The organism is Paenarthrobacter sp. NPDC089988, assembly GCF_044748465.1.
GTDB lineage: Bacteria > Actinomycetota > Actinomycetes > Actinomycetales > Micrococcaceae > Arthrobacter.
Window position 1 is genome coordinate 527,757 of sequence record NZ_JBIVGD010000001.1, and the last position, 55,278, is coordinate 583,034.

Annotated in this window: 59 protein-coding genes and 1 pseudogene (1 of these 60 cut by a window edge); 27 read left to right on the forward strand and 33 right to left on the reverse strand. The window is 63.4% G+C overall.

Translation table 11 applies throughout. The annotated features are described in order from the left end of the window. Position 1: 1 nt before the first annotated feature. The 19 genes from ACIPV6_RS02510 to ACIPV6_RS02600 all read right to left on the reverse strand — a co-directional run bounded on the left by ACIPV6_RS02510 (position 2) and on the right by ACIPV6_RS02600 (position 10,925). Positions 2-778, reverse strand: coding sequence for a hypothetical protein (locus ACIPV6_RS02510; RefSeq protein WP_400269378.1), 777 nt, complete (start codon positions 776-778; stop codon positions 2-4). After that, on the reverse strand, positions 775-1,107 hold the full coding sequence (locus ACIPV6_RS02515; protein WP_400269379.1) for a VRR-NUC domain-containing protein: 333 nt from the start codon (positions 1,105-1,107) through the stop codon (positions 775-777). The genes ACIPV6_RS02510 and ACIPV6_RS02515 overlap by 4 nt, the downstream gene beginning before the upstream one ends. Before the next feature lie 2 nt (positions 1,108-1,109). Continuing rightward, positions 1,110-2,147: an HNH endonuclease gene (locus ACIPV6_RS02520; RefSeq protein WP_400269380.1), complete on the reverse strand. Its 1,038-nt coding sequence runs from the start codon at positions 2,145-2,147 to the stop codon at positions 1,110-1,112. 192 nt (positions 2,148-2,339) lie between these two features. Further along, on the reverse strand, positions 2,340-2,549 hold the full coding sequence (locus tag ACIPV6_RS02525) for a hypothetical protein (protein ID WP_400269381.1): 210 nt from the start codon (positions 2,547-2,549) through the stop codon (positions 2,340-2,342). Positions 2,550-2,689: 140 nt separating this feature from the next. Beyond that, positions 2,690-3,010 carry a hypothetical protein gene (locus ACIPV6_RS02530; RefSeq protein WP_400269382.1) on the reverse strand — a complete coding sequence of 107 codons (321 nt, stop codon included), beginning with the start codon at positions 3,008-3,010 and terminating at the stop codon, positions 2,690-2,692. Continuing rightward, positions 3,007-3,351, reverse strand: a complete 345-nt coding sequence (locus ACIPV6_RS02535; protein WP_400269383.1) for a hypothetical protein — start codon at positions 3,349-3,351, stop codon at positions 3,007-3,009. The genes ACIPV6_RS02530 and ACIPV6_RS02535 overlap by 4 nt, the downstream gene beginning before the upstream one ends. Continuing rightward, on the reverse strand, positions 3,348-3,764 hold the full coding sequence (locus ACIPV6_RS02540; RefSeq protein WP_400269384.1) for a hypothetical protein: 417 nt from the start codon (positions 3,762-3,764) through the stop codon (positions 3,348-3,350). Before ACIPV6_RS02540 ends, ACIPV6_RS02535 begins: the two co-directional genes overlap by 4 nt. Then, positions 3,761-4,186: a hypothetical protein gene (locus ACIPV6_RS02545; RefSeq protein ID WP_400269385.1), complete on the reverse strand. Its 426-nt coding sequence runs from the start codon at positions 4,184-4,186 to the stop codon at positions 3,761-3,763. The genes ACIPV6_RS02540 and ACIPV6_RS02545 overlap by 4 nt, the downstream gene beginning before the upstream one ends. Then, complete coding sequence (locus ACIPV6_RS02550; RefSeq protein ID WP_400269386.1) at positions 4,186-4,770, reverse strand: hypothetical protein; 585 nt, start codon at positions 4,768-4,770, stop codon at positions 4,186-4,188. Before ACIPV6_RS02550 ends, ACIPV6_RS02545 begins: the two co-directional genes overlap by 1 nt. Continuing rightward, on the reverse strand, positions 4,746-5,174 hold the full coding sequence (locus ACIPV6_RS02555) for an ASCH domain-containing protein (RefSeq protein WP_400269387.1): 429 nt from the start codon (positions 5,172-5,174) through the stop codon (positions 4,746-4,748). Before ACIPV6_RS02555 ends, ACIPV6_RS02550 begins: the two co-directional genes overlap by 25 nt. A gap of 119 nt (positions 5,175-5,293) precedes the next feature. Then, a complete protein-coding gene (locus tag ACIPV6_RS02560; RefSeq protein WP_400269388.1) occupies positions 5,294-6,547 on the reverse strand; it encodes a hypothetical protein in 1,254 nt (417 codons plus the stop codon). After that, a complete protein-coding gene (locus ACIPV6_RS02565; protein WP_400269389.1) occupies positions 6,544-6,840 on the reverse strand; it encodes a hypothetical protein in 297 nt (98 codons plus the stop codon). Before ACIPV6_RS02565 ends, ACIPV6_RS02560 begins: the two co-directional genes overlap by 4 nt. Continuing rightward, entirely contained in the window at positions 6,840-7,235 is a 396-nt protein-coding gene (locus tag ACIPV6_RS02570) for a hypothetical protein (protein WP_400269390.1), read from the reverse strand. Before ACIPV6_RS02570 ends, ACIPV6_RS02565 begins: the two co-directional genes overlap by 1 nt. After that, the gene (locus ACIPV6_RS02575; RefSeq protein ID WP_400269391.1) at positions 7,219-8,556 is read right to left on the reverse strand and encodes a ParB/RepB/Spo0J family partition protein; all 1,338 of its coding nucleotides are present in this window, start codon (positions 8,554-8,556) and stop codon (positions 7,219-7,221) included. The genes ACIPV6_RS02570 and ACIPV6_RS02575 overlap by 17 nt, the downstream gene beginning before the upstream one ends. A gap of 538 nt (positions 8,557-9,094) precedes the next feature. After that, complete coding sequence (locus tag ACIPV6_RS02580; RefSeq protein WP_400269392.1) at positions 9,095-9,367, reverse strand: hypothetical protein; 273 nt, start codon at positions 9,365-9,367, stop codon at positions 9,095-9,097. Continuing rightward, positions 9,364-9,948, reverse strand: coding sequence for a hypothetical protein (locus tag ACIPV6_RS02585; protein WP_400269393.1), 585 nt, complete (start codon positions 9,946-9,948; stop codon positions 9,364-9,366). The genes ACIPV6_RS02580 and ACIPV6_RS02585 overlap by 4 nt, the downstream gene beginning before the upstream one ends. Continuing rightward, positions 9,948-10,178, reverse strand: coding sequence for a hypothetical protein (locus ACIPV6_RS02590; protein WP_400269394.1), 231 nt, complete (start codon positions 10,176-10,178; stop codon positions 9,948-9,950). Before ACIPV6_RS02590 ends, ACIPV6_RS02585 begins: the two co-directional genes overlap by 1 nt. Before the next feature lie 127 nt (positions 10,179-10,305). Then, positions 10,306-10,623, reverse strand: a complete 318-nt coding sequence (locus ACIPV6_RS02595; RefSeq protein WP_400269395.1) for a hypothetical protein — start codon at positions 10,621-10,623, stop codon at positions 10,306-10,308. Then, a complete protein-coding gene (locus ACIPV6_RS02600) occupies positions 10,620-10,925 on the reverse strand; it encodes a helix-turn-helix transcriptional regulator (RefSeq protein ID WP_400269396.1) in 306 nt (101 codons plus the stop codon). The genes ACIPV6_RS02595 and ACIPV6_RS02600 overlap by 4 nt, the downstream gene beginning before the upstream one ends. Positions 10,926-11,152: 227 nt before the next feature. Here ACIPV6_RS02600 and ACIPV6_RS02605 point away from each other — a divergent pair, with 227 nt between their 5' ends. The 4 genes and pseudogenes from ACIPV6_RS02605 to ACIPV6_RS02620 all read left to right on the forward strand — a co-directional run. Further along, on the forward strand, positions 11,153-11,737 hold the full coding sequence (locus ACIPV6_RS02605; protein WP_400269397.1) for a hypothetical protein: 585 nt from the start codon (positions 11,153-11,155) through the stop codon (positions 11,735-11,737). Then, complete coding sequence (locus ACIPV6_RS02610; protein WP_400269398.1) at positions 11,712-12,131, forward strand: ImmA/IrrE family metallo-endopeptidase; 420 nt, start codon at positions 11,712-11,714, stop codon at positions 12,129-12,131. The genes ACIPV6_RS02605 and ACIPV6_RS02610 overlap by 26 nt, the downstream gene beginning before the upstream one ends. 24 nt (positions 12,132-12,155) lie before the next feature. Next, entirely contained in the window at positions 12,156-13,610 is a 1,455-nt protein-coding gene (locus tag ACIPV6_RS02615) for a recombinase family protein (protein ID WP_400269399.1), read from the forward strand. Positions 13,611-13,619: 9 nt separating this feature from the next. Next, positions 13,620-14,171: pseudogene (locus ACIPV6_RS02620) on the forward strand (MFS transporter); the annotation flags it as partial. Here the strand turns inward: ACIPV6_RS02620 and ACIPV6_RS02625 are convergent. The 4 genes from ACIPV6_RS02625 to ACIPV6_RS02640 are packed head-to-tail and all read right to left on the reverse strand — an operon-like array spanning position 14,168 to position 19,952. After that, positions 14,168-15,544, reverse strand: coding sequence for an alpha/beta fold hydrolase (locus ACIPV6_RS02625; RefSeq protein WP_400269400.1), 1,377 nt, complete (start codon positions 15,542-15,544; stop codon positions 14,168-14,170). The pseudogene ACIPV6_RS02620 and the gene ACIPV6_RS02625 sit on opposite strands and share 4 nt — an antisense overlap. After that, positions 15,510-16,022 carry a GNAT family N-acetyltransferase gene (locus ACIPV6_RS02630; RefSeq protein WP_400269401.1) on the reverse strand — a complete coding sequence of 171 codons (513 nt, stop codon included), beginning with the start codon at positions 16,020-16,022 and terminating at the stop codon, positions 15,510-15,512. Before ACIPV6_RS02630 ends, ACIPV6_RS02625 begins: the two co-directional genes overlap by 35 nt. A gap of 13 nt (positions 16,023-16,035) precedes the next feature. After that, positions 16,036-17,406: a CoA transferase gene (locus tag ACIPV6_RS02635; RefSeq protein ID WP_400269402.1), complete on the reverse strand. Its 1,371-nt coding sequence runs from the start codon at positions 17,404-17,406 to the stop codon at positions 16,036-16,038. Between the two features lie 11 nt (positions 17,407-17,417). Continuing rightward, positions 17,418-19,952: a DEAD/DEAH box helicase gene (locus ACIPV6_RS02640; protein WP_400269403.1), complete on the reverse strand. Its 2,535-nt coding sequence runs from the start codon at positions 19,950-19,952 to the stop codon at positions 17,418-17,420. A 71-nt stretch (positions 19,953-20,023) separates the two neighbouring features. Between ACIPV6_RS02640 and ACIPV6_RS02645 the strand changes: the two genes are divergently transcribed. From ACIPV6_RS02645 to ACIPV6_RS02715, 15 genes are all read left to right on the forward strand, one after another. After that, positions 20,024-20,803 (forward strand): trans-aconitate 2-methyltransferase, encoded by a 780-nt coding sequence (locus tag ACIPV6_RS02645; protein ID WP_400269404.1) that lies wholly within the window; start codon positions 20,024-20,026, stop codon positions 20,801-20,803. Between the two features lie 136 nt (positions 20,804-20,939). Then, a complete protein-coding gene (locus tag ACIPV6_RS02650; RefSeq protein ID WP_397321770.1) occupies positions 20,940-21,320 on the forward strand; it encodes a GntR family transcriptional regulator in 381 nt (126 codons plus the stop codon). Positions 21,321-21,385: 65 nt separating this feature from the next. Further along, positions 21,386-24,313: an excinuclease ABC subunit UvrA gene (gene uvrA, locus ACIPV6_RS02655; RefSeq protein WP_397321771.1), complete on the forward strand. Its 2,928-nt coding sequence runs from the start codon at positions 21,386-21,388 to the stop codon at positions 24,311-24,313. A gap of 80 nt (positions 24,314-24,393) precedes the next feature. After that, positions 24,394-25,110, forward strand: a complete 717-nt coding sequence (locus tag ACIPV6_RS02660) for an HAD hydrolase-like protein (protein WP_400269405.1) — start codon at positions 24,394-24,396, stop codon at positions 25,108-25,110. Continuing rightward, complete coding sequence (locus ACIPV6_RS02665; protein WP_400269406.1) at positions 25,097-25,765, forward strand: lysophospholipid acyltransferase family protein; 669 nt, start codon at positions 25,097-25,099, stop codon at positions 25,763-25,765. Before ACIPV6_RS02660 ends, ACIPV6_RS02665 begins: the two co-directional genes overlap by 14 nt. 52 nt (positions 25,766-25,817) lie before the next feature. Continuing rightward, positions 25,818-27,830 (forward strand): excinuclease ABC subunit UvrC, encoded by a 2,013-nt coding sequence (gene uvrC / locus ACIPV6_RS02670; RefSeq protein ID WP_400269407.1) that lies wholly within the window; start codon positions 25,818-25,820, stop codon positions 27,828-27,830. Positions 27,831-27,941: 111 nt separating this feature from the next. After that, positions 27,942-28,865: an RNase adapter RapZ gene (gene rapZ / locus ACIPV6_RS02675; RefSeq protein WP_397321774.1), complete on the forward strand. Its 924-nt coding sequence runs from the start codon at positions 27,942-27,944 to the stop codon at positions 28,863-28,865. Beyond that, the gene (gene yvcK / locus ACIPV6_RS02680) at positions 28,865-29,881 is read left to right on the forward strand and encodes a uridine diphosphate-N-acetylglucosamine-binding protein YvcK (protein WP_400269408.1); all 1,017 of its coding nucleotides are present in this window, start codon (positions 28,865-28,867) and stop codon (positions 29,879-29,881) included. Before rapZ ends, yvcK begins: the two co-directional genes overlap by 1 nt. A 13-nt stretch (positions 29,882-29,894) precedes the next feature. Then, positions 29,895-30,875 (forward strand): DNA-binding protein WhiA, encoded by a 981-nt coding sequence (gene whiA, locus ACIPV6_RS02685; RefSeq protein ID WP_018777554.1) that lies wholly within the window; start codon positions 29,895-29,897, stop codon positions 30,873-30,875. A 177-nt stretch (positions 30,876-31,052) separates the two neighbouring features. Continuing rightward, positions 31,053-31,676 carry a superoxide dismutase gene (locus tag ACIPV6_RS02690; RefSeq protein WP_397321776.1) on the forward strand — a complete coding sequence of 208 codons (624 nt, stop codon included), beginning with the start codon at positions 31,053-31,055 and terminating at the stop codon, positions 31,674-31,676. Between the two features lie 270 nt (positions 31,677-31,946). After that, entirely contained in the window at positions 31,947-32,957 is a 1,011-nt protein-coding gene (gene gap, locus ACIPV6_RS02695; RefSeq protein WP_400269409.1) for a type I glyceraldehyde-3-phosphate dehydrogenase, read from the forward strand. A gap of 9 nt (positions 32,958-32,966) precedes the next feature. Beyond that, positions 32,967-34,193: a phosphoglycerate kinase gene (locus ACIPV6_RS02700; protein ID WP_400269410.1), complete on the forward strand. Its 1,227-nt coding sequence runs from the start codon at positions 32,967-32,969 to the stop codon at positions 34,191-34,193. Between the two features lie 76 nt (positions 34,194-34,269). Next, entirely contained in the window at positions 34,270-35,085 is an 816-nt protein-coding gene (tpiA, locus tag ACIPV6_RS02705; RefSeq protein WP_400269411.1) for a triose-phosphate isomerase, read from the forward strand. A 36-nt stretch (positions 35,086-35,121) separates the two neighbouring features. Beyond that, positions 35,122-35,379 (forward strand): preprotein translocase subunit SecG, encoded by a 258-nt coding sequence (gene secG, locus ACIPV6_RS02710; RefSeq protein ID WP_017198454.1) that lies wholly within the window; start codon positions 35,122-35,124, stop codon positions 35,377-35,379. A 144-nt stretch (positions 35,380-35,523) separates the two neighbouring features. Next, a complete protein-coding gene (locus ACIPV6_RS02715; protein ID WP_400269412.1) occupies positions 35,524-35,919 on the forward strand; it encodes an RNA polymerase-binding protein RbpA in 396 nt (131 codons plus the stop codon). Here the strand turns inward: ACIPV6_RS02715 and pgl are convergent. Genes pgl through tkt form a run of 6 tightly spaced genes read right to left on the reverse strand, consistent with a single transcriptional unit; the run spans position 35,872 to position 44,093 of the window. Continuing rightward, positions 35,872-36,690: a 6-phosphogluconolactonase gene (gene pgl / locus ACIPV6_RS02720; protein WP_400269413.1), complete on the reverse strand. Its 819-nt coding sequence runs from the start codon at positions 36,688-36,690 to the stop codon at positions 35,872-35,874. The two genes, ACIPV6_RS02715 and pgl, sit on opposite strands and share 48 nt — an antisense overlap. Next, complete coding sequence (locus tag ACIPV6_RS02725; RefSeq protein ID WP_400269414.1) at positions 36,680-37,621, reverse strand: glucose-6-phosphate dehydrogenase assembly protein OpcA; 942 nt, start codon at positions 37,619-37,621, stop codon at positions 36,680-36,682. Before ACIPV6_RS02725 ends, pgl begins: the two co-directional genes overlap by 11 nt. Further along, positions 37,618-39,174: a glucose-6-phosphate dehydrogenase gene (gene zwf / locus ACIPV6_RS02730; RefSeq protein WP_400269415.1), complete on the reverse strand. Its 1,557-nt coding sequence runs from the start codon at positions 39,172-39,174 to the stop codon at positions 37,618-37,620. The genes ACIPV6_RS02725 and zwf overlap by 4 nt, the downstream gene beginning before the upstream one ends. Before the next feature lie 14 nt (positions 39,175-39,188). Continuing rightward, on the reverse strand, positions 39,189-40,820 hold the full coding sequence (locus ACIPV6_RS02735) for a glucose-6-phosphate isomerase (protein ID WP_400269416.1): 1,632 nt from the start codon (positions 40,818-40,820) through the stop codon (positions 39,189-39,191). Positions 40,821-40,826: 6 nt separating this feature from the next. Beyond that, the gene (gene tal, locus ACIPV6_RS02740) at positions 40,827-41,945 is read right to left on the reverse strand and encodes a transaldolase (protein WP_400269417.1); all 1,119 of its coding nucleotides are present in this window, start codon (positions 41,943-41,945) and stop codon (positions 40,827-40,829) included. Between the two features lie 33 nt (positions 41,946-41,978). Further along, a complete protein-coding gene (tkt, locus tag ACIPV6_RS02745; RefSeq protein ID WP_400269520.1) occupies positions 41,979-44,093 on the reverse strand; it encodes a transketolase in 2,115 nt (704 codons plus the stop codon). Between the two features lie 435 nt (positions 44,094-44,528). Here tkt and ACIPV6_RS02750 point away from each other — a divergent pair, with 435 nt between their 5' ends. Then, entirely contained in the window at positions 44,529-45,491 is a 963-nt protein-coding gene (locus tag ACIPV6_RS02750) for a heme o synthase (protein ID WP_400269418.1), read from the forward strand. 388 nt (positions 45,492-45,879) lie between these two features. Here ACIPV6_RS02750 and ACIPV6_RS02755 read toward each other — a convergent pair whose 3' ends face one another. From ACIPV6_RS02755 to ACIPV6_RS02765, 3 genes are read right to left on the reverse strand one after another with little or no spacing between them, the layout of a single operon-like run. After that, a complete protein-coding gene (locus tag ACIPV6_RS02755) occupies positions 45,880-46,824 on the reverse strand; it encodes a heme A synthase (protein ID WP_400269419.1) in 945 nt (314 codons plus the stop codon). Between the two features lie 32 nt (positions 46,825-46,856). Further along, positions 46,857-47,621, reverse strand: coding sequence for an ABC transporter permease (locus ACIPV6_RS02760; protein WP_400269420.1), 765 nt, complete (start codon positions 47,619-47,621; stop codon positions 46,857-46,859). After that, complete coding sequence (locus ACIPV6_RS02765; protein WP_400269421.1) at positions 47,618-48,577, reverse strand: ABC transporter ATP-binding protein; 960 nt, start codon at positions 48,575-48,577, stop codon at positions 47,618-47,620. The genes ACIPV6_RS02760 and ACIPV6_RS02765 overlap by 4 nt, the downstream gene beginning before the upstream one ends. A gap of 110 nt (positions 48,578-48,687) precedes the next feature. On the opposite strand from ACIPV6_RS02765, the gene ACIPV6_RS02770 reads away from it, so the two are divergent. The 6 genes from ACIPV6_RS02770 to ACIPV6_RS02795 are packed head-to-tail and all read left to right on the forward strand — an operon-like array spanning position 48,688 to position 53,857. Next, on the forward strand, positions 48,688-49,509 hold the full coding sequence (locus ACIPV6_RS02770; protein ID WP_400269422.1) for a helix-turn-helix transcriptional regulator: 822 nt from the start codon (positions 48,688-48,690) through the stop codon (positions 49,507-49,509). After that, positions 49,509-50,984 carry a Fe-S cluster assembly protein SufB gene (gene sufB, locus ACIPV6_RS02775; RefSeq protein ID WP_144658782.1) on the forward strand — a complete coding sequence of 492 codons (1,476 nt, stop codon included), beginning with the start codon at positions 49,509-49,511 and terminating at the stop codon, positions 50,982-50,984. The genes ACIPV6_RS02770 and sufB overlap by 1 nt, the downstream gene beginning before the upstream one ends. Before the next feature lie 2 nt (positions 50,985-50,986). Further along, the gene (gene sufD, locus ACIPV6_RS02780) at positions 50,987-52,288 is read left to right on the forward strand and encodes a Fe-S cluster assembly protein SufD (protein WP_400269423.1); all 1,302 of its coding nucleotides are present in this window, start codon (positions 50,987-50,989) and stop codon (positions 52,286-52,288) included. A 37-nt stretch (positions 52,289-52,325) separates the two neighbouring features. After that, entirely contained in the window at positions 52,326-52,682 is a 357-nt protein-coding gene (locus ACIPV6_RS02785; RefSeq protein WP_387438439.1) for a non-heme iron oxygenase ferredoxin subunit, read from the forward strand. A gap of 43 nt (positions 52,683-52,725) precedes the next feature. Further along, complete coding sequence (gene sufC / locus ACIPV6_RS02790) at positions 52,726-53,511, forward strand: Fe-S cluster assembly ATPase SufC (RefSeq protein ID WP_400269424.1); 786 nt, start codon at positions 52,726-52,728, stop codon at positions 53,509-53,511. 13 nt (positions 53,512-53,524) lie between these two features. Further along, complete coding sequence (locus ACIPV6_RS02795) at positions 53,525-53,857, forward strand: metal-sulfur cluster assembly factor (RefSeq protein ID WP_144658786.1); 333 nt, start codon at positions 53,525-53,527, stop codon at positions 53,855-53,857. 85 nt (positions 53,858-53,942) lie between these two features. On the opposite strand, the gene ACIPV6_RS02800 is transcribed toward ACIPV6_RS02795, so the two are convergent. Further along, complete coding sequence (locus ACIPV6_RS02800) at positions 53,943-54,845, reverse strand: neutral zinc metallopeptidase (RefSeq protein ID WP_400269425.1); 903 nt, start codon at positions 54,843-54,845, stop codon at positions 53,943-53,945. Between the two features lie 61 nt (positions 54,846-54,906). Here ACIPV6_RS02800 and ACIPV6_RS02805 point away from each other — a divergent pair, with 61 nt between their 5' ends. Next, positions 54,907-55,278 carry the start of a class I adenylate-forming enzyme family protein gene (locus ACIPV6_RS02805; protein WP_400269426.1) on the forward strand. The gene runs 1,017 nt beyond the window's last position, so 372 of the gene's 1,389 nt are visible here — the first part of the coding sequence; its start codon is at positions 54,907-54,909; the stop codon falls past the right edge of the window.

Here is a 55,278-nt window from a genome sequence, read left to right on the forward strand (position 1 = left end):
ATCACATCAACGCTCTACTGCGTGCCCGCATGTCTTCGAACACCTTGAGCACGTCCCCTGGGTAGTACATCTTCCGGTCTCTGCTGATGCTGCTGACATGGTCGAGAACGTAGGCCAGCTTCCCGCGACTAACCCAGTTCTCGATGTCCTTCTTGGTGATGATCGCTTTCGCCTTTGCCCGGAGTAGCTCGCGCACTCCTGCCGGTGGCATCGGTTCCCCTCTTACCTTGTGTCTCAGCTTGTCCATGATGTCGCTGACGTTGTGGACGGCTTTGCACTCAGGGCACTTGACCGTGATGTCATCCGGATGGGCAACCAGCCGTCCGGTGCATGGCTTCGTTGACGGGGCTCCTTCCTCAGCGTCCATGGCCTCATCTAGTGTCAGGGCAAGTGGTTCTTCGCAGCGGCCGTAGACGCGGGAGTCTTCCGGCCCCCACACCAAGTCGCGGGCTTTGCTGACCCAGTCCCGCGCCATGTACAGGATCTCGCCAGCTTTCGGGTTGTCGGCCGCCTCTTCATAGGCCCGGGCCGGGAGCTGGTGAAGCCATGCCCTCAGCAGGTAGGCATCCACGTTCATCGCAGGCCGGGACTTCGCGACACCTCCTCCGCCACCGCTTGCGCCCGGGCTCCTGGTCACAGCGGTCTGATCGATGGCCCCGCCGATGAACTGCAGCAGCGGACCAACATCGGCGAGCAGCGAATCCAACTCCACGATGCAATCAGTGCACAGGTAGAGCGCAGTCTGCCGGGTGCAATCCTCCGTCGTGCAGGTGGTCATTTGTCCCCTCTCAGTTCTCGTTGGATTCGGCCGCTTTGCAGATCCTCGGGACGCCACACGCCGACATCGAGGCCGGCCAATTCGAGGATCTTCATGCAGAGGACCTGGGCAGGGCGCACCCGACCCGTGGAGGTCTTCAGCTCCCGGAAGAGGACACGCCTCCTGGACAGGCTGCCAAGGACGAGATCCGGGAAGCCAGCCTGAGAACGCCGGCTATCCGGGTTGTGGTAGCGAAGTTCGTAACTGAGGTACTGGGCAAGGTCTAGGACAGATCCTTGGAAGTCGTCTTCTGAGGGTGAGTTGTGAGATGAAAGTCGTTTGGTAGGCATGTTCAGTTCCGTCCTCGGTCACGGGGGCGTCTTCTCTTGTTTCTGGATCTCTTGGGAGGGGAGGTGTGCTCTGGGCTCCCGCCCCTTCCTGTACCTGCCCGCCCCGACCCGTCCCGTCCCGTCCCGACATGGCTTGGTCCGGGAGACCTCTGACCTGTCCCTGGCCTAGGTCGATCAGGCTGGTCGGCGGCCGGTGTGTCCGTTGCCGCGTGCTGCGCGTGGCCCGGGGCAGTGTCAGAGTCGCTGGACGGGCCGGTGATTGCCGTTGCCTTGTCCTCAGCCGGAACGTCACCCTGGGGGAGTTCGACGGCGGGCGTATCCTCTGCCAGCTGCTGGCCGTTGGCGAGCGCAGGGGTCTTGGTGTTGCGGGTGTAGCTGGGTTCGACGGTGATGTCATGGTTGGCAAGGAACTCTACGGTTTCGGGTCCGTAGAGGGGCTGCGTTGGGGCCGGGAAGGTTGACCAGGTGCTGTCTGGGTCATCGCTTCGTTTGCCGTTGCACTCTTTGCAGCAGACGACGTAGGTGTCTACGGTCGCGGCCTTGCCGGGGTTGATGTGGTCGTAGGTGGCTGCTCGCCCGGATACGCGGTCGTTCCAATTGACGGTTTTGCCGCAGTATCTGCAGGCGTCACCGTCGCGCTTCCTGACGGCTGTGGTGAGTTTGACGTCGCGGGAGTCCTTCTTTCTCTGGTTGGTCCAGGCTCTTTCGTCCTTGAGGATCATATGGAACAGGTCATTGTCTTCGACGAGCTTGAACGCCTGGCGTTCCTCGCCGTCAACCATGATCGTTGTGTCGGTCAGATAACCGCAGAACTTCGCTGCCTTGATCAGTGCGTGGTAGCGGGCGATTGATCCGGCCATCTGTCGGGCGGTGCCGACTGTGATGATGTAGTCCTTCTCATAGGCGGCTGACTGGGTGGCGCAGCGGTTGACGAAGCCGAAGCATTCGTTGAGGATCCGGTCATCGGCGTCGTCCATTTCCAAGGCCGTGAGAACGATGGGGTGATTCGCCGCCGCGTCGCCCTCTTTCAGCCATGGCACTGGATAGACCTTCTTTCGTTGCTGGCGCCATTCTCGGCGCGGGTGTGTAGGTGTATGGCCGGCGGTAAGCGATGACCAGGGGCCGGCCGTCCATGGCAGCGCGCAGGAATGTGCGCTGCCATGGACGCAGCTCTAGGCCGAGCACGGTCTCCGCGTACTTGATGACGTCGTCGGCCCGCCGTTGGCGCTTGCTCATCGAGTGCGGCCGCCGGTCTTGAGCTGCTTGATCTGTGAACCGAAGCCCACACGGACCAGCACGGGAGTGCGCGGATCGATGCCTGCGCGGTCGGCCTCTTGGATGAATTGGCCCAGTTCGGCCAGCGTCACACCCGCCTTCGGGTTTTCCGCGTCCCTGGTCACTTGGATCAGCGGCGTTGACCGCCGGTTGAATTGATCGCTCATCTTTCATTCCTGTTCTTCAACGCCCGGGCCGGTGCAAGCGCACCGGCGAGCGCCGCCTGTTTCTGAGTAGTAGATGCCGCCACAAGACGGCCATTGGTCGCCCGCGGCTCCGTGGTAGTGCCAGCAGTCAGGGCAGCGAATCACCCCGGGTCGTTTCCTAGCGCGTCACGGATGGCCGCCTGGATGCGGGCCACGAGGTCTGCTTGCAGGGCCTCGCTGGTCTCAAGGTCAGTCGCGGCGCACTGGGTTTCTACGGCGTCCAGTGCAGCGTGCAGCTTGGCAAGGTCCGCGGGAGCGTGAGCGATGAACGTTGCGTTCTTTGAGCCTTGCTCATTGGTCATATGTAGATCGACGTCCGCCACGATCAAGAGGAATGGACTGGCGATGACCTCGTAGGAGTCGGCCTTCCATGGCCCGGGGGTGGCCGCTTCGAGGCGGGCCTTCATCTGCTCCCGGCTCACGCGCGCACCCCCTCATGCAGGACCTTTGCTGGCAGGGAAACGCGGTGCGCATTGTGCTGGCGCGACTCTCCCGGCGTGACCCAGAAAGGAAACTCCGGATCATCCAAGTATGAATCCTTTGCCCACGTCAGCCCGGCTTCCGACATCACCACTGACCCAGCCGGCAGCGCGTCGAGTTCTTCCACTGTGGTGACCGAGCGAGGGGTCAGTTCGGCGATCCTGTCCAGCAGCATGTTCATGGCGAAGCGAGGCAACCTAACCACGCCCGGAAGTTCGCGGCTTTCGGTTAGCATTCGGATCAAATCCACCTGGGCGGCGGCGTGGTGCGACCCAGTATTCATTCGGTCCACTCCCATGCCACGTATTCTTCTTCCCAGCTCGTTGTGATCGGACCTGCCCTGGTTACGTCCTTCGGCAGGCCTCCCGGCGTCATGTAGTCTCCGTCTTCGCCTTCGTAGCTGGCGCTGTCGCCGTCGAACCAGTCCTGCATCCAGCACTTTGCGTGCGAGACGTAGGGGTGACCGCAGGGCCAGCTCTCGCACCCGCAGTTGTTGGGGTACTGGTGGCATTCGGAGGTCGAGTCTCCCCGGCACTCAAACTTCAGCGCCGGGGCGTCCCGATTCCCGTGCAGGTCAGGTTCGGCGGCCGTCAGCTCGACGTAGTGGACGGCGTCAGTTCTGCAGAGCTTGCAGCCTGGTCGTTTGATGCCGTTCGCCGCGTGGGACTGGTGGAGAGCTTCAGTCACACTGCTCATCGGAGGCTCCCGGTCGTAGCGAGCTGTTGGGCCAGCTTCGTCGCAGAAAGTCGCTGATTGGCCTCCTCGGTGAGAGCTGGCTTATGGTGGCACCCGACCAGCAGGCAGTCACAGCTGGCAGTCGCGGCTGCAGCAGCACCGGTGAGGACATTCCGGACGTTCTCCAACCAGATCGCCTTTTCGCGTTCCTCCAAACGAGACCAGGTGCGTGTCATATCGTGCTTAGGGAGGGCGTCCCAGGAACGCTCTGCGGCGCGGCTCAAGGAGTCATCGTCCAAACCGATCCGGTAGACCTTCGCGGCCACGTCCGCTGTGTCCGCGGCTGCCAGCAGCTTCTCGGAGTCCATGTAGTCGATGGGGGTCGAGCGAGTGCGGCCGTGCAGGTCCGCGTATGTGCCTGCCATAGCATCCAGGCGGTTCATCAGACGGCCTCCTTCTCCGCCGTGGTGATGCTTTGGTCTTCGCCGTAGAGCAGCACCCGGAACGTCGGCCCAAACAGACGGAAGGCCCGGGCCGAGGACAGGTAGCCGTCGTTGCCTGGGGACTTCCATCCATCGGCAAGGTTCTGCAGGATCAGGCCCTCGTCATCCATGACGACAACGTTGCGGTCGCAGTCGTAGAGGTTCTGCAGCTCGTCCACGGTGGTGATCGTCGGGTTCTTCCAGAAGCCCAGATCGGCGAGCGCCTTTGTTCCGTGGAAGATGAATGGAAGGGCTTGTTCGCGGATGGTGTTCTTCTGGGCCGGGGTGAGTTTGTCCCAGGTTGGGCCGCCAGTGTGGCCGGCGCGGGAGTTGACGACGCCCTCAGCTGCGGTTTCGACGCAGACGGTGAGTTCGTGGTCGGAGAGTCTTTCAAGGGTCATTTTCTTGTCCTTTGTGGGTGGAAAGATCTGGGCGTAGAAGTCGGGGTGATCGTTGAGCAGCTGGGCGAGCTTCGCTGTCAGGACGGGCGTCTCATCCTTTGGCGGCACGTCCGCGGCGGTCACGACGTCGCCGCCAGGTTCCAAATGTTGAGCTTGCCGACCTCCGGGAACGGGCAGGCGAGGGGCCGAGGCTCCCGCAGCTCCCAGTGATAGAAGCCCGGGCGTGCCCATTCGGAGCAATAGCTGTCCTTGGTCTTGCAGTCCGTGGAGTAGTGGCAGCCAACGACTTCCACGGTTCCGAGGACGTAGCCCTGCAGCTGCAGGTGGTTCCTGATTGCCTGTGGAGCTTCGGCCCGGGCGCGGCGGATGGCCTCGTGCTCGTGGCCCGCTTCGTCGTCGCGCTTGGCTACGTGGATGTAGAGCGTTCCCCGGTGGCTGGTGGGCTGCGAGCGGTTCTCTACGTCCTTGCCGGCGTTGATGATCGCCCACGCCCACGGGTTCTTGACCGTGAGGGCCTTCAGCCGCGGTGGTTCGATAGCGACGGTCATGAGCAATCACACTCGTCCTGGCCGTTGAGCGCCTTCTTACAGGCGTCGCAGGTGGCGACCTTCTGAGGGCGGCTGAGCAGCTGCGCGATCATCGCGTCTTCGTTGTCCTGGGTCATCTGCTAGACGTCCGTTCGGTTCGGCAGGCGGACGGGCATCAACAGGTGCCGGTAGGTGCTGGCCTTGTCGCCTTTGGCTGCGACGGGTGAGATGCAGGTCGGTTTGACCATGTTGTGGAAGGAGAAGCGCACTACGTCGGTGTTGATCGCCTTCAGCGCATCCAGGAGGAACTGAGGGTTGTAGGCGGCTATGTCCGGGGCGACGATGTTGGTGGTATCCGCCAAGAGGATCGGGGTAGCGACCTCGCTGCCTCCCTCGGCAAAGCTCGGCGCGAGGGTCACGGCGCTAGGCCCGATTTTCAGCAACCCGGGCTCGTTGTAGTCATTCAGTTCCCGGGCAACGATGACCTGGTCGATCAGATCTCTGCGGTTGACTTCCAAGGTCATGCCGAAGTCGAGATCGAACAGGGATTTGATCTTGGGGTAGTCACCGAGGACGCCAGTCAGCGTGAATGAGCAGTCGCCGGATGTCAGGTGTACGCCTGACCGGCCGCCGTCCTTTCCATGAACGTCCCCAGAGAGCAGGACACCAAAGGTGACTTTCTCTCCGTTGAGGTGTCTGGCGACTGCCTTCCACGTCTTGGCTGGCAGCAGGAATCTGAAGTCCTGGACTTCTTTCGTCAGCTTGAGCGTCTCCGATGAGAGCCGGTAGCGATCCGTTGACTGCAGCGTCAGGGACCTGCCGCTGGTCTGCATTTCGATGGCGGTAAGGATCGGCAGCGTGTCATCGAAGCTGGCAGCGATGGCGGCACGGTCCATGGCGGCCGCAAGCACGTCCCGATCAAGGTCGAACGTGTCCAGCTCGCCGTGGGCAGGGAGTTCCGGATATTCCGAAAGCGGGACGTCGTGAAGTCGAGGGATCGTGAAGCCAGCGGCCGTCACGGTGATCATCGGTCGGCCCAGGAGGGTCTTCGCCGCCACAGTAACGGGAATGTCCCTCTTGCGGGCGGTCAGCACGCGGATGGTGCGGACTAGCCACGAGTGAGGTGCCAGGGCTTTGCTGTTGTGCAATGTGCCGACGGCTTCATGGTTTAGCTTGACCACGGCGGAGGTTGAGTAGTCGTATCCGGTGAGTGTGGCCTTGCCCCGGTTGCATTCCAGCACGATGAAGCTGAGGATCGGCACGGGCGGGCGGATCGAGACAGCGGCACCCACGGCCGCGAGCTTGCGCAGCCATTCGGTGCCGGTGGCTGTGATAGCGAGATCGGCGAGCGCCGGTTCTGTGGTTGTGGTGGGTTCGGTGATGGTTGCGGTCATCTTCTGGCCTCTCGTGGTTCGTGGGTGTAGTGCTGGGCTTCCTCGGCTTCGAGGGCTGCCCAGGCGGCTTGCAGGCTGGTGCGTGCCAGGTCCAGCTCGTCGTCTGTCTGGCGGAGTCGGCGGGACTTGGTGGCGGTGTCGAACCCGTCGAGGTCGTCGGCGAGGATTTCTGTCAGGAGGTTCTGCCGGCGGGCGTTGAGCGCGGCGTTGATCTTGATGGCTTCGTCGTATCGGCTGCGGTAGACGCGGATCTTGCGGTCCTGTCGGTCGGCGTCGATCCGTGCCCACGTCATCAGCGGCCCATTCCGTTCAGTCGGGTGCCGGATCGCCAGTGTGAGCCGATGATCAGCTGGCCGAAGTCGAACGCTTCCTGGGCCGTGTCGTGCCATTGGCTTTGGAGCGGCAGCGGATGCATGACGCCTTCCTGGTCCCAGAGGGTGAGCTTCCAGCGGCCGCTTGCGCCTGGTCGGACGCCGGCGCGGGGGAACCTTCGGTCAGGGCCGCCGTCGAACGGTGCCGAGGGGCGGAAACCGGACATCGCATCGACGTGGTCAAGGACGTCGCGCTTGGCCTTCCACATGACTCCCACCGGTGCGGGATCATCGAGGATTTCCGGGCGGAAGCCACAGCCGCATACGGGTTCGTTGTCGGGGTTGCGCTTGAGGATGTGGCTAAGCGGTGTGGGCATTGTCGCCGCCTTCCTGCTGAGCAGCTTTCTGCTCGGCGATGTGCCGGATGGCATCCAGCTCGGCTTCGGTCCACTGGTAGCCGTAGGAGTGCTGAAGGGATTCGCGCCAAGGGCCGGTGGACATGTACCCGGTGTCGCGTGCCCATGATGCGAGTTCGGTCAGCAGCTCTTCCCGGCCATGGCGCACCAGGTGCGTGAGGACGATGAGCTGGTCTGTGCTGAGCTTGGCGATCTCGTCAACGACTTCCTGGTCGTCGATTTCCTCGTGTTCCTCCATGCCGAGCCAGTAGGCGACCTGCCCGAGGTCGAGTTGCTCCGCCATATCCAGGGCAAGGTGATGCAGCACCTCGGCGGTCGGCTTTTTCAGGACGCCCTTCAGGAACGACTCACGGACCGGTGCGGCCAGTTCCAGCCCGCGGATGATCTCGCTGCGTCGAACGTCGGCCGCTATCTCTTCGGGCGTGCGCTCGGGGGGAGTCCAAGGCTTCCTTTCCTCGCGCTTTCGCGCCCAGGTGATCTTCGGGAAGTCGGGGTGAACGATCGCGATGAGATCCTGTTCCACAGCCTCGGTGACTTCATGGTCGTTGTAGGTGGGGTAGAAGTCCTTCCATTCCCACTGCGGCCCCTTCGGGCGGTCCGCGACCTGGACACCAGCACCCTGCAGCTCGGCCGTCAGGCGTGGCAGGTTCTCCCTCCACGCACGCAGCTCCTTCTCCGCAGCGAGGCGGACTTCCCAATCGTTGGGCTTGTCCGAGACCTGCAGCAGGCGCTCTTCGGCTTTCTCGTCGTCCGCGAACGCGAGCAGCTCCAAGGCCTGATCGATGTTCAGGGTCGAGTCCTCGATCTTGCCCTGCGCGGCCGGTGAGAGCTTCGTCATTTTCGAGCGGGAACGGACGTACTTCTCACCGCGGCTGAGCGACTTCGCCACGGCCTTGACGTTCATGCCCTCGCAGTCCAGCAAGGACTGCACGCCGCGGGCCGTGTCCATTTCCGTGAAGTTCTCACGATGGGTGTTGGCGGTGATCATGAAGGCGATCTGTTTGGCCTTCGTGTCCAGGTCATGCCGAATCTTGCAAGTCAGTTCTGCAACATTGCCGAGCAGGGCCGCGGCCTTCCGGCGGTGGCCCTCCAACAGCATCCACTTGCCGGCGTCCTCGCCGTCGGCCACCGGCACGACGTGGCAGTCGTCCGTGTTGCCGTCCTTGGCGAGGCTGTTCGCCAGCTCCACGAGATCCTGGTCCGGTCCAAGATCAGAACGAGGGTTGTCAGGGTTGTCGATCAGATCCTCGACGGCGATTCTTCTGGTTTCGATGGTGGTCATGATTGTCCTTCGCAAGGTGTCGTAATTGCTTGCTCCGCAAGGGCAAGAGTCAGCGCGGCCTGTAGCCGACTGATCGCAGCATCGAGTTCGCCATCCTGCAGCGCAGAAAGGGCGCGGGTGGTGGTTCGTTCGATGCGGAGAAGGCGCAACGCAGCGTCATCACGGACTATGGGTTGCCCAGCCACTCTTGTTCGGTGGCTGGTACCTGCCTCTGGCGGTGGACGTTCTCCTGGTCCTTCTGAGCAAGGACCAGGACAGCGTCCGCTGTCTGGGGTGATGGGGTGGCGCCGGGGCGGGCGCCAGGTGGTCTATCTGTCATCGGCGCCCCCAATCGCCGGTCATCATCTTCTGCGCCTGGGCTGCGGCCCGGACTCGAGAACGAAACCGCCGGCACCCGTCAAAAGGATCAGCAAGCCAGCGAGGTAAGCGCCGTTCGCGGTGCCCGTCGTCAGCAAGACCAAGACGGAACCTAGGATGAGCAGAGGCCCGTACAGGAAAGCGCGGCGGCGATGCAGGCCGACCCGCGCCGATGGGCGCATCACAGGTCAAGCCCTGTCTGAATGGCCCGCTGCGCGGACTCCCGGTGCTCATGCTCCGAGAACCGTCCCCGGTCGATCCCGTTCACGACAATCGTGTTCGTGGACAGATCGATATCGATGACCTGCGGCAGCGGCCACTTACGCCGGGCGTAAGCAGTCATCTGCTGCTTGAACTCCGCGCTGCTGCGATAGTGCAGCTCGCACGTGTCCTGGAACGGGCGATGTCCGATGGGATGCACCACCGCGAACGTCTTCTTCCGCGCCTTAGTCATCTTCTGCCACCGCCCCGCAATTGCTCCGCCCGACGGCTGGCAGCACGGTCAAGAGCCGCCAGCTGGTCCGAGGTGGATCGGTTCGGATCGAAGACCGTCACGGACGCCAGATGCGGCCCGGGCTTCGGAGAGGCACTGTCGGCCTTCTGCGGGCGCTCAAAGGTGGGCAGGACATCCACATATGCGACACCAATGATGGACCCGCCCGCAGCCGCGTCGGCCGGCTCTTCGGGCTGCCCCCCGGCAGCTTCAGAGGAGTCGGACGTGGTCTTGCGGTAGCGGTCCGTGCAGGTCTCCACATCTGCGATGAAGTTCCTAGTCTTCGTCACGACGTCGGCGAGCGCATCGGAGATCTGTGGGAGTACGAGTTCAATGTTGCCGTGGCGGTCGAATTGGCGCGCCGTCTTCAACGCGCTGATCAGGTTGTCGGCGTCCTGGATGGCTGACATCAGGAGCTTCTGCCGGCGGCCCTGCTCATGCGGGATCATCTTGTCCACGAAGGCCTGCGTTTCCCCTTGCCGGTCAACGGCGTTGAAGTACGAGTGGCGGGGGAGATCCGCGGTATCGATCCGGGCGGCCATCAGGCGACCTCAGCGGGCGGGGTGTGGCGGAGATCCCGGCCCATTTGCCTGGCTTCCGCGAGCAGCAAGAGCTGCTCCATGGAAGGCCCGCCGGGCCTGTAGGCGGCCTCCGCGATCTGCTGCGGCGTCATGGAGTTCAGGCGGGCTGTCGCCTGGGCGAGCATCTTGCCCGCAGCTTCGATGTGCGGCTGTGCTTCCGGAGCGAGTGGCCGAAGTCTTCTCACTGGCATTTTGTTAGACTCATTTCTGATTCGAGAGCCAGGCTTCCTTTTGCATGAGGGCCTGGCTCTTGGTTCATTTACGGGCGGTCCAGTGAAGTTCTTGGCGGAATGGCACTGGACCGCCTTCTTTCTGCCCTCAGCGTTCCTCGGCTGGGGGAGTTGTGACCGGCGCGGCAGCAGCGGGGGAAGGTGCTACCGCGCCGGGGTCTTTGGGCTCCGCTTCCAGCAGGGCCTTTGCCTGCTGCAGCAGCTCAATGAGCAGGTCTAGGTCTTGGACCTCAAACTCGACCATGTCTTTGCCGTATCCGGACTGGATAGCGATCAACGATGCCGGTTCTTCGTTCCAGGCGACGATCTCAACGCAGTGACGCTGCGTGTACGATCCATGCCCCAGCAGATGGTCCGGACGAGTTGCAACAGCCTCAGCTGAGTTCAGAACTCTGTAGCCGCTCATGCGTGGAGCCTGCGTCCGTGTGTGCTTGCTGCCTTGGCGCCCGTGCGGTGTGAAGCGTTTCGCGTTCCACCTTCCACATTGGGCGCGACTTTGTGTTCGTGATCGATGAAGAGGTCCTCCCAGTCGCAGTCCAGGGCGAACGCGATGCCCATGGCAAAAGCCTCGGAGATGGTCTTCATCTTGCCGCTCTCAACCTGCTGCACAGCAGCCTGTGAGCGACGCGCAAGGTGCGCGACGTCCCGTTGCGTGAAACGCTTCGCGAGGCGGCGACGCCGGATCAATTCCGGATCCCTAATCTCCATCCAGACCTCCTTCTTTGCTTGTGGCGGGCGGCGACGGATCGTTGCTGAATTCATTTCTACACTCCTCTTTTCAAGATGACAAGTTGATCATGTTCCATATTCCACTACTTGTCAAACTGAAAAGCAGTAATTCCCGCGTGTTACCTGCAAAGATGTACTTGTCACTTGTCAGAGCATGATGCGCTCGTGCTTCCAATAGCGAGACGTAGTCGGGAAGAGTTACCGCCGTGAACATGAACCCAAGCCTCCGCAGCCTAGTGGAGTCTGCCGTCGAGCGTCATCAGACGTCAGTCCGGCAGCTCAGCCTCTTGGCTCAGAAGAAGGGTTTCCGGGTTACGCACACGACGCTCAACCAAGTACGAAGCGGGACGTATAAGTCCGCGCCGTCCGAGGTCACCATCCGGGCCATTGCCTGGCTGGCCGGCGTAAGTGAGCAGCTCGCGTTTACGGCCGCGGGACAACCTGTCCCCGGTCCACCCTTCGCCGAGGAGCTTCCAGCAGGCGTCGACAACCTTCCCCCCAAAGCGCGGAAGGCCGCAATCGACATGCTGAGGGTCCTCGTGGACATGAACCAGGGCCTCGCCGATGCAGAAGACACAAGTGACCGAACACAGCCGATCAGCTTCCAAGAGGCCAGCGAGCGCCGTAACGCTCGCGCTGGACAGAAGACCGGCGATGACTTGAAAAGTAATTCTGTCGTGCCCTTAAGCGATGATGCCATCGACCGTCTACATCGCGAGCGTTGGGAGACGTTGGCGGCCAAAGAAGCACATGGGGGCATTGAACATGATCAGAATCCCGAGGACACCTGACTCGTACGCCAGGGAACTGGGGGTGCGAATCCGTATTGGCTGGGTGCCTGACGGCGCTTGGGGCAGCTACGACGCGGATCTTCATGTCGTAACACTCCGCCCGGGCTTGGGGCCACTGCAGCTGCTGTGTACTTTGATGCACGAGCTAGGGCATGCAGCTTACCGCCACAGGGGACGTAGTCGCCGTCAAGAACGCGAGGCGAACACTTGGGCCGCAGTGCGACTTATCTCCAAGAAGGACTTCATTGACGCCTACCTTGAGCGTCAGGATGCCATAGGCATCGCCCATAGGCTGGGCGTCCTTCCCGACGTCGTTGAGCACTACATCATGGCCCTGACCAAGGCCGAACGAGAGTCACTGGCGGAACTGCTACGGGCTCGCCTCGTCGCCTAGTAACTAAATAAGGAAGAACCTTCCGTGAGCAACTCAAGAGCGCGACTGCGCTCCATTCCGCAGACCCAACTTCGAGCTGTCGCCTACATCCGTGTCTCCAAGGAACGCGAAGGTATGATCAGCCCGGAGCTGCAGATGGCCGCCATCGAACAGCACTGCGAACGCAGCGGCTACACGATCGTCGAAACGATCACGGACCTCGACCTTTCAGGCCAGCTCTGGAAGCGCCGGCAGGTTGAAAAGGCAATTGCCATGATCGAAGCTGGCAAAGCCGACATCCTGGTTGTCTGGAAAGTCAGCCGCGTTTCCAGGAACCGAAAAGACTGGGCCATAGCCGTGGACCGAGTAGAAGGCGTCGGTGGGCGACTTGAGTCGGCAACCGAACCACTGGACGCATCCACGTCTTCAGGACGTTTCGCCCGCGGCATGCTCGCGGAACTGGCAGCTTTCGAATCCGAGCGCCTGGGCGAGCAGTGGAAAGAAACCCACAACCGACGAACCAAACTCGGCCTTCCCCATAATGGAGGGGACCGAACTGGATACACGTACGAAGACGGATCCCGTTACGTTATTGATCCGGCAACCGGGCCGGTCGTCGCCGAGGCCTACCGCATGTACATCGCTGGCCACGGCTACGACAGGATCAGGCTGTATCTCTTCGAACATGGCATCGAATCAAAACGACCTCCCGGACGCCCAATGTCCACAACGGGAGTCCGCCTCTGGATGGAATCGGGTTTTCCTGCCGGCATGATCCACACGCCAGCGGCTTCGCAGCGCTATCAGCCGGGAGCGCACGAGGCCATCATTACCTCTCAGGAATGGGCGGCCTTCCTGACCGCCCGTGAACAACGGCGAAAGGGCCCGCGACGATACCAAGGAGACAAGATCGCGCACCCGCTCTCTGGCCTCGTTCTGTGCGCCGCCTGCGGGCGGTCAACTCACGTCAACAAGGATCATTCCACTAAAGGCCGCCCCGTTCGATTTCGTTGCAGGACCGGCGACAAGCTTGGAGAGCCCTGCAGCGCAAGGGGCATCGCCCTCGCCAGCACCATCGAGCAAGCGGTGGAGGCATGGCTGGCCGACTTCGAACACCACATCGACACACACGCTGCACAGTTTCCCTCACCATCTGTCCGCCGTGCTGATGGGGATCTCACAAAGCGCCGGCTAGCCGAGGCCGTGGCAGCCATCGAAAGGCTAACGGACGGTTTCGCTCGAGGCATCATCAGCGAGCGCGTCTACCTTCCGGCCCTGACGAAATTGGAGGCCGAAGCTGCCGGCTACGAAGATGCTCTCCGTCAGCTGACTGCTGCCGGCAGCACAGAAGACCTGGTTGACCTGGCTGCCGACATCAAGCGTGACATGTGGCTGCTGCCCGTTGCGGAGAGCAACGCTATTCTTAGGCAGTTGCTCAGGGTTCGGCTGACCAAAGGGCAGCCCGTCGAAGTTATCGGCGTGTGGCAACTCGGCACATGACGTATTGGAATGGGCACAGTCATGTCCATGACACCCCTCCACCTCCAACAACTGGTAGGCGGTGCGCACGCTGAACATCACACCACGGACAGCACCGACGCTTTGGTCGTGATTGGCGTGACCATTTCACTGCATATTGCGGGCATGTTCGCGCTCTCGCCGCTCTGGGGTTGGCTGACGGACAAGGCGGGCCGGCTTCCCACCATCGCCATGGGGCACGGCCTGATCCTGCTTGCTGTCTTGGTCGCGGGACTCGGCCATGCCCAACCGTTCCTGGTGACGGTGGGTTTGATCCTCCTGGGCCTGGGGTGGTCGGCAGCGACGATCGCCGGATCAACCCTCCTCGCAGAAAGCGTGGCCGAGGGCCAGCGCGTCACGGTCCAGGGTGTGTCCGACACCCTGATGGGTGCTGCGGGCGCCGTGGGTGGCGCCACGTCCGGACTGGTCCTTGCGTGGCTTGGCTATCAAGGCCTCAACGTGGCCGGGAGCATCCTGGCCGCAGCGGTGCTTGCGCTGGTACTCACCACTGCGGCCAGGTACAAGATACGGCCAGCGGCCTAACGGGCGCCGCGGACCAATCCGAAGAGCCTGCGGAAGATTCCTTCGCCGTCTTCCCCGATGCCGTCATGGTGGAAGTCGCCGGTGACCCATGGCTGGAGGCCGCGTACCGCTGCCACGGTCTCCATGGAGAGTTCGTGGTCCACATAAATGTCGTCCTTGTAGACGGCGGCGGCAACAGGGACTGTGTTGGTGGCCAGGCGATGCGGATCGTACAGCGGGGCCCAGTCCTCCTTGGCAGCCAACAACTCGGCGACGTCACGGTAGGGGACCAATGCCGGGTCCTGGTCGAAGTACCAGGGATAGACCATCTCGCCCGTCAGCAGTGGTTCCGCTGCCGTGGGCTCGAACTCCGGGTACTCTTCCAGGACCCGCCATGCTGCCCATTTGGTGGCCTCGCCTTGGCCGTAGATGGATTCGTGGAGTACGGCATACAGGGGATTGGCAGCCCGGCTGACCAGTGCGCGTACCTGCTCCAGAAATGCCTCGGACAACCGCGGCCCTGCTGCGGTTTCCACGAAGGCATCCTCCAGGAGGTAGTGGAGGGAGTCGACCCGGGTGTTGCCGCCCAGGAACGAGCCAACCATTTGGAAACGCTCCGGCGTCAGCCGTTCACCACTGGCGAGGTACTCGGGCGTCTCCTCCAGATGGCGGGCAATGCGCGTGACCACCTCACGGTCCTCCGGGTACCAGGCGAAGTACTCCGCGTTGCGGGCGGCCACCCGGCGGAAGGTGGCCCGGTAGACCCGGTCAGCGGGGCCCTGGATGGGTGCGAGGCCTCCGGTGATCATGACCTCGCGGAGACCTTCCGGCGCAAAGGACAGGTAAGTCAACGCACAGAAGCCACCGAAGCTCTGCCCAAGCACGCTCCAGGGAGCCGAGCCAAGGGTCCGGCGGATGAACTCGGAATCGGCAACAATCGAATCCGCGCGGAAATGTGCCAGGTACTCTGCCTGCTCCTGCGCGTTTCCACGCGATGCCAAGGTGTGCTGCTCCACGGGGGTGGACAGGCCCGTTCCGCGCTGGTCCAGCATGAGGATCCGGAAGTCCTTGGCAGCAGCTTTCATCCAGCCCGCCAGGGACGAGACCCGATTGCCGCGACCGCCGGGACCGCCCTGCAGGAAGAGGAGCCACGGGAGCCGCGCGGCTTCTTCTTCGCTGTGTTCCGTGGACGAGTACTCGCGGGCGAAGACCGTGATGGTCTCCCCGGTGGATTCGTTGGGAACGTGTCCTTCCTTGGTTCCCCAGGCTTCCATGAGTCGATGGTTGAGTGGAACGGTGAAGAAATGCTCCGCGGTCCGCAGCCCCCGGAACTCGTGGCGTGCGCGGATCCAGTGCTGTTCAGCCACGTGCCAGCGCCTTCCCGTCGTTAGCATCCGAGGTCCCGAATGCGGCCAGGGCATCGCCGGTCAGGCGGAAGGTGGACCATTCCTCCATGGGGAAGGCGCCCAGGTTCTTGTAGAACCTGATGGACGGCTCGTTCCAGTCCAGGACACTCCACTCCACCCGTGCGTAACCACGTTCGACGGCGGTCGCGGCCAGATGCTGCAGGAGCGCCTTGCCGTGGCCCTCGCCACGGGCTTCAGGGATGACGTACAGGTCTTCCAGGTAAATGCCGTGGACGCCCTCCCACGTGGAGTAGTTCAAGAACCACAGAGCGAATCCCTGGACCTCGCCGGCGGCATTTTCGGCCATGGTGGCATAGACCGTCGGGTTCTCCCCGAACAGGACATCCTCCAGCATCTCCGGGGTGTTCTTGACGGCATCCGGTTCCTTTTCATAAATCGCCAGATCATGGATCATGCGCAGGATCGCGGGAACGTCGTCAACAGTTGCGGGGCGGATTACACTCATGGTTCCGAGCTTACTAGGGGCGGCTGAGCCAAGCCGGTTCCGAAGAGCCGTAGGCCACCGGCGCCTCTGAGTACCCCAAGGGTGAGCCGTCAACCGTAAGCGGCGGCCCGACGAACCGGAGGACTCCGTGGGTGCTGTCCATCTGTCGGTAATCCGGCCCGGGCAGCATACCGTCCGTCCCGTCGCCGCCGGCCGGGCCCAAGCTGAACAGCTCCTCGGCTGTCCTGGCCAGGGACATCCGGGCTACCCCTCCGCGTCCATTCACTTCCCTTTCGGCCAGCAGGGCCAGGATGGCAGCGGCCAGGCCGTATCCCGTGGCGTGGTCCAAGGCCTGCACCGGCAGGGCACCCGGCCGCCACCCGCCGTCGTTCGCTGTTCCGTAACTTTCGGCGATGCCGGAAGCTGCCTGGACCAGGCTGTCGAAGCCCCGCCGCTGCTGCCAGGGCCCGGCACCCCACGCCGTCAGGGTAGCCACAATGACATCGCCGCGGTCCTGGGCCAATGAATGGGCATCGAGCCCAAAGGATTCCAGGGCGCCGTCACGGTAGCCCAGGATCACCACGTCCGCGGTGGCGGCAAGGCCCCGTACCCGCTCCAGGTCGCCGGCCTTGTAGAAGTCCGCCACGGCACTTCGCTTGTCGAAGCCTGAATCGATGAAGGCGTCCGGCAATTCCGGGAACTGCGGAGGATCGATCCGCAGGACATCAGCCCCCAAGGCGCCCAGCAAGCGCGTTGCCGTGGGACCGGCGATGACACGGGTGAGATCCAGTACCCGCAGGCCCAGCAACGGGCGGCCTGCGTCTGGGGAAGGGCGCCACTGCGCTCCGGCCCGCGGGGGTCCCGGTGCCTGATGCGCGTCGATCCATGGGAGGGATGCGACCGTCCCGTGGACGGGTGCGTCGATCCATTCGCCGCGGCTCCGGACGGCCGCCGCCACTCCACCCCGGGCATTGATGAGCGCTTCGGCTTCCAACGCCGTCAGGTCCAGCAGGGCACCCTCAACGTGTCCTTCCGCGGACACGGACAACGCGTCCAGCAACCGGGCCGCGTGGTGCGGATAGTTGGCGTGCAGCCTGATCCAGCCGTCCGAAGTCCTCCTGAAACCTGAGAGCGGCGCGAAACCCACCGCCGGCCGTCCAGCGATGCGCAAGTGTCCCAGGGAGTCGAAGGAGTGGGCGGTCCGGACAGTGGAAACCTGGTACCGCCGGCTCGCCGTCAGCGCATTCAACGCTGTAGCTGCGGCCTGGACGGAGCCGATCGCCAATCCTTCGACGTCCAGTGGGCCGTGCCACCAGCGTCGGGGACCGTCCCAGGCCGCTGGAGGAACCGGACCGACGGCAGCAAGGTTCCGCAGGCTCGCCAGTAAATCCGGGACGGTTTCCATGGAGCGTACCTCTACAAGCGGTCGACGGCGGTGACCCTCACCACCGCTGTGCCGGACTGGTCAGATGCGGCAAGGTCCACCTCGGCGGAAATGCCCCAGTCGTGGTTGCCCGCCGGGTCGTCGAAGATTTGCCGGACACGCCATAGTCCTGGCTCCTCGGTGATGATGAGCAGGCCCGGCCCGCGGGCGTCCGGTCCCGTGCCGATGTCATCGTGTTCATCGAAGTAATCGTCCAGGACGTCTTCCCACTTGTCTGCTTCCCAGCCCGCTTCGGCGTCCAGTTCGCCCAAAGCCGCAGAATCCTCGTCGGCAAACAGTTCCACGCGGCGGAACATTTCGTTGCGGACCATGACGCGGAATGCCCGTGCGTTGGACGTCAGCGACGGCGGTGGAGGCGGGGGAGCATCGTGCGGAGTGGGAGCAAGTCCGGAGGTAAGTTCTTCCCATTCATCAAGGAGGCTCGAATCCACTTGCCGCACCAATTCGCCCAGCCAGGCGATGAGGTCTTCCAGGTCCTCGCGCAACGAGTCCTGCGGAACGGTCTGGCGCAATGCCCTGAAGCCGTCGGCCAGGTAACGCAGCACGATGCCTTCCGAACGCGCCAGGCCATAGAACTGGACGAACTCGCCGAAGTTCATGGCCCGCTGGTACATGTCCCGGATGATGGATTTGGGCGCCAGCTCGAAATCCCCGACCCACGGCGCGGCTTTGCGGTAAACGTCGAAGGCCTCGCCCAGGATGTCCGCCAACGGCATGGGATAGGTGACCTCGTCCAGCATGGCCATGCGTTGGTCGTAGTCGATGCCGTCGGCCTTCATGGCCGCAACGGCCTCGCCGCGTGCCTTTTTCTGCTGGGCAGAGAGGATTTGCCGGGGCTTCTCCAGCGTCGCTTCGATCACCGACACCACGTCCAGTGCGTAGGCGGGCGACTCCGGATCCAGCAACTCCAGGGCAGCGAGGGCAAAGGGGGAGAGAGGCTGGTTGAGCGCAAAGTTTGCCTGCAGGTGGACAGTCAACCGGACCGAACGCCCTTCGGCCGCCTGCTCGTCCTCCGGAACCCGTTCCACCACGCCGGCGGCCAGCAGTTCCCGATAGATACCCAATGCCTTTTTCATGAGCTTGAGCTGCGAGACCCTGGTCTCATGGTTTTCGCTGAGCAGCCTGCGGGTGGCAAGGAAGGGATCGCCGGGCCGCTCCAGCAGGTTAAGCAGCATGGCGTGCGTCACCGTGAAGCTTGAGGTCAAAGGCTCGGGAACGGATTCGACAAGCCGGTTGAACGTCGGTTCTCCCCAGGCGACGAATCCCTCAGGCGGCTTCTTCTTCACTACCTGGCGAAGCTTCTTCTGGTCATTGCCGAACTTCGCCGTGGCTTTGGCCATCGCCTTGGCGTTTTCCACCACGTGTTCGGGAGCCTGGACCACGACGGTGCCGGCGGTGTCGTACCCCGCCCGCCCCGCCCGTCCGGCAATCTGGTGGAACTCACGCGGGTTAAGCACCCGGGTCCGGACGCCGTCGTACTTGCTCAAGGCGGTGAGCAGCACCGTCCGGATGGGCACGTTGATGCCAACGCCCAAAGTGTCGGTTCCACAGATGACCTTGAGCAAGCCGGCCTGGGCCAACTGTTCCACCAGCCGGCGGTACTTTGGCAGCATGCCGGCGTGGTGGACGCCGATGCCGTGGCGGACCAGGCGGTTAAGGGTCTTGCCAAACCCGGCCGCGAAGCGGAAGTTGGCGATCAGCTCGGCGATCCGGTCCTTTTCCTCCCGGCTGCACATGTTGATGCTCATGAGGTTCTGCGCGCGCTCGATCGCTTCGGCCTGGCTGAAGTGGACCACGTACACAGGCACCTGCTTGGTGGACAGCAGTTCCTCGAGGGTTTCGTGGACAGGCGTCTGGTGGTAGTAGTAATGCAGTGGAATGGGGCGTTCCGCTGAACTGACCGTAGTAGTGGTCCGGCCGGTGAGTTGGGTCAGTCCTTCTTCGAACCGCGTCACATCGCCCAACGTGGCTGACATGAGCAGGAACTGCGCCTGCGGAAGTTCCAGGAGCGGTACCTGCCAGGCCCAGCCACGCTGCGGGTCGGCATAGAAGTGGAACTCGTCCATGATCACGGCGCCCACCTCTGCGGCCGCGCCTTCGCGGAGGGCCGTGTTCGCGAGGATTTCAGCGGTGCAGCAGATGATGGGCGCGTCCTGGTTGACGCCGGAGTCACCCGTGATCATGCCAACGTTTTCGGCGCCGAAGATCTCGCACAGGGCAAAAAACTTCTCGGACACCAGCGCCTTGATGGGCGCCGTGTAGTAACTGCGCCGGCCACGCGCCATGGCTTCGAAGTGCGCCGCGATGGCCACCATGGATTTGCCGGAACCAGTGGGCGTTGCCAGGATAACGTTGGCTCCCGAAGCAAGCTCCATGACGGCCTCGTCCTGTGCCGGGTACAGCTGCAGGCCGCGGCTCTCTGTCCACTCAACAAAGCGGCTGTAAATGTCGTCCGGACCCAGGGGATTGTTGGCGGTTGAACCGGAAAGCTGCTCAAGAAGTTTCATTGGTTTCCAGCTTAGTGCCCGCAACCACTAGGCTCGCTCCTGCAGAAGTGCCCATGGCGAGGAGGCTTTTAATGAAATGGGATCCGTCCAAGTACGTCGAGTTCGGCAATCACCGCCACCGGCCCTTCCATGACCTTGTAGCACGGGTACTGGCCGATGATCCCCGCGAGGTAGTGGACCTGGGGTGTGGTCCCGGCAACCTCACCGCAACCCTGGCCGAACGCTGGCCGCACGCCCGCGTCACGGGCATTGATTCCTCCACGGAAATGCTGTCCAAGGCGTCTGTCCTGGCTGGACGGGAGCCCCGGCTGGACTTTGTCGAAGGCGACATCTCAACGTGGCAGCCCGGACCGGACACTGATGTGGTGGTGACCAACGCCGCATTGCAGTGGGTTGCCGGGCACCAGGACATGCTCGGCGGCTGGCTTCAGGCGTTGAAACCCGGCGCCTGGTTCGCCATGCAGGTTCCCGGCAACTTCACCTCACCGTCGCATGCGCTGATGCGGGAACTCGCCGGGTCGTCCACCTGGTCTTCCCGCTTGGGCGGCGTGCTGCGCCACGACGGCGCCGTGGGTAGTCCGGCGGACTATCTCAACATCATGCTCGACGCCGGTTGCTCGGCTGACGCGTGGGAGACCACCTACCAGCAGCTGCTGCCAGGCAAGGACCCGGTCCTTGAGTGGGTCAGGGGAACCGGGCTGCGGCCGGTCCTTGAGGCCTTGTCTCCGGAGGACGCTGCAGAGTTTGAACGCGAATATTCCGCTCTGCTCCGGGACGCCTATCCGGAAACCGGGCACGGAACTGTCTTCCCGTTCCGCCGGATCTTTGCCGTGGCACGCAGGAATCCGTGAGGCAGGACAACGCCGCCTGGAATTTCACAGCCAACAGTGCCTTGTCCCGGCAGTGCGTCGCTGGTCTAATTCTCGGCATGGACCAAGGAAGCTTCGCTGCGCCGGACACGGCGTCTTCAGCCGGCCGGTGTCCGGCATGATTTCCCCCACAGACTTCCCCGGGACGTGGCGCCCCAACACCAGCAGCGGAGTCGCCTTGTTCGAACAATTGAGGCTTCGGATCATTGAGCTTGCCGACTCGGGTGTCCTTGCCGTGGGGGCCAAACTCCCGCCCGTCCGCAACCTTGCCGGAGTCCTGGATGTAGCACCGCACACGGTGGCCCGCGCCTACAAGGAGTTGGAGGCTGCCGGAGTGGTGGCCACCAGGGGGCGGAACGGGACCGTGGTGTGCGCACGCGATGACCGGTGGGGCGCACTGGCGGAAGGGGCGGCCCAGTATGCGGCAGCGGCCAAGGCCCAAGGGGCATCGTTCGCCGAGGCGGTGCAACTCCTGGCAGCCGCTTATGACGCCGATTGATACCGATCAGTAGGGTGTGAGCCACCACATGGAAATTCGAAGACGTTTTCGACTAGCATTGTGGGGTGCCCAAAGCCTTAGCTGAAGATACAGCCGTCCATGCCCTGAACCGCGTTTCGGTCGCGCCCGACGCCAAACCCGTGCGCCCGGACCTGTCCCGTTTGGTGGTCAAGGGAGCCCGCGAACACAATCTGCGCAACGTTGACCTGGACCTCCCCAGGGACGCCATGATCGTCTTTACCGGGCTCTCGGGTTCGGGCAAGTCGTCCCTGGCCTTCGATACCATCTTCGCCGAGGGGCAGCGTCGCTACGTTGAGTCCCTCTCCGCCTATGCGCGGCAATTCCTGGGACAAGTGGACAAGCCGGACGTCGATTTCATTGAGGGCCTTTCTCCGGCCGTCTCCATCGACCAAAAGTCCACCAGCAAGAATCCACGTTCCACGGTGGGCACCATCACGGAGATCTACGACTACATGCGCCTGCTGTGGGCGCGCGTCGGCAGGCCGCACTGTCCTGTGTGCGGGGAACCGATTACGCGGCAGACTCCGCAGCAGATCGTGGACCAGCTGCTCGAACTGGACAAGGGGACCCGTTTCCAGGTGCTGGCACCGGTGGTGCGTGGCCGCAAGGGCGAGTTCGTGGACCTCTTCAAGGAACTCACGGCCAAGGGCTACTCGCGTGCACGCGTGGATGGTGAGCTGGTCCAGCTCAGCGAGGCTCCCAAGCTGGGCAAGCAGTTCAAGCACACTATCGAAGTGGTGGTGGACCGCCTGGTAGTCAAGGAGGACATCGGCCAGCGCCTGACGGATTCCGTGGAAACCGCCCTCGGCCTGGCCGAAGGCCGTGTGCTGGTGGAATTCGTGGATCTCGATGCCGCGGATCCTGCACGCATCCGGGCTTTCTCGGAAAACCTCGCCTGCCCCAATGAGCACCCCTTGGCCATCGACGAGATCGAACCCCGTTCGTTCTCCTTCAACAATCCCTTTGGCGCATGCTCTGCCTGCAGCGGCATCGGCACCAAGCTTGAGGTGGACGAGGAACTAATCGTTCCCAACCCGGAACTTTCCCTGGCCGAGGGCGCCATTGCGCCGTGGTCCTTGGGCACCGCGACCACGGAATACTGGAACCGCTTGCTCGAAGGCCTTGCCTTGGAACTCGGCTTCTCCATGGACACCTCCTGGGAGCGCTTGCCGAAGGACGTCCGGAACACCGTGCTGCACGGCAAGGACCACAAAGTGGTTGTGCAGTATCGCAACCGCTTTGGCCGGGAGCGTAAGTACAGCACCGGGTTTGAAGGAGCCATCCAGTATGTCCACCGCAAGCACGGTGAGACCGATTCGGACTGGGCCCGCGACCGCTACGAAGAATACATGCGGCAGGTTCCCTGCCCCGAGTGCAATGGTGCGCGCCTTAACCCGGCGTCGCTCTCTGTCCTCATCAACGGCAAGTCCATTGCCGAAGTCGCGGCCTTGCCCATGCGGGAGTGCGCTGCGTTCCTCGGCAGTTTGACGCTGACGGACCGTGAGGCCCAGATTGCCCACCAGGTGCTGAAGGAAATCCAGGCACGCCTGACCTTCCTCCTGGACGTCGGCCTCGAATACCTGAACCTTGAACGTCCCTCCGGCACCCTGTCCGGCGGCGAGGCCCAGCGCATCCGCCTGGCTACGCAGATCGGTTCCGGCCTGGTGGGCGTGCTGTATGTCCTCGATGAGCCGTCCATCGGCCTGCACCAGCGGGACAACCGCCGCCTCATCGAAACCCTGACCCGCCTCCGGGACCTCGGCAATACGCTCATCGTTGTTGAACACGACGAAGACACCATCCATGAAGCGGACTGGGTGGTGGACATTGGACCCGGCGCCGGCGAGCACGGTGGCCAGGTGGTCCACTCCGGTACCTACAAGGAACTCCTCGCCAACCAGGATTCCCTGACCGGCGACTACCTCTCCGGCCGCCGGAAGATCGACGTTCCAGCGAAGCGCCGCAAGTACGACAAAAAGCGTGAGCTGAAGGTTGTTGGTGCACGCGAGAACAACCTCAACAACGTCGATGCCACCTTCCCGCTGGGCCTGTTCACAGCCGTGACCGGCGTGAGCGGTTCGGGCAAGTCAACGCTCGTCAACGAGATCCTGTACAAGGTCCTGGCGAACAAGCTCAACGGCGCCAAGCAGGTTGCGGGACGCCACCGCACCGTCAACGGGCTGGAACACCTGGACAAGGTGGTGCACGTCGACCAGAGCCCGATTGGCCGGACGCCGCGCTCCAACCCGGCAACGTACACCGGTGTGTTCGACAACATCCGGAAGCTGTTCGCCGAGACCACCGAAGCCAAGGTCCGTGGCTACCTGCCCGGACGCTTCTCCTTCAACGTGAAGGGCGGCCGCTGCGAGGCGTGCTCGGGTGATGGAACGCTGAAAATCGAGATGAACTTCCTGCCGGACGTCTACGTCCCGTGCGAAGTGTGCCACGGCGCGCGCTACAACCGGGAAACCCTGGAGGTCCACTACAAGGGCAAGACCATCGCGGACGTGCTCAACATGCCCATCGAGGAGGCGGCAGAGTTCTTCGCCGCGTTCACGCCGATCGCCCGCCACCTGAACACCTTGGTGGACGTGGGCCTGGGCTACGTACGTCTCGGCCAGCCGGCCACCACCCTCTCCGGCGGCGAGGCACAGCGCGTGAAGCTGGCAGCGGAGTTGCAAAAGCGCTCCAACGGCCGCAGCATCTACGTGCTGGACGAACCCACCACGGGCCTGCACTTTGAGGACATCCGAAAGCTCCTGATGGTCCTGCAGGGCCTGGTGGACAAGGGCAATACGGTGATCACCATTGAGCACAACCTGGATGTCATCAAGTCCGCTGACTGGATTGTGGACCTGGGACCCAACGGAGGTTCCGGCGGCGGCCGGATCGTGGCTTCCGGGACCCCGGAACAGGTGGCAAAGTCCACCGAGAGCCACACGGCGAAGTTCCTGGCCGAGATTCTGGGTTAGCCGCCCATCGCTGCAGTGGAAGTATTCCGGTAGCGGCATGCGAGTTTCGAGCATGCCGCTACTTGTGGGAAACTAACCCGGTGACTCAAACAAAGGTGCCCGTAATATTCGATCTGGACGGCACCCTTGTCGATCCAGCCGGCGGTATCACGGGGGGCATTTCTGCGGCACTGCGTGAAATGGGCCTCCCGGTACCGGAGCAGGCCGTGCTGAATTCCATGGTGGGTCCCAAGCTGAGCGATTCCCTGCTCCACTTGGCGAATGTTCCGCCGGAAATGGTCGATGAAACCATCGAGCGCTACCGCGGCCATTACCGCGAGACCGGCATTGCTCAAAGCACGTTGTACCCGGGAATCTTCGATCTCCTTGAATTCTTCACGGAATCGGGCCGTTCAGTAGCCGTGGCAACGCAGAAACCCCAAGGCATTGCCCGGATGGTCCTGGAGCACCACGGAATTGCCGATTTCTTTGTGGCCATTTGTGGTGCCTCCGATGACGAATCCCTGGGTGCGAACACCGCTCCTGGCAAGGTCGAAATTGTCGGTGCGGCCTTGGCGCAACTCCACTCGCAGCCTGCCGTGATGGTGGGGGACCGGCACCAGGACGTCGCCGGAGCCATGGCCAACGGACTCGACTGCATCGGCGTCCGCTGGGGGTTCGCGCCCGATGGCGAGCTGGAGGAGGCCGGAGCCGTAGCGGTTGTGGAGGACACGGCCGGGCTGCGGAGCAAAATCGAAGAACTTGACGCTGTCCGTGCGGCAGCCCTGAGCGAGGTACATAACGATGGCGGTCTTTGATGCGATCCGGTGGACCACGCGTGGATTGATTTCCACCACGTGCCGCCCCACGGTGATCGGCCTCGAGAATGTGCCCAAGGAAGGCCCGTTCATTGTTGCCCCCAACCACCTTTCTTTCCTGGACAGTGTCATAGTCCAGGCACTCATGCCGCGGCCCGTGGCGTTCTTCGCCAAAGCCGAGTACTTCACCACCAAGGGCGTCAAGGGTGCAGTGATGAAGTCCTTCTTCGAAGCCGTGGGTTCCATTCCCGTGGAGCGCGGCGAGCAGGCTGCCAGCGTGCAGGCACTGAAGACCCTGCTGGACATCCTGGAAGCGGGCAAGGGCATCGGCATCTACCCGGAGGGAACCCGGTCCCGGGACGGCATCCTCTACCGCGGCAGGACCGGCGTTGGCTGGCTTGCCCTGACCACTGGTGCGCCGGTGATCCCCGTCGGTTTGATCGGGACTGAAAAGCTGCAGCCTGCGGACAAGAACGCCGTCCGGCCCCAGCACTTCACCATGAAGGTGGGGGAACCGCTGTATTTCGACAAGACCGGCCCCGACCACTCCCTTCCTGCACGGCGTGAAGTGACGGATCGGATCATGGACGCCATTGCTGTGCTCAGCGGCCAGGAACGCTCCACCAGCTACAACCAGAGCAAGGCTGTGGAGTAGCCGCACACCGCGCTTGGCATTTGGTGTCAGTGCCGTTCACTAGACTTGAACCGTGGCACATCCAGCAAGTTACCGCCCCCAAACAGGCGAAATTCCCACCACCCCGGGCGTCTACCGGTTCCGCGACCCGCACGGCCGTGTGATCTACGTCGGCAAGGCAAAGAACCTTCGCTCCAGGCTCAACTCCTATTTCGCCAACCCGGCGGGCCTGCTTCCCAAGACGCATGCCATGGTGCATGCCGCGAGCAGTGTCGAGTGGACCGTGGTGGGCAGCGAGCTGGAGTCCCTCCAGCTGGAGTACACCTGGATCAAGGAGTTCAAGCCGCGCTTCAACGTGGTCTTCCGGGACGACAAGACGTACCCCTACTTGGCCGTCACCATGGGGGAGAAGTATCCGCGGGTCCAGGTGATGCGGGGCGAGCGCCGCAAGGGAACGCGCTACTTCGGTCCCTATACCGCGGGTGCCATCCGGGAAACCATGGACACCCTCCTGCGCGTTTTTCCCGTGCGCAGCTGCAGCGCCGGCGTCTTCAAGCGTGCCGAAGCCAGCGGGCGGCCCTGCCTGCTGGGCTACATCGACAAGTGCTCCGCCCCCTGCGTGGGCCGGGTGACCCCGGATGAACACCGTGCCCTGGCGGAGGACTTCTGCTCGTTCATGGGCGGCGAAGCCAAGCGCTTCATCAACAGGCTGGAAAAGGACATGGCTGCGGCCGTCGCGGAACTCGACTACGAGCGTGCGGCCGGACTTCGGGACGACATCATCGCGCTGCGCAAGGTGTTCGAACGAAACGCCGTCGTCCTGGCCGAGGATACGGATGCCGATGTCTTCGCCCTTCATGACGACGAACTGGAAGCGTCCGTACAGGTCTTCCATGTGCGTGGCGGCCGTGTCCGGGGCCAGCGCGGCTGGGTGGTGGAGAAAGTGGAAGATGCCACCACGCCGGAGCTCATCGAACACCTGCTTCAACAGGTCTACGGTGAGGACAGCGGGGTACAGGGCCGCATTCCCCGCGAGGTGCTCGTCCCGGAGAATCCGAGCAACCATGCCGAGCTTGCCGAATGGCTCGGGGGATTGCGCGGCGCCAAGGTGGACATCAGGGTTCCGCAGCGCGGGGACAAGGCCGCACTCATGTCCACGGTCAGGGAGAACGCCGAGCAGGCGCTGAAGCTCCACAAGACGCGGCGGGCGGGAGACATCACGGTGCGGTCCCTGGCCCTCCAGGAGTTGCAGGAAGCACTGGAGCTGCCGGTGCCGCTGCTCCGCATCGAGTGCTTCGATATCTCGCACGTGCAGGGCACCAACGTGGTGGCCTCCATGGTGGTGGTGGAGGATGGGCTGCCCAAGAAGTCCGACTACCGGAAGTTCTCTATTACAGGACCGGCGGCCGCGGACGATACCGCCGCAATGCACGACGTCCTGACCCGCCGGTTCAGGCACTATCTGAACGACAAAGCCGCGCAGGTCCCGGTTTCCGGCGAAATCGTCAATCCGACGCAGGCTGCGCCAACCGCCGGAACGGAGCAGCCGCCGTCGGATCCCACGCTGCCGGCACCAAAGGCGAAGTTCGCCTACCCGCCCAACCTGGTGGTGGTGGATGGCGGCCAACCGCAGGTGAATGCGGCAGCCCGTGCCCTGGCGGAACTGGGGATCGACGACGTTTACGTCGTAGGCCTGGCCAAGCGCCTCGAAGAAGTGTGGCTCCCGGACAGCGACTTCCCTGTGATTCTTCCCAGGACGTCCCAAGGGCTGTACCTCCTGCAACGCATTCGCGACGAAGCGCACCGTTTTGCTATCACGTTCCACCGGCAAAAGCGCGGGAAGGCCATGACGGTTTCGGCACTCGACGGCGTCCCGGGATTGGGCGAAGCGAAGCGCAAGGCGCTGATCGCCCATTTCGGTTCGCTCAAGAAGATCAAAGCAGCCAGTGCCGGGGAACTTACCATGGCCAAGGGGATCGGGCCTGCCCTCGCAGCCGCCGTGGTCCAGCATCTCGGCTCTGGAGAAAACGCAGGTGGGACGGTCCCGGCCATCAACATGACCACCGGCGAAATCCTCGAATCTTAGCTAGGGTAAGAACTTGACCGGTGGCAGCCTTCGCGACGCCACCGGTCCATCGTGCCGCCCTCCGGCAGCACGGTGGGCCACATACGACTTCCGAGGAAACGGGGACGACTGATGGACGAGTCAACGGCAGGATCCGGGACGGAGCAGGACGGCATGACGCCCGTCAAGCCACCGGAGGCGGAACTGCTGGTAGTCACCGGCATGTCCGGTGCTGGCCGCAGCACGGCGTCCGATGCCCTCGAGGACCACGGGTGGTACGTGGTGGACAACCTGCCGCCCCAGATGCTGGGTACCTTGGCTGAGATTGTGTCCCATGCCCCCAAATCGATCCCCAAGTTGGCCGTCGTCGTGGATGTCCGCAGCAAGGATCTCTTCACGGACATCCAGACGGCGTTGGGCGCCTTGAGCGCCACGGGCATCACTTTCCGGGTCCTGTTCCTCGACGCCAGCGACGACGTCCTGGTGCGCCGCTTCGAACAGGGCCGCAGGCCACACCCCCTGCAGGGCGGCGGACGCATCCTCGACGGTATCGGCATTGAACGCGAGGTCCTCCGGGAACTCCGCGAGCATGCGGACGTCGTCCTGGACACCACCGATTACAACGTCCACGGCCTTGCCACCGCCATTACGGAACTGTTCAGCGACACCGGGCCCGTGACGCTGCGGCTCAATGTCATGAGCTTCGGCTTCAAGTACGGGCTCCCCGTGGACGCGAACTTTGTGGCTGACGCCCGCTTCATTCCGAATCCGCACTGGGTCCCGCAGTTGCGGCCCCACACCGGCCTGGACCAGGACGTCAGCGACTACGTCCTGGCCGCCAACGGTGTCCACGAGTTCGTGGATCGCTACGTCAGCGCCCTGGAACCCGTCCTGGACGGCTACCGCCAGGAAAACAAGCACTACGCCACGTTGGCTGTTGGCTGCACCGGTGGGAAGCACCGCTCGGTGGCTGTCGCCGTCGAGCTTTCCAAGAGGCTGGCGCAGTACCCACGGGTCACCGTCACCACCACCCACCGCGACCTGGGCCGCGAGTAATGGGCGTCCTGACCGGCCCGCTGCCCCTGATCCCACCGAAGGGCGTTCCCGGCAGCCAGCAGCACAAGAGTCCGTCCGTGGTTGCCCTCGGTGGAGGCCACGGCCTGGCCGCGTCCCTGTCCGCCTTGCGCCTGCTGACCTCCGAACTGACGGCGATCGTCACGGTAGCGGACGACGGCGGTTCTTCCGGGCGTCTCAGGGACGAGTACGGTGTCCTCCCGCCCGGTGATTTGCGGATGGCGCTCAGCGCCCTGTGTGACGATACGGACTGGGGCAGGACCTGGCGTGATGTCATGCAGCACCGCTTCAACGCCGGCACGGCCAAAGGCGGCTCGCTGGACAACCACGCCATGGGCAACCTCCTCATCGTCACGCTCTGGGAGTTGTTGGGGGATACCGTCGCCGGTCTCAAGTGGGCGGGGGCCCTTCTGGGGGCCCGCGGACAGGTCCTGCCCATGTCCAGCGTTCCCCTGACCATCGAGGGCCAGGCCCGGGTGGCCCTGCCCGGAGGCGGACACGAACTCCAGACCGTCCGTGGACAAGCCAAATGCGCCGTTGCCGGGAAGCTCGAGGACGTCCAGCTCCTGCCGGCCGACGCCCCAGCCTGCACGGAGGCCCTGACCGCCATTGAACTCGCCGATTGGGTGATCCTTGGGCCGGGTTCCTGGTACACCTCGGTGCTTCCGCATCTCCTGTTGCCGGAACTGCGGCAAGCCCTGGGTGAAACAACGGCCAAGCGCTGCCTGACCATGAACCTGGACATGGAGACGAGGGAGACGTCGGGCATGACCGCGGCGGACCATCTCGATGTCCTGCGCCGCTATGCCCCCGAGTTCAGCGTGGACGTGGTCCTTGCCGACCCCACGGCAATCCCGGACCTCAAGGCTTTCGAGAAGGCCGCGGGGATGATCGGCGCGGAGGTCGTGTTGGGTAGAGTAGGGGCGTCGAGCCGCCGCCCCGTCCATGATCCCCTGCTCTTGGCAGCGGCATACCACGATATTTTCGGGAACAGTTAGGAACACATACGCGATGGCACTTACCGCGTCGGTCAAGGACGAACTGTCCCGGCTGGACATCAAGAAGTCCTCAGTCCGCAAGGCCGAAGTTTCAGCGATGCTTCGTTTCGCCGGGGGCTTGCACATTATTTCGGGGCGGATCGTCATTGAGGCCGAGGTGGATCTGGCATCCACGGCCAGGCGGCTCCGGGCCGCCATTGCGGAGGTCTACGGCCACCAGAGCGAAATCATCGTCGTGTCCGGCGGTGGCCTCCGGCGCGGGAGCCGTTACGTGGTCCGGGTGGTCCGTGATGGCGAGGCCCTGGCCCGGCAGACAGGCTTGCTCGATGGCCGCGGCAGGCCCGTCAGGGGACTGCCCTCCGTAGTGGTGAACGGTTCCGCAGCCGATGCCGAGGCCGTCTGGCGTGGCGCGTTCCTTGCCCATGGTTCCCTCACCGAACCCGGCCGGTCATCGTCGCTCGAAGTCACCTGTCCCGGCCCTGAGTCCGCGCTGGCTTTGGTCGGTGCCGCCCGGCGGTTGGGCATCCAGGCCAAGGCGCGCGAAGTACGTGGCGTGGACCGCGTGGTCATCCGGGACGGCGACACCATCGCGGCCCTCCTGACACGAATGGGTGCCCACGATGCCCTGATGGTCTGGGAAGAGCGGCGCATGCGCAAGGAAGTGCGGGCAACGGCCAACAGGCTCGCGAACTTCGACGACGCCAACCTGCGCCGCTCGGCCCAGGCTGCCGTGGCTGCGGGTGCCAGGGTGGACCGCGCCTTGGAGATCCTGGGCGACGACGTTCCGGACCACCTCAAATATGCGGGGGAATTACGCGTTGCGCATAAACAGGCCAGCCTGGACGAACTCGGCCGCTTGGCTGACCCGCCCATGACCAAGGACGCCATCGCCGGGCGTATCCGCCGTTTGCTGGCCATGGCAGACAAGCGTGCGTTGGATTTGGGAATTCCGGGTACCGAAGCAAATGTGACTCCGGAAATGATGGACGAGTAGTTCACGCCCCTAGAATCAAAAGTGCGCGGAAGGAAATACTGTGAAGCCCCCACGGGTTGACCCCCTTTGGAGGCAATCGCAGGCTTCTTCGCCAAGGATTTCCGGCCGCCCAGCCGGTCGGATGAACACAACGAGAGTTACCAAACCGGACTTCGGTCCATGACATTGGAGGATTTCGTGACAGAGTACGTTCTGCCCGAGCTCGGCTACGACTACGCAGCACTCGAGCCGCACATTTCGGCAAAGATCATGGAGCTGCACCACAGCAAGCACCACGCTGCCTACGTAGCCGGCGCCAACAATGCGCTGGCGCAGCTGGCCGAAGCCCGTGACAAGGGCGACTACGCCAACATCAACCGCCTCTCCAAGGACCTCGCGTTCCACACCGGTGGCCACATCAACCACTCCGTCTTCTGGAACAACATCTCCCCGGACGGCGGCGACAAGCCCGAAGGCGAACTCGCAGCAGCCATCGACGACGCTTTCGGCTCGTTCGATGCCTTCCGCGCACAGTTCACCGCTGCTGCCCTTGGCCTGCAGGGCTCCGGCTGGGCTTTCCTGGCCTACGAGCCCATCGCAGGCAACCTGCTCATCGAACAGCTCTACGACCAGCAGGGCAACGTTGCCGTGGGAACCACCCCGCTGCTCATGCTCGACATGTGGGAGCACGCGTTCTACCTGGACTACGTGAACGTCAAGGCCGACTACGTCAAGGCGTTCTGGAACATCGTGAACTGGGCAGACGTTGCCAAGCGCTTCGAAGCAGCCCGCACCAACGCCACGGGCCTCATCGTCCTCTAGGTGGTGAGCCCTGGTTGACACTGGTGTAACAAAAGTCACTTTTTCAGTGAATTAGGGCCAAATGCTGAAATGCCTGCCCCCGCAGTTGCGGGGGCAGGCTCAGTTAAACGTAAGATGGGTCACGGAAGGCGGTTAGCCTTCAGCAACGTGGCTGGTCGCTTTCCGATCTGATAATCACCTCTGCCCAATGGCGTGCGGGGTCTGTTGGTTGGACCTAAAAACCCAACTCACGAGGCGTGCTTGCAAGAGCACCAAGGAGATTGACAAACAGTGACCACCCGTATTGGTATCAACGGCTTCGGCCGCATCGGCCGCAACTACTTCCGCGCAGCGCTGGCCCAGGGCGCTGACCTTGAGATCGTAGCCGTCAACGACCTCACCAGCCCTGAGACCCTCGCCCACCTTCTGAAGTACGACTCCGTCGGAGGCCGCCTGACCCAGTCGGTTGAAGTTGTGGACGGCAACCTCGTCGTCGACGGCAAGTCCATCAAGGTCCTTGCAGAGCGCGACCCCGCCAACCTTCCGTGGGCAGACCTCGGTGTTGACATCGTCATCGAATCTACCGGGTTCTTCACCAAGGCTGCAGCCGCGCAGAAGCACATCGACGCCGGTGCCAAGAAAGTCCTCATCTCCGCTCCTGCCAGCGACGAAGACATCACCATCGTCATGGGCGTCAACGACTCCCAGTACGACCCCGCAGCGCACAACATCATCTCCAACGCGTCCTGCACCACCAACTGCCTCGGCCCGCTGGCCAAGGTAGTCAACGACGCCTTCGGCATCGAGCGTGGCCTCATGACCACGGTCCACGCCTACACTGCCGACCAGAACCTGCAGGACGGCCCCCACGGCGACCTCCGCCGCGCCCGCGCAGCAGCCATCAACATGGTCCCCACGTCCACGGGTGCAGCCAAGGCAATCGGCCTGGTCCTGCCTGAGCTCAAGGGCAAGCTGGATGGTTACGCCATCCGCGTTCCTGTCCCCACCGGCTCCGCAACGGACCTCACGGTCACCGTTTCCCGCGAAGTCACTGTCGCTGAGGTCAACGCTGCCATCAAGGCCGCCGCGGAGTCCGAGCAGTGGGCCGGCATCCTGAGCTACACGGACGCCCCGATCGTCTCCTCGGACATCGTTGGGGACCCGGCATCCTCCATCTTCGACTCCGGCCTCACCAAGGTGATCGGCAACCAGGTCAAGGTTGTTTCCTGGTATGACAACGAATGGGGCTACTCCAACCGCCTCGTCGACCTCACGGAGCTCGTCGCATCCAAGCTGGGCTAGGGTAGACACATGACATCTCACACCCTCAACGAACTCATCGCTGAAGGTGTCCGCGGGCGGTACATTCTGGTCAGGAGTGACCTCAATGTGCCGCTCGACGGCTCTACAGTGACCGACGACGGCCGCATCAAGGCCTCCCTTCCGGTCCTCAAGAAGCTCTCGGACGCCGGTGCCCGTGTGCTCGTAACCGCCCACCTCGGACGCCCCAAGGGCGCCCCCGAGGAGAAGTACTCCTTGAAGCCCGCAGCAGCCCGCCTCGCGGAGCTGGCAGACTTCAAGGTCTCCCTGGCTGGGGACACCGTTGGCGAGTCCGCCAAGGCCCTTTCAGCCGGCCTCCAGGACGGCGAGGTGCTCGTCCTCGAAAACGTCCGCTTCGACGCCCGGGAAACCAGCAAGGATGACGCCGAGCGTGGCGCCTTTGCCGACGAACTGGTGGCCCTGACCGGAGACAACGGCGCGTTCGTGGATGACGCCTTCGGCGCTGTCCACCGCAAGCACGCGAGCGTTTACGACGTCGCTACCCGGCTGCCGTCGTACTTGGGCGACCTCGTCCACACCGAAGTCGAAGTCCTTCGGAAGCTCACTGCGGATACGCAGCGTCCCTACGTTGTGGTTCTCGGTGGATCCAAGGTCTCCGACAAGCTGGCCGTCATTGACAACCTTCTGGGCAAGGCCGACACGATCCTTGTGGGCGGCGGCATGCTCTTCACTTTCCTGGCTGCTGCCGGGCACAAGGTGGCCGGCAGCCTGCTTGAGGAAGACCAGATCCCCGTGGTCCAGGACTACCTCAAGCGCGCAGCTGACGCGGGCACCTCCTTCGTCATCCCCACGGACGTCGTAGTGGCCAGCCGTTTCGCGGCAGATGCCGAGCACGAGGTAGTCAAGGCAGATGCCATCGAGGAAAGTTCCTTTGGAACGGCCGGCATCGGCCTGGATATCGGACCTGAATCCGCAACTGCGTTTGCTGCCCAGATTGAGGGCGCAAAGACTGTCTTCTGGAATGGCCCCATGGGCGTGTTCGAGTTCGAGGCCTTCTCGGCCGGCACGCGTGCCGTTGCCCAGGCCCTGACAGATACCGTGGCGTTCACCGTCGTCGGTGGCGGTGACTCCGCCGCCGCCGTTCGAACCCTTGGTTTCGACGACGAGCAGTTTGGCCACATCTCAACCGGTGGCGGTGCCAGCCTCGAGTACCTCGAAGGCAAGGAACTTCCGGGACTCAGCGTCCTGGACCGCTAAATAGAGTAAACCGGCCGGCGGCACGCCCTGCGTTCCGCCGGCCGTCCATATTTCAACGCATCCCCTTGGAGTTCACGTGACTACCTCTGCCAACGGCAACTTTGTCCGCAAACCCTTTATCGCAGGCAACTGGAAGATGAACATGGACCACGTCCAGGGCATCACGTTGCTGCAGAAGCTCGCGTGGACGCTTGACGACGCGAAGCACGACTACAAGCGTGTTGAAGTGGCGGTCTTCCCGCCCTTCACCGACCTCCGCGGCGTGCAGACGCTGGTTCAGGGCGACGACCTTGAGGTTGCGTACGGTGGACAGGATCTGTCCCAGTTCGACTCGGGAGCCTACACGGGCGACATTTCGGGCCAGTTCCTCAACAAGTTGGGCTGCTCCTATGTCCTGGTGGGTCACAGTGAGCGCCGGACCATCCATAACGAATCCGACGAGGTCCTGAACGCCAAGGTCAAGGCCGCTTACCGACACGAGGTCACCCCTGTCCTCTGTGTTGGCGAAGGACTCGAGGTCCGCCAGGCCGGCACACATGTGGAGCACACCCTTGCACAGCTCCGGACCGACGTTGAAGGCCTCACCGCGGAGCAGGCAACTGATCTGGTGGTCGCCTACGAACCCGTATGGGCCATCGGAACCGGCGAAGTTGCGGGACCCGAAGACGCACAGGAAATGTGTGCCGCCATCCGCGCCGAGCTGACAGAACTCTTCGATGCCGATGTCGCTGCCAAGACCCGCCTGCTGTACGGCGGATCGGTCAAGGCCAACAACGCCGCTGCGATCCTCGCCGAGCCGGACGTGGACGGTCTCCTGGTGGGTGGCGCCAGCCTTGACCCTGCGGAGTTTGCTAACATTGTCAGGTTCGAGAGCCACCTCGTCACGGACTAGTCCGGCTCCCGCTTTCCGCTTCTTCGAAAGGCCGTCGTGGACGTTCTTCAAGTTATCCTGCAGATCCTGCTGGGCATTACCAGCCTTCTGCTGACGCTGCTCATTCTCCTGCACAAGGGCCGTGGTGGCGGCTTGTCCGATATGTTCGGTGGTGGCATGAGCTCCGGTTTGAGCTCGTCCGGGGTTGCAGAGCGGAACCTCAACAGGTTCACCATCATCCTTGGCATCACCTGGGGAGTGGTCATCATCGGCCTCGGCCTCATCATGCGTTTCACCTCCGGCGGGGATTCCTGATCTCCTCCGGAATGTTCGTCACGCCATCCTGAACGGCGGCACCAAAGTTTGGTGCCGCCGTCGTTCACCTGGCATTAGACTGTCGGTGTTGGCCGTCAGGCCCAAGGGCCATACGGCCGACCACCGAGTCGCTAGGGGTTCGAAATGGTTCATGGCACGCCCGGTTACCGGGGGACCCGAGTGGGAGTAACCCAAGGGTCCGCACCGCGAAATCAGAGCGATCACAGTGACGGAGAACAGTTGCCGCGTATTCGTGTTCCCTATTGGTGCGCCAAGGGACATGAGACGCGGCTTGTTTTTCTTAAGCTGCCGGACGAGCAAATTCCCAAGACCTGGGACTGCCCTAAGTGTGGGCTTCCGGCGTCCCGCGACCCGCTGCATCCAGCAGCAGCACGCCCGGACGATGAAATCTTCAAATCACACCTGGATTACGTTAAAGAAAGACGCTCCAGCCAGGACGCGGAAATCGTCCTGGCCGGAGCTCTTGAGAGGCTACGCGCCCGCGGGGTCCTTCCGGACCAACTGCTGCGGGACACGTGAGGCGGCGTTCTCGTCGATCAGCCACAGGGTCCTTGAGCGGCCCACCGGGCCGGCCGCGGGAACCTGAACGGGATTGGCGCCGGCCAAGGCAAGCCCCACAGCACCGGCCTTGTCTTCTCCAGCCACTACCATCCAGATTTCCTGGGCAGTGTTAATCGCGGGCAAGGTCAGGGAAACCCGCGACGGCGGCGGCTTGGGTGAGTTTTCAACGCCCACCACAGTACGGTCCTTGACCCGGATGGCCGCCTGTTCCGGGAACAACGAAGCAACGTGGGCATCCGGGCCGACGCCCAGCAGGAGGACGTCGAAGCGGGGCAAGGTGCCCGGTTCCTCGGGCCGGTCATCAGACATGTCGGCCGAGTGTTCTGCCTCGGCGGCCACCTTCAAGCGGTCCGCGTAGTCCGCGGCAGCTTCTTCGGCCGTTGCGAAGTCATCCGAGGAACCAGGTTCGTGGATGCGCTCAGGATCCACCGGGAGGTGCGCCAGAAGCGCCTCACGGGCCTGGCGGGTGTTCCGGTCACCGCTGTCCGCAGACACGAAGCGTTCGTCGCCCCACCAGAAGTTCACCCGCGACCAGTCCACTGCCGGAGCGGCCGCCGACTCGGCCACCGCCCGCAGGGTCCCGATACCCACTGTTCCGCCGGTGAGGACCACTGTGGCTTCGCCATGCTTGTCCTGGACATCCACAAGCTTGGTGATGAGTCGTGCCGCAATGGCGGCCATCAACACTTTGGAGTCTGGGTGGATGCTTACTCTGGGCTCAGCGTGCACTGGTCTGGACTCTCCTCTGGCTGGTAAGTGGCAGTCCCATCGTAATCACTTCTCCGAAGACTTCGTCGGGGTCGAGCCGGCGGAGTTCTTCGGCGAGGCAGTCCTTGAGGCTGCGCCGCGGCAAGGTGATGCGCTGCGCCGGCTGGCCGGGCTGGGTCAGCTCCGCTACCGACAGGCCCGGGCGGAACAGTTGCACATCGCCGCTGGCACGGGTCAGCCGCACCCGGCGGATGCCGGTCCCGGCTGGATCGGCCACGATGGTCACCGGCGCCTCAAGTGCCAACGTCAACCAGGCAGCAAGCAGCAGCGTGCTGGGGGAGTCCGAGGCACCTTCGACAGCAATCGCGGACACCGGATCACTGTCCACCTGATCGAGCACCGCTGCCAGTTGGATGCGCCAGTTGGTGAGGCGGGTCCAGGCGAGGTCGGTGTCTCCGGCTTTGTAGGTGTTGCGGATGTTGTCGAGGGCTTGGGCGGGATCGGGTTCGTTGGCGGAGTCTGTGATGCGGCGGTGGGCGATGGCTCCGATGGAGGTTTCGCAGGCACTTTCGGGGGCGCCGTGGGGCCACCAGGCCACGATCGGGGCGTCGGGGAGGAGGAGTCCGGCGACGAGGGATTCGCTTTCGTGGGCCATTTGGCCGTAGCCGCGCAGCACGATCACTTCGGACGCGCCGGCGTCACCGCCGACGCGGATTTGAGCGTCGAGCCGGTCCGGGGCCTCAGCGCCGGCGTCGGCCAGGACGATGATCCGGCAGGGGTGTTCCCTGCTGGCTTCGTTCGCGGCCTCGATCGCTTCTTCTTCCTGCCCTGATTTGGTCACGACCACCAGGGTCAGGACCCGGCCCAGGGCGATCACGCCGCCTTGCTCGCGCAGGGAGGTGATTTTCTTGGAAATTTTCGAGGTGGTGGTGTCCGGCAGATCGACAATCATGGCCTTCTCCAGGTTCGTCCGTCACGGGCAAGGAGTTCATCGGCGGCGGCCGGTCCCCAACTGCCCGGCGCGTAGGGTTGCGGTTGTTCATCCAGGGACGCCCAGTAGTCCTCGAACGGGTCCAGGATCTTCCAGGACAGTTCCACTTCCTGGTGCCGGGGGAACAGCGGCGGCTCACCCAGGAGCACGTCCAGGATCAACCGCTCGTACGCTTCCGGGGAGGACTCGGTGAAGGAGTGACCGTAACCGAAGTCCATGGTCACGTCCCTCACTTCCATCTGCGTGCCCGGGACCTTGGACCCGAACCGGATCGTGGCGCCCTCATCGGGCTGGACCCGGATCACCACCGCGTTCTGCCCGAAATCATCCTCCCCATGGTCACGGAAAAGCAGGTTCGGGGCACGTTTGAACACCACCGCGATCTCCGTCACCCGACGGCCCAGGCGCTTACCCGCGCGCAGGTAGAACGGCACCCCGGCCCAACGCCTCGTGTTGATGTCCACCCGGATCGCAGCGTACGTCTCCGTCTTCGAATCCGCGGGGATGCCGTCCTCATCCAAATACCCCTGGACTTGCTCCCCGCCCTGCCAGCCGCCGGTGAACTGACCCCGCGCGGAATGCGTGGACAAATCCTCAGGCAGCTTCACCGCGGCGAGGACCTTTTCCTTCTCCGCCCGCAAATCATCGGCGTTGAACGAGATCGGCTCTTCCATCGCCGTCAACGCCAGCAACTGCAGCAAATGGTTTTGGATCACGTCCCGGGCCGCACCCACACCGTCGTAATACCCGGCACGGCCGCCCGTGCCGATGTCCTCGGCCATGGTGATCTGCACATGGTCCACGTAGTTCGCGTTCCACAACGGCTCGAACAACTGGTTCGCGAACCGCAACGCCAGAATGTTCTGCACCGTTTCCTTGCCCAAATAATGGTCAATCCGGAACACCGCATCCGGCGGGAACACCGACTCCACAATGTCATTCAAAGCCCGGGCGGAGTCCAGGTCATGACCGAACGGCTTCTCGATCACCACCCGCCGCCACTGCCCAGGCCTGGCCTGCGCCAGGCCGTGCTTGGAGAGCTGCCGGCAGACCTGCTCAAACGCCTTGGGCGGGATCGACAGGTAGAAGCCATGGTTCCCGCGGGTGCCGCGGGTTTCATCCAGCTCCTCCAACACGTCCCCGAGGCGCTCGAAAGCGTCGTCGTCGTCGAACTCGCCCTGGACAAAGCGGATACCGGAAGCCAACTGCTCCCACACCGCCTCATCAAACTTCGTCCGGGCGTGGGCCTTCACGTTCTCTTTCACCTCAGCAGCGAAATCAGCGTTATCCCACTCACGCCGACCGAAACCCACCAACGCGAAACTCGGCGGCAACAACCCACGATTCGCCAAGTCATACACCGCCGGCATCAACTTCTTCCGGGCAAGATCACCAGTGACCCCAAAGAACACCAACGACGACGGCCCGGCAATACGACTCAAACGACGATCCCGCGGATCCCGCAACGGATTCCGCAAACCGGCAGTCTTCCTGCCGTTTTCAGTATCTGGCATGTTTGCTTTGTGCCTTAGCTTTCGAGTGCGCTGGGCTGACCGGTCAACGCAGCGATGACATCCTGGAGCTGGGCTACGCCTGCGGCACGCTCGGTGAGGTGCAGGCGCAGGACGGGGCGGCCGTGGCTTTCCAGCACCTGGGCATCACCCGAGGCCTGGGCCGCGATGAGTTCGCCGAAGGTGAAGGGCCGCTCAGGAATTTCAAGATCAAGGGAAGATGCAGCAGTAACCTGCAGGAAGACGCCGATAGCGGGGCCGCCCTTGTGGAACTGTCCAGTGGAGTGCAGGAACCGCGGTCCCCAGCCGAACGTCACCGGACGGCCGCTGGCAGCTGCGAGTTCATCGCGGATGCCCTCCAGGGGTGCGTGGCTGATGCGGTCCAGGTAGGCCTGGACGCTGAGGTAACCATCGGTGCCGAGCTGGCCGAGAAGTGCCTGCACAGCCTCCGTAACAGTTGCCGAGGAGCCGAGCCAATCGCCACCGCGGACTTCCACGGCCCCGTCGGTGAAGGCAGCAGGCGTCGGTTCGGGACGGGCGTCGAGCAGGCCACGCGCGGCAACCTTGGCTGCTTCCACATCGGGCTGGTCGAACGGGTTGATGCCCAGGAGGCGACCGGCGACGGCGGTAGCGAACTCCCAGGCGAACATCTGCGTGGCAAGGCCGCCAGCGATGGCCACCTCGTTCTCGCGAAGTTCGACGTCGTCATCCGCACCAACCAGGCGGATGACCAGTACGTCGTCGGCACCGCCCCGGGCCTCGGGGGAGTCCGGGCCAGCGACGACAGGCAGTACACCGGTGCCGAGCTTGCCGGTGGATTCGGCTATGAGCTGCTCGGCCCAATCAGCGAAACCAACAATGCCGGATCCGTCCTCGGCGATGACGATCTTGTTCCGCAGCGGGTTGGTCCCGCCCAGGGCAATGCCGAGTGACAGGCCGATGTTGTCCGAGGAGTCCTCGTTGAGGACCTCTCCGGCTTCTTCGGCTTCATCAAGGAACGCCTGGATATCCACGCCGGCCAGGCCGCACGGGACAAGCCCGAACGCCGTCAGGGCCGAGAAACGGCCACCGACGTTCGGGTCGGCGTTGAACACCGCACGGTAACCGGCTTCGCGGGACGCCTTGTCCAACGGCGAGCCCGGATCGGTCACGATGATGATCCGGCTCTTGGCGTCGATTCCGGCGTCGTTGAACGCCTTCTCGAACACCCGGCGCTGGGAATCCGTCTCAACAGTGGAACCGGACTTGGACGAAACGACGATCGCCGTTTCAGCCAGCCGGTCCGCGAGGGCAGCACTGACCTGTTCAGGATCGGTGCTGTCGAGGACAGTCAGCTCGACGCCAGCGGTGCCGGCAATGACTTCCGGAGCCAAAGACGAGCCACCCATGCCACACAGGACAATATGGGAAACGCCTTCGGCGCGGAGCGCGTCGCGCAACTCCAGGATCTGGCCCACCAACGGCTGGGAAACGGCCGGAGCCTCAACCCATCCAAGGCGGATAGCGGATTCCGACTCCGCGTCCGGACCCCACAGCGTGTGGTCCTTGGCGAAAATCCGCGTAGCGATCCTGTCTTCGACCAGGCTGTCAATGTGCTGGGCGATTGCCTGCTGAGCGGCACCGCTGGCGTCAAAGCTGATTGTGCTCATTGTTGGTTAGGAAGCCTTCCGTGCGGTAGCAAGTGCGCCTTCGACGTCGGCCAGCAGTTCCTTCCAGCTGGCCACGAACTTCTCGAGTCCTTCGGACTCAAGGAGCGCAACGACGTCGTTGTAGGAAACACCGAGGTTTTCAAGGGCGTTGAGGACGGCGTTGGCGTCTTCGTACGTGCCGCTGATGGTGTCGCCGGTGACCACACCGTGGTCGAAGGTGGCATCCAGGGTCTTCTCCGGCATGGTGTTCACCACGCCGGCGGCAACCAGTTCGGTCACGTAGAGGGTGTCCGGGTAGGCCGGGTCCTTGACGCCGGTGGAAGCCCACAGCGGACGCTGGGGGAGTGCGCCCGCTTCTGCGAGCACGTTCCAGCGTTCCGTGGAGAACAGCTCTTCGTAGACCTGGTAGGCGAGGCGTGCGTTGGCGACGCCTGCCTTGCCCTTGAGTGCCTTGGCCTCGTCCGTGCCGATGCCGTCGAGGCGCTTGTCGATCTCGGTGTCCACGCGGGAAACGAAGAACGAGGCAACGGAGTGGATCTTGGACAGGTCGTGGCCGTTCTCCTTGGCCTGCTCAAGGCCGGACTGGAAAGCATTGATGACTGCGCGGTACCGCTCCAGCGAGAAGATCAGGGTCACGTTGACGCTGATGCCTTCAGCCAAGGTGGCCGTGATGGCTTCGAGGCCTTCCAGGGTTGCCGGGATCTTGATGTGGACGTTGTCCTTGTTGACCTTGGCGTAGAGGTGCTTGGCCTCGGCGATGGTGCCCGCGGTGTCCCACGCCAGGCGCGGGTCCACCTCGATGGATACACGGCCGTCCACACCGTTGGTGGCTGCTGCGAGCGGGGCGAACAGGTCGCAAGCGTCCGCCACGTCAGTGGTGGTGATCTCGAAGATGGTTTCTTCGACGCTGGCACCTTCTGCGGCCTTGGCTGCAATGGTTGCGTCGTAGTCCGTGCCGGACGTGATGGCGGCGTGGAAGATGGACGGGTTGGTGGTCACGCCAACCACGTTCTTCTCCTCAATGAGCTTCTGCAGCGTGCCCGTCTCCAGGCGGTTGCGGGAGAGGTCGTCGAGCCAGATGGAAACGCCGGCGTCAGACAGCTGCTGCGTGGGAGTGCTGGTCATTGGTTTTCTCCTTGATGGGGTTTCAGACGTTTACTAAGAAAGGTCTGCGAGGGAGTCTTTGGCTGCGGCTGCAACGGCTTCGGCGGTGATGCCGAATTCGTTGAACAGGCGCTTGTAATCAGCGGAGGCACCGAAGTGTTCGAGGCTGATGGAGCGGCCGGCGTCGCCGACGAATTCCTGCCAGCCGAGCGCGAGGCCTGCTTCCACGGAAACGCGGGCCTTGACGTAGCCGGGGAGGACGGATTCGCGGTAGGCCTCGTCCTGCTTCTTGAACCACTCAACGCACGGCATGGAGACAACGCGGGTGGCGACGCCTTCGGCCTGGAGGGCTTCGCGGGCCTGGACGGCGAGCTGGACCTCGGAACCGGTGCCGATCAGGATGACCTGCGCGTCAACGGTTTCGCCGTCCTTGGAGGCCTCGGCCAGCACGTAGCCACCCTTTGCCACACCGGCGGTGGACGCGAAGGTGTCACCGTTCGCTGCGCCTTCGCCACGGGCGTAGGTGGGGATGTTCTGGCGGGTCAGGACAATGCCGGCCGGGTTCTCGTGGTTCTCCAGCATGGCCTTCCATGCGGCGGAGACCTCGTTGGCGTCACCGGGGCGGACCACGTCCAGGCCGGGGATGGCACGCAGCGAGGCGAGCTGCTCCACGGGCTGGTGGGTCGGGCCGTCTTCGCCCAGGCCGATCGAGTCATGCGTCCAGACGTACAGCGACGGAACGCCCATCAGCGCGCCGAGGCGGATGGCGGGGCGCTGGTAGTCGGAGAAGATCAGGAACGTACCGGAGAACGCGCGGGTGCGGCCGGCCAGGGAGATGCCGTTCACGATCGAGGCGGCGGCGTGCTCGCGGATACCGAAGTGCAGCACGCGGCCGTACGGGTTGCCCTTCCAAGCCTCGGTGGAACGCGAAGCGGGAATGAACGACGGCGAGCCCTCGATGGTGGTGTTGTTGGACTCGGCGAGGTCGGCCGAACCGCCCCAGAGTTCCGGAAGGACCGGGCCGATCGCGTTCAGGACCTTGCCGGAAGCGGCGCGGGTGGAAACATCCTTGCCGGCCTCGAACACGGGCAGGGCTGCGTCGATGCCCACGGGCAGCTTCTTGGCCTCGATGCGCTCCAGGAGGGCCGCGCCGTCCGGGTTGGACGCCTGCCATGCCTCGAACTTGCTCTGCCACGCGGCGCGTTCCTCGGAGCCGCGCTCCACGACCTTGCGGGCGTGTGCCAGGACCTCTTCGTCGACCTCGAAGGACTTGGCCGGGTCGAAACCGAGCACGGTCTTGAGCGCGGCAACTTCTTCGGAGCCCAGGGCGGAACCGTGGATCTTGCCGGTGTTCTGCTTCTTCGGGGCCGGGTAACCGATGATGGTGCGCAGCGAAATGATGGACGGCTTGGTGGTCTCAGCCTTCGCAGCCAGCAGTGCCGAGTACAGTTCCTGGACGTCTTCGACGTACTCGCCGGTCTTGGTCCAGTCCACGCGCTGGGTGTGCCAGCCGTAGGCCTCGTAACGCTTCAAGACATCCTCGGTGAACGCGATATCAGTGTCGTCTTCGATCGAGATGTGGTTCTCATCGTAGACAACAACAAGGTTGCCCAGTTCCTGGTGGCCGGCCAGCGACGAAGCCTCGGAGGTGACGCCTTCCTGCAGGTCGCCGTCGGAAGCGATGACCCAGATGGTGTGGTCGAACGGCGATTCGCCGGCGGGAGCATCGGCGTCGAACAGGCCGCGCTGGCGGCGCTGGGAGTAAGCGAAACCAACCGAGGACGCCAAGCCCTGGCCCAACGGGCCGGTGGTGATCTCCACACCCGCGGTGTGCTTGTACTCCGGGTGGCCCGGGGTCAACGAACCCCAGGTACGCAATGCCTCGAGGTCCTTCAGTTCCAGGCCGTAACCGGAAAGGAAGAGCTGGATGTAAAGGGTCAGGGACGTGTGGCCCGGGGAGAGGATGAAGCGGTCCCGGCCAATCCACTCAGGGTTCTTGGGGTCGTGGCGCATCAGCTTCTGGAACAGCAGGTACGCCGCCGGAGCCAAGCTCATGGCCGTACCAGGGTGGCCGTTGCCGACCTTCTCCACAGCATCAGCAGCCAACACCCGAACAGTGTCAACAGCCTTCTGGTCCAGATCGGTCCAGGACAGTACTTGCTCTTCCAAATGTGGCACGAAAACCGAGCCCCTCTCTGTGCTGACGGCAGGTTTTGGAAACACGGCACGCAGGAAGCTCAGGATGGCGCCCGCTGCAATGTGTCTACCAGCCGTTCACCATTGAAACGTTGATCTCTCATCCAGTCGCACGGAGAATCCGAGAATACGGTTTCCCGGACAGTCGACGTGTGCTGATCTGTTTCACAGCTTAGCCCTAAACGTGGCGTGGGACTCAGGGAATCCCACTAACTGGACAGAATTTCGCTTATATGAATCACCAAGGCGCCCTGAACACGTGAAGATTCGGAAACATTGACGTATTTTGCGGACATTGGTCCACTTCCGGCCACGGTATGATATCTGGAGGCCACCAGCGGTGTCCGGCCCCCGGTTCCACCATCAACCGGACGCTGCCGCTGCGAGAACCCCAGAACATAGAACAGAGTGACTGCCGCCGTGAGCACAACTGATACGCCCCTTAACGCCTCCCCGGCCCGGGAAGGCATCGGAATTTCCCGTAAGTTCAAGGCGTATCTGGCCCTCACCAAGCCCCGGGTCATCGAACTGCTCCTGGTCAGCACGTTGCCCACCATGATCTTCGCCCAGCGCGGCTTCCCCTCCATTGGCCTGATCCTGGCCACGCTGGTGGGCGGCGCGTTCGCCGCCGGCAGCGCGGGCGTCTTCAACTGCTACATCGACCGGGACATCGACAAACTCATGCACCGGACCGAGAAGCGTCCGCTCGTGACGGGGGAGGTTACGCCCCGCGAAGCGCTCGTGTTCGCCTGGATCCTTGGGGCCGCGTCCATTGCGATCCTGTGGTTCGGTGCCAACCCGTTGTCCGCCTGGCTTGGCCTCGGCGCAATCGTCTTTTACGTCGTCATCTACACCATGATCCTCAAGCGTCGTACTGCGCAGAACATCGTCTGGGGCGGCGCAGCGGGTTGCTTCCCTGTCCTGATCGCTTGGGCCGCCGTGACCAACACCGTTGAGTGGCCCGCGATCGTTCTGTTCATGGTGATCTTCCTCTGGACCCCGCCGCACTACTGGCCCCTTTCCATGCGCTATGGCGAGGACTACCGCAACGCCAAGGTGCCCATGCTCGGTGCCATCGCCGGCGCCAAGGTGGTCTCGGTGCAGGTTGTCCTTTACGCATGGGCCATGGTGGCCTGCTCGCTGTTGATGATCCCCGTGGGCGGCGCGGGCTGGGTCTACACCATTGCCGCGGTTGCCGCCGGCGCCTGGTTCCTCTACGAGAGCCACGCCTTGTACAAGCGGGCCCAAGGCGGCGATGTTTCCAACAAGGGCGCCATGAAGGTCTTCCACGGCTCTATCAGCTACCTCACTCTGCTGTTCATCGCCCTCGCGGTCGATCCCTTCGTGGGTGCGCCGCTGATCGGCGGCTAGGAGCCAAAGGCTCCCCCCAACGCAGAGTCCGACGCCGGCACCCGCAAGTGCCGACGTCGGACTTTCGCTATCCCCACCCCCAACGCTCTCTCACCAAACAGCCCTTTCCAACGATCCTTCTCTCACCAAACGCCGGTGTCCTGCCCAACGCTCTCGCATCTATGCGCTCCGTCAGACCGACGCTCGCTCGCTTTCGTCAGGAAAGTGAGAGAGCGTCGTCGGTCCGGGGGTGTTTTGTGAGCGAGCGTTCGCCAGACGGATGTTCTCACACTGCAAGCCCCTCACTGCTGTCGTGATCCGGCTACGAAGAAGCCCGACGCCGTCACTCACCTGAGTGACGCCGTCGGGCCTTCTGGCTGGCCGGCGAGGGCGCTGAGCCGACTTGGGCCTACTTGACCGGGCTCGCCTTCGCCAGGTCTGCCGCGTTGGTTGAGGCGCTCATCAGCAACGCCGCGCCGAGCATGTGCGCGCCAACCAGGAGGGCGGGGATGCCGTTGTAGTACTGGGTGAAGCCGATGATGGCCTGCAACACGGTGACGGCCAACATGAGGTAAGCGGCCGTGCGGAAAGGGCCAGCGATCTTATGCCGGAACACCACGTAGACGGCGAAGAGCGAGCCTGCCGTGATCAGGTAGGCCGGAACGGCGTGGATGTGCGAGAAGAGGTCCCAGTCGAGGTCGTTCCTGGGTGCGTCGGCGTCGCCTGCATGCGGGCCGGCGCCCGTCACGACTACTCCGAGCATCACAGCAATGGCCGAGAATACGGCCACTGCGAGCATCGCGGGGCGCATAACGGCCGGGAGCGGAACCAGGGTGCGGTTCATGAACCGTCCGGTGCGCCCGTGGGCCCGGTTGACCAGGAGTGTTGCAAAGACCACCAGGGCCATGGACACCAGGAAGTGCAAGCCCACTACCCAGGGATTCAGGCCGGAAAGAACCGTGATGCCGCCGATGACGGCCTGCGCGGGAATGCTGGCCAGGAGGCCGAGGGCCAGGAGGAAGAGGTCACGGCGTTCCTTGCGGAGGTTCCACAAGTAGACCAGCATGAGGGCGGCCACGGCGGCGAGGGCGAATGTCAGGAGGCGGTTGCCAAACTCGATGAATCCGTGGATGCCCATTTCCGGAGTGTTGACGAGGGAGTCCGAGGTGCATCGCGGCCAGGTGGGGCAGCCAAGGCCGGAGGCCGTCAGGCGAACGGCGCCGCCGGTCACAACCAATACTGTTTGGCCGATCAGTGACAGGACGGCCAGGCGCCGGATGGTCCGGTTCACCTCGGTGGGGAGTTTGGATGTGAACCGCTGAACGGTTTTGGGAAGGCGTGATGCCGTGCTCACAGGTTTCTCGTTTCTCAGTTCTCGTTCGGTGGTCAGTTCCACTTGAACCAGCGGATGGCCGCGGCGCCCGCAATCAGTGTCCACAGCAGCAGGACCAAGGCGGCCGGCCAGGCGATGGCTCCGTGCAGGAACGCCTCGCGCAGCGCCTGTCCGAGGGTGCCGGATGGGAGGAAGTGCACTATGTTCTGGGCCAGCGCCGGGAGTCTCTCGGCTGGAACAACAATCCCACCCAGGGCGCCGAGCAGGATCCACAGGAGGTTGGTAATGGCCAACGTGGCTTCCGGGCGCACCGTACCCGCAACCAGCAGCCCCAGCGCGGTGAACGCTGCAGCTCCGAGGACCAACAAAGCCAGCCCGGGCAGCCAGCCTGCCGGTGCGGGGTGCCACCCCAGCAAGCCGGCAACAATGGTGACCACCACTACCTGCAGGAACAACACCACCAACACAGCCAGGATCTTTCCCGCGATCAGGCCACCCCGGCCCAACGGGGTGGTGGACAGGAAGCGCAGAACGCCATAGCGGCGGTCGAATCCTGTGGCGATGCCTTGGCCTGTGAAAGCCGTGGACATGGCGCAGAGTGCCAGGATGCCCGGCGTCGCGATGTCCACACGGGAGCCGCCAAGTCCGTCCAGCAAGGGAGTAACCGACAGACCTACCAAGGCCATGAGCGGCAACACGATGGCCAGGATGAGTTGCTCACCGTTGCGGAGCATGGTGATGGTCTCGTACTTGCCCTGCTGGACGATGCGGCGGGACAGGGAGGCCGGACCTGCGTTGGGTGCCAGTAGCTTGCTCATCGAAGGTCCCTTCCGGAAATGTCCAGGAATACGTCCTCCAGGCTGCGTGCTTCAAGGCGGAGGGATGCCGGCATGATGTTTCGTTCTGCCCACCACGCGGTCAGGGCTGCCAGGTCCGCCGGAGTCAGGGCGCCGCTGACCGAATAGCTTCCGGACCTCGTTTCCGTGACCTGGAGGCCGATCCGGAGAACTGCACTGAAGTCCATTCCGGCCGGTCCGTCAAAGAAGAGGGTTCTGTCCGCGATGTCGGTCGAATGGTCGTGTGCCAACAGCTCGGCGACTGTTCCTTCGGCGACGTTGTGCCCGCCGTCGATGATATAGACGTAATCGGCGAGCCGCTCGGCGTCGTCCATCAGGTGGGTGGTGAGCACGATGCCCATCCCGGCGTCGCGGAGTTCGGCGATAAGGTCGAAAACGATCTGGCGCGATTGCGGGTCCAGGCCCGCGCTCGGCTCATCCAGGAAGAGGATGTCCGGGTTGCCTACCAGGGCGGCGGCCAGGGCCAGCCGCTGTTTTTGTCCTCCGGACAGGCGGCGGACGTTGGTCCTGCTGAACTGGTTGATGCCGAGCCGCTCCACCAGGAGGTCAAGGTCCATGGGGTTCGCATACATGCCCGCCACATGGCGCAGCAAGGGAAGGGGACGGGCCGACGGCGGGAGGCCGCCGTCCTGGAGCATCACACCAACGCGTGAGCGCAGTTCCGCGCCTGCGCTGTCCGGGTCCTCGCCGAGGAGCGAGATGGTGCCCCCTGTCCGTTTCTGCAGACCTTGGGCGCACTCCAGGGTGGTGGTCTTGCCGGCACCGTTCGCGCCAAGGAGGGCGGTGATTTGCCCGCGCTCCGCTACCAGGGAAAGGCCACTCACAACCCTGAGCATTTTGCCGTCAAGGGAGGCCAGGGGGCCAACATCCTTGATGAGTCCGTCTATGGTGAGGACAGGGGAGTCGGTGGATCGCACCAAAGTATTCTACGCGAAGTAGTACGGTCACATGCGGCGGGTAAGGCAAGGTCAGTCTTGCCTTACTGGAGGCCGGAATGAAATTACGACATGATTGTGTTGTGTATTCCATGAGCACTCCAGTTTCCATGCCCTCGAAGCGGCATGCTGCGGCGGACGGGCCCCTTGCGCCCGTGCTTTCGCTGCCGGATGCTGAAGACCGTACGCGCGACCGCGTCCTTGCCGCCGTCCTGGAAAACGGACCTGTCAGCGCCGCAGAACTCGGTGACCTGCTTGGATTCACCCCTGCGGCCGTACGCCGGCACTTGGACCACCTCGAACGGAACGGCGTCATCGAAGTCAAGCGCGTCGCAAAGGCCGGAGCCGGTGCAGGCCGTCCGGCACGGCGGTACGTCCTCAGTTCACAAGGCCAGTCCAAGCTGGGCGACGACTACCTGAACATCGCAACCTCTGCACTGCGCCGCCTGCAGGATATCGCGGGAGAAGACGCGGTACGAGATTATGCGGAAGAACGGTTCGCCGAGCTGGAACGCCGTTATGCGCCCGAGGTGGCTGCTGCCGGTGAGGACATAGGAGCCCGCGCAGTGGCTTTGTCCAAGGCACTGAGCCGGGACGGCTACGTAGCCTCCGCCCACTCCATCGAGGCCAAGGCTCCCTTGCCCGCCGAATTCTCCAGTGTCCAACTGTGCCAGGGGCATTGCCCCATCCAGCAGCTCGCGGCCGAATTTCCCGTGTTCTGCGACACCGAAACCAAGGTGTTCTCCCGTTTGGTGGGCGTCGATGTCCGGCGCTTGTCCACGTTGGCGCAAGGCGGTCACGTCTGCACCACACACATACCTACCGGGCGACCGGCTGCCACGGTGCTCCCCGGCATCGCAGAGCAGACCGCAAGCCTGTCCCAGGAATCAAACAACCAGCAAGAAAGGCCGTGATGACGGGTCAATTAGCTGAAGGAACAGCAGAGAAGGCGGTAGCTGACGGCACTGTGATCTCGGAGATTCTGGAAAAGAATCCCGAGCTGCACGGAATCGGCAACTACGAGTACGGCTGGGCCGACAAGAACGACGTCGGCGCAAACGCCCGCCGTGGCCTCGACGAGGAGGTTGTCCGTGACATCTCCGACAAGAAGAGCGAGCCGGAATGGATGCTCGATCTCCGCCTCAAGGGCCTGAAGTATTTCGACCGCAAGCCCATGCCCACCTGGGGTGCAGACCTCTCGGGCATCGACTTCGACAACATCAAGTACTTCGTGCGCTCCACCGAGAAACAGGCAGCGACGTGGGAAGACCTTCCCGAGGACATCCGGAACACCTACGAAAAGCTGGGTATCCCGGAAGCTGAGCGCAGCCGTCTCGTCTCGGGTGTTGCTGCCCAGTACGAGTCCGAGGTCGTCTACCACCAGATCCGCGAGGACCTTGAAGCCCAGGGCGTAATCTTCCTGGACACCGATACCGCGTTGAAGGAACACCCGGAGATCTTCCAGGAGTACTTCGGCACCGTGATCCCCGTGGGTGACAACAAGTTCGCCTCGCTGAACACGGCGGTCTGGTCCGGTGGCTCGTTCGTGTACGTTCCCAAGGGCGTCCACGTGGACATTCCCCTGCAGGCCTACTTCCGTATCAACACGGAGAACATGGGTCAGTTCGAGCGCACGCTGATCATTGCCGACGAAGACTCGTATGTGCACTACATCGAAGGCTGCACGGCTCCGATCTACACCTCGGATTCCCTGCACTCTGCAGTTGTGGAAATCATCGTGAAGAAGGGCGCACGCGTCCGCTACACCACCATCCAAAACTGGTCCAACAACGTGTACAACCTGGTCACCAAGCGCGCCATCTGCGAAGAAGGCGCAACCATGGAATGGGTAGATGGCAACATCGGATCCAAGGTGACCATGAAGTACCCGGCCGTCTACCTTGTGGGCGAACACGCCAAGGGTGAGACGCTCTCCATCGCTTTTGCCGGCGAGGGCCAGCACCAGGACACCGGTTCCAAGATGGTGCACATCGCTCCGAACACCAAGAGCTCCATCATTTCCAAGTCGGTGGCCCGTGGTGGCGGCCGTGCTGCCTACCGTGGCCTGGTCCAGGTCCGCGAAGGTGCCAAGCACTCGGCCAACACCGTCCGTTGTGACGCGCTCCTGGTGGACACGATTTCGCGTTCGGACACCTACCCGTACATCGACATCCGCGAGGACGACGTCGTACTGGGCCACGAGGCTACCGTTTCCCGCGTCAGCGAAGAGCAGCTCTTCTATCTGATGTCCCGCGGCATGCCGGAGGACGAGGCCATGGCCATGATCGTGCGCGGCTTCATCGAGCCGATCGCCCGTGAACTGCCCATGGAATACGCCCTCGAGCTCAACCGCTTGATTGAACTTCAGATGGAAGGATCCGTCGGTTAACAATGACTGATATCACTACTGAAAAGGCACGCATCGGCGCGCCCTCAGCACAGCCCTTTATCGACGGCTTCACCGAAGAAGGCGAGAACCTCTCGCCGATCAACGCCGGCTCGACGACGGAACAGCCTTCTGCGGGACCCGTCGCCGGTGCATCGGCGAAGGGCCACTCGCACGGCGGCGGCGTCGGCGTCCCGGACAGCTCACGCGCAGGACGCTTGACGTCCTACAACGTGGAAGACTTCAAGGCACTGACGGGCCTCGAAGAGGACTGGCGGTTCACGCCGCTGCGCCGCCTCCGCGGACTGCACAGCGAAGCCCTGACCGGTGCTGCTCCGGCCGTGTCCGTCAACGCCCCCGCCGGCGTGACGGTTGAGACCGTGGGTCGGGAAGACCAGCGCATTGGCCAGGCAGGCATTCCCGAGGACCGCGTCTCCGCGAACGCCTGGGCCAACTTCAAGGAAGCCACCGTCATCACGGTTCCCTCGGAGACCTCCCTCGAATCGGAGATCAGTGTCACCCTCGCGGGTTCCGGCACGGATGCCGCCGCCCAGCACGTGGTAGTGGTTGCGGAGAAGTTCTCCAAGGCCGTCCTGGTCCTGGGCCACGAAGGCACCGCCGTCGTGTCCGAGAACGTGGAGATCATCCTCGAAGACGGCGCAGAACTCACCGTCGTTTCGCTGCAGGAATGGAACGACGATTCCGTTCACGCTTCCTCGCAGCAGGCAAAGATCGGCCGTGACGCCAAGTTCAAGCACATCGTCGTCAGCCTCGGTGGCGACCTCGTCCGCGTCACGCCGACGGCCCGCTTCGCAGCCCCCGGCGGCGAAGTGGAACTCTTCGGCCTGTACTTCGCCGACGCCGGCCAGCACCTTGAACACCGCACGTACGTTGACCACGGGCAGCCCAACTGCGTCTCCAACGTGCTGTACAAGGGCGCGCTGCAGGGCAAGGGTGCGCACACCGTATGGGTGGGCGATGTCCTGATCCAGAAGAACGCCGAAGGCACCGACAGCTACGAGAAGAACCAGAACCTGGTGCTGACCGATGGCTGCCGTGCGGACTCCGTGCCGAACCTCGAAATCGAGACGGGCCTCATCGAAGGCGCGGGCCACGCCAGCGCCACGGGCCGTTTCGACGACGAGCACCTCTTCTACCTGATGGCGCGCGGTATTCCGGAAGACGTTGCCCGCAGGCTCGTGGTCCGTGGCTTCCTCAACGAGATCATCCAGAAGATCAAGGTTCCGGCCATCGAGGACCGGCTGACCGAAGCCGTTGAGCGCGAGCTCGCTGCAACCGACAACTAACGTCTACCGACAACCAGGACAGGCCAACAGGACAACCATGAGTGATCACATCAAGGGCGAACTGGTGTGCAACGCCAACGACATCAAGGTCAAGCAGGCGTTGCGCGTCCTGATCGACGACTACCCCGTAGCCATCGTGAAGGACTCGATGGGCGAAATCCACGCCGTCGGAGACACCTGCTCGCACGCTGACATCTCGTTGTCCGAAGGAGAAATCGAAGGCTGCGCGATCGAATGCTGGGGCCATGGTTCCCAGTTCGATCTGCGCAGCGGCCAGCCCCTGCAGTTGCCGGCCTACGACCCCGTCCCGGTTTTCGCCGTCACCATCGATGGCGACGATGTCTACGTGGACGTGACCAACGTTGTGAACGGCGCTCCCGTAAACAACTACTGAGCGCCCAGTACCGCCAGACTTACGAACGGAAAGAAAGAAGAGCATGTCTACTCTTGAGATCAAGGACCTGCACGTCAGCATCGAGACGGAGCAGGGCACCAAGGAGATCCTGAAGGGCGTCAGCCTGACCATCAGGACCGGCGAAACCCACGCCATCATGGGTCCCAACGGCTCCGGCAAGTCCACCCTTGCTTCCACCATCGCCGGCCACCCGCGCTACACGGTGACCAGCGGCAGCATCACCCTGGACGGCGAAGACGTCCTGGAGATGAGCGTCGACGAGCGCGCCCGTGCAGGCGTCTTCCTCGCCATGCAGTACCCCGTGGAGGTTCCGGGTGTCACCATGACCAACTTCCTGCGCACTGCCAAGACCGCCATCGACGGTGAAGCACCTGCCCTCCGCACGTGGACCAAGGACGTCAAGGCAGCCATGCAACAGCTGCGCATCGACGCCGACTTCGCCCAACGCAACGTCAACGAAGGCTTCTCCGGCGGCGAGAAGAAGCGCGTCGAGATCCTTCAGCTCGAGCTCTTCAAGCCCAAGTTCGCCGTGCTCGACGAAACCGACTCCGGCCTGGACGTCGACGCCCTCAAGGTCGTTTCCGAAGGCGTCAACCGGGCACACGCCCAGGGCAACATGGGCACGCTGCTCATTACGCACTACACCCGTATCCTCCGCTACATCAAGCCGGACTTCGTGCACGTCTTCGTTGACGGCAAGGTGGTCGAAGAAGGCGGCCCCGAGCTCGCCGACCGCCTCGAAGAAGAAGGCTACGACCGCTACGCCACCGGCGCCGGCGTCGCTGTTGCTCCTGCCGCACAGGCCTAGTTAGGATCACCTTATGACCGAAATCAACGCTGCGCGCACCAGCCTCGAAGATGTCGAGGAAGCGCTCAAGGACGTCATCGACCCCGAGTTGGGGGTCAACGTCGTTGACTTGGGCCTGCTTTACGGCCTGAAGTACTCGGACGACGACGGCGCCCTTCTGATCGACATGACACTCACCACGGCGGCTTGCCCGCTGACGGACGTGTTGGAAGAGCAGGTTGGCAAGTCTTTGGACGGCATCGTCGATGACTGGCGCCTGAACTGGGTATGGATGCCGCCATGGGGTCCCGAGCGGATCACCGACGACGGCAAGGACCAGATGCGGGCCCTCGGCTTCAACATCTGATTAGCAGGCTGCCCCGCGGTGTGCGGGCAAAAAGAAATGGTTCCGGGCTATTTATGCCCGGAACCATTTCCGCTTAAGCGGCCGACTACGGATTGGCGACACCGAAGGTGTCGCACTTGTTGATGTCGCCCGTTGAGTATCCCTGCGAGAACCACTTCTGCCGCTGTTCGCTGGAGCCATGGGTCCAGGATTCCGGTGAGACCCTCCCGGTGGCCGCTTTCTGGATGCGGTCGTCGCCCACGGCAGATGCCGCAGACAAAGCATCCTGCAGGTCCTGCTGGGTGATCGGGTCCAGGAACGGTTTCCCAGTGGCCGGGTCGGCCTGGGTGGAGGCATACCGCACCCACAGGCCGGCGTAGCAATCGGCCTGGAGTTCCACCCGCACTCCGCCGGACTGGGGGCCCTGCGGATCCTGCTGTGCCCGGTCGAGGTTGCCGAGGATGTTCTGGATGTGGTGCCCGAATTCGTGCGCCACCACGTACTCCTGCGCCAAGGGACCTCCGGAGGATCCGAAGCGCGTGACGAGTTCGTCGAAGAATCCTGGGTCGAAGTAGGCCTTGACGTCTGCCGGGCAATAGAACGGCCCTACCTCAGTGGTTGCCTGTCCGCATCCCGTGGATGTCACCTGGTCGAAAATGACGGTCCCGGGCCGTGAGTACTTGACGTTGTAGTCCGCCAGGTAGTCCGGCCAGAAGGCGTTGAGGCTGTTGACTGTGCCCGTGATGCGGCAGTCAAGGCGTTTGTCGGCGTCTGCCCCGGTCTGGCATTCCTGGACGCCGCCTGTTCCAGTTCCGCTTTCGACGGCGGGCGGCTGGCCGCCACCGGTGATGTCACCGAGGATGTTGGGATTCACTCCCAAGAGCACGAGCAGGAGGGCCACAATACCGCCCCCGATTCCGCCTCCGATCTTGGTTCCGCGTCCTATGCCGCTGCCGCGTCTGTCTTCAACCTGTGAGGGGTCAAGCTGTGCGCCGTCATTGAAACTCATAGAGCCAGAATAGACGTCACCATTGATGCCGGACCGCGGACACTGCCGTAAAATTGCTGGGATGCCTTTCCTGGACAAACTTCAGCTCTGGGCCGATGAACGCCCGCACCACACGGCCGTGGTTGTGGGAAGCAGGCGGCTCACCTGGGCGGAACTCCGCGACTCTGCCACGGACCTTCTGGATACCCGGGCCACTACGGTGCTGGCCGAACAGAACTCCGTCCCCTTCATCGAACGCTACGTTGCCGCGGTGGCCGGGACGCGCCGTTGTGCCGTCCTCGACCCAGCGTGGCCTGGGGCCATGGTTGAGGAGGTGGCCGCGAGGGTCCAGGACTCGGAGACGATTGCCGCCATGGAACTGGTGGACGGCGATCCCGCCAGCACCTTCCTCATTGGACTGACCTCCGGCACTACCTCCATTCCCAAGGCCTTC

Bases quoted from the DNA above. Each gene is read 5' to 3' on its own strand.
- ACIPV6_RS02510 (WP_400269378.1), bottom strand. From the start codon at position 778: ATGACCACCTGCACGACGGAGGATTGCACCCGGCAGACTGCGCTCTAC.
- ACIPV6_RS02515 (WP_400269379.1), bottom strand. From the start codon at position 1,107: ATGCCTACCAAACGACTTTCATCTCACAACTCACCCTCAGAAGACGAC.
- ACIPV6_RS02525 (WP_400269381.1), bottom strand. From the start codon at position 2,549: ATGAGCGATCAATTCAACCGGCGGTCAACGCCGCTGATCCAAGTGACC.
- ACIPV6_RS02535 (WP_400269383.1), bottom strand. From the start codon at position 3,351: ATGAATACTGGGTCGCACCACGCCGCCGCCCAGGTGGATTTGATCCGA.
- ACIPV6_RS02540 (WP_400269384.1), bottom strand. From the start codon at position 3,764: ATGAGCAGTGTGACTGAAGCTCTCCACCAGTCCCACGCGGCGAACGGC.
- ACIPV6_RS02545 (WP_400269385.1), bottom strand. From the start codon at position 4,186: ATGAACCGCCTGGATGCTATGGCAGGCACATACGCGGACCTGCACGGC.
- ACIPV6_RS02555 (WP_400269387.1), bottom strand. From the start codon at position 5,174: ATGACCGTCGCTATCGAACCACCGCGGCTGAAGGCCCTCACGGTCAAG.
- ACIPV6_RS02560 (WP_400269388.1), bottom strand. From the start codon at position 6,547: ATGACCGCAACCATCACCGAACCCACCACAACCACAGAACCGGCGCTC.
- ACIPV6_RS02565 (WP_400269389.1), bottom strand. From the start codon at position 6,840: ATGACGTGGGCACGGATCGACGCCGACCGACAGGACCGCAAGATCCGC.
- ACIPV6_RS02570 (WP_400269390.1), bottom strand. From the start codon at position 7,235: ATGCCCACACCGCTTAGCCACATCCTCAAGCGCAACCCCGACAACGAA.
- ACIPV6_RS02575 (WP_400269391.1), bottom strand. From the start codon at position 8,556: ATGACCACCATCGAAACCAGAAGAATCGCCGTCGAGGATCTGATCGAC.
- ACIPV6_RS02580 (WP_400269392.1), bottom strand. From the start codon at position 9,367: ATGACTAAGGCGCGGAAGAAGACGTTCGCGGTGGTGCATCCCATCGGA.
- ACIPV6_RS02585 (WP_400269393.1), bottom strand. From the start codon at position 9,948: ATGGCCGCCCGGATCGATACCGCGGATCTCCCCCGCCACTCGTACTTC.
- ACIPV6_RS02590 (WP_400269394.1), bottom strand. From the start codon at position 10,178: ATGCCAGTGAGAAGACTTCGGCCACTCGCTCCGGAAGCACAGCCGCAC.
- ACIPV6_RS02595 (WP_400269395.1), bottom strand. From the start codon at position 10,623: ATGAGCGGCTACAGAGTTCTGAACTCAGCTGAGGCTGTTGCAACTCGT.
- ACIPV6_RS02600 (WP_400269396.1), bottom strand. From the start codon at position 10,925: ATGGAGATTAGGGATCCGGAATTGATCCGGCGTCGCCGCCTCGCGAAG.
- ACIPV6_RS02610 (WP_400269398.1), top strand. From the start codon at position 11,712: ATGATCAGAATCCCGAGGACACCTGACTCGTACGCCAGGGAACTGGGG.
- ACIPV6_RS02625 (WP_400269400.1), bottom strand. From the start codon at position 15,544: ATGCTAACGACGGGAAGGCGCTGGCACGTGGCTGAACAGCACTGGATC.
- ACIPV6_RS02630 (WP_400269401.1), bottom strand. From the start codon at position 16,022: ATGAGTGTAATCCGCCCCGCAACTGTTGACGACGTTCCCGCGATCCTG.
- ACIPV6_RS02635 (WP_400269402.1), bottom strand. From the start codon at position 17,406: ATGGAAACCGTCCCGGATTTACTGGCGAGCCTGCGGAACCTTGCTGCC.
- ACIPV6_RS02640 (WP_400269403.1), bottom strand. From the start codon at position 19,952: ATGAAACTTCTTGAGCAGCTTTCCGGTTCAACCGCCAACAATCCCCTG.
- ACIPV6_RS02645 (WP_400269404.1), top strand. From the start codon at position 20,024: ATGAAATGGGATCCGTCCAAGTACGTCGAGTTCGGCAATCACCGCCAC.
- ACIPV6_RS02650 (WP_397321770.1), top strand. From the start codon at position 20,940: ATGATTTCCCCCACAGACTTCCCCGGGACGTGGCGCCCCAACACCAGC.
- ACIPV6_RS02665 (WP_400269406.1), top strand. From the start codon at position 25,097: ATGGCGGTCTTTGATGCGATCCGGTGGACCACGCGTGGATTGATTTCC.
- rapZ (WP_397321774.1), top strand. From the start codon at position 27,942: ATGGACGAGTCAACGGCAGGATCCGGGACGGAGCAGGACGGCATGACG.
- yvcK (WP_400269408.1), top strand. From the start codon at position 28,865: ATGGGCGTCCTGACCGGCCCGCTGCCCCTGATCCCACCGAAGGGCGTT.
- whiA (WP_018777554.1), top strand. From the start codon at position 29,895: ATGGCACTTACCGCGTCGGTCAAGGACGAACTGTCCCGGCTGGACATC.
- ACIPV6_RS02700 (WP_400269410.1), top strand. From the start codon at position 32,967: ATGACATCTCACACCCTCAACGAACTCATCGCTGAAGGTGTCCGCGGG.
- ACIPV6_RS02715 (WP_400269412.1), top strand. From the start codon at position 35,524: ATGGTTCATGGCACGCCCGGTTACCGGGGGACCCGAGTGGGAGTAACC.
- ACIPV6_RS02725 (WP_400269414.1), bottom strand. From the start codon at position 37,621: ATGATTGTCGATCTGCCGGACACCACCACCTCGAAAATTTCCAAGAAA.
- zwf (WP_400269415.1), bottom strand. From the start codon at position 39,174: ATGCCAGATACTGAAAACGGCAGGAAGACTGCCGGTTTGCGGAATCCG.
- ACIPV6_RS02735 (WP_400269416.1), bottom strand. From the start codon at position 40,820: ATGAGCACAATCAGCTTTGACGCCAGCGGTGCCGCTCAGCAGGCAATC.
- tal (WP_400269417.1), bottom strand. From the start codon at position 41,945: ATGACCAGCACTCCCACGCAGCAGCTGTCTGACGCCGGCGTTTCCATC.
- ACIPV6_RS02760 (WP_400269420.1), bottom strand. From the start codon at position 47,621: ATGAGCAAGCTACTGGCACCCAACGCAGGTCCGGCCTCCCTGTCCCGC.
- ACIPV6_RS02770 (WP_400269422.1), top strand. From the start codon at position 48,688: ATGAGCACTCCAGTTTCCATGCCCTCGAAGCGGCATGCTGCGGCGGAC.
- sufB (WP_144658782.1), top strand. From the start codon at position 49,509: ATGACGGGTCAATTAGCTGAAGGAACAGCAGAGAAGGCGGTAGCTGAC.
- sufD (WP_400269423.1), top strand. From the start codon at position 50,987: ATGACTGATATCACTACTGAAAAGGCACGCATCGGCGCGCCCTCAGCA.
- ACIPV6_RS02785 (WP_387438439.1), top strand. From the start codon at position 52,326: ATGAGTGATCACATCAAGGGCGAACTGGTGTGCAACGCCAACGACATC.
- sufC (WP_400269424.1), top strand. From the start codon at position 52,726: ATGTCTACTCTTGAGATCAAGGACCTGCACGTCAGCATCGAGACGGAG.
- ACIPV6_RS02795 (WP_144658786.1), top strand. From the start codon at position 53,525: ATGACCGAAATCAACGCTGCGCGCACCAGCCTCGAAGATGTCGAGGAA.
- ACIPV6_RS02800 (WP_400269425.1), bottom strand. From the start codon at position 54,845: ATGAGTTTCAATGACGGCGCACAGCTTGACCCCTCACAGGTTGAAGAC.